The organism is Ornithinibacillus gellani, from assembly GCF_003730295.1.
GTDB lineage: Bacteria > Bacillota > Bacilli > Bacillales > Amphibacillaceae > Ornithinibacillus_A > Ornithinibacillus_A gellani.
Genome location: NZ_QTSZ01000049.1, coordinates 1 through 57,671, shown reverse-complemented (window position 1 = coordinate 57,671; position 57,671 = coordinate 1). Strand labels below are relative to the sequence as shown.

Genomic DNA, 57,671 nt, shown 5'->3' with positions numbered 1-57,671 from the left:
ACTTTCCATAGTACACGGGCAACTGGTAAATTTGGCGCCTCCTCCGTTGGCCCAAATGCTGAAACCTCATTAATCAAGAGTTTGAAATGTGTTCCAAAATCCGCCATGGAAACGACTACGCCATCTCCTGCCTTACCATCAAAAACCAAGCGGGCAGGATCTTCTCTATCACCAATTCCTAAAGGAGAAACAATAATTTTTGGCTTATTGACTGCCAAGGTCGGATCCACTTCAAGCATATGGGATTGCAGAATTGCTTCTTTCCCTTGAGCCAATTCATAAGTGTAATCTTCCATAAATCCTGTTGAAGTATTATGGCTCATTACCTTCAGTAGACGATCCAACGCAGCTGTTTTCCAATCACCTTCTCCAGCAAAACCATAGCCTTGTGCCATTAATCGCTGAACCGCAAGACCTGGAAGCTGTTTCATCCCGTATAAATCCTCAAAATTAGAAGTAAAGGCTGTGTAGCCACCATCGTCTAAGAAACGTTTGATGGCAATTTCATAACTTGCTTGAACCCGCACACTCGCTTCCCAATCTTTTTTACCATAGTTGCCATAGTCAAAATCATACAAGGTTTCATATGTTTCAAACAGAGCATCAATTTCCTCTTCTGTGACAGCATTTACATATTGAACGAGGTCACCAATCCCAAAATAATCCACTGTCCAGCCAAATTGAATTTGTGCTTCAATCTTGTCTCCGTCTGTAACGGCAACATTTCGCATATTATCACCGAAACGGGCCACTTTAATCTGAAAGCTCTCATTATATGCAACGGCAACATCCATCCAGTCTGCAATTTCCTGTTTCACTTCCGGACGTTCCCAATAACCAACAACAACCTTATTCTGTTTATTTAAGCGGGCATTAATAAAACCGTACTCACGATCTCCATGTGCAGATTGGTTTAAGTTCATAAAGTCCATATCAATAGTGTCCCAAGGAATACTTTCATTAAATTGTGTCGCTAAATGAAGCAAAGGTTTTTGTAATAATTTCGTACCACGAATCCACATCTTAGCAGGAGAAAAAGTATGCATCCAAGTAATTACACCCGCAACCTCATCACGATAATTTACTTCCTTCATTAAGCTGGTAATTTTATCTGCAGTTACTGCCAGCTCTTGTAATTTTACGGGGTATGGAAGCACATCACTTTCATTTAATGTATCAGCAATCTTTTGTGCATGTGCTTTTACTTCCTGAAGTGCTTCTTCACCATATAAATGCTGTGCACCAACTATAAACCAAAATTCACGTTCCATAATTGTATTCATTATCATAATCCCCTTTTCCAGTTCATTTTGTATGACCATTATTCCTGTCCGTAATATGCGTTTTTACCATGTTTTCTTAAATAATGCTTATCTAGTATATGTTGCGGCAGCTGTTCAGCATAGCTATTTAACTGCCTTGTCATCAGATTCATTTTGCAAACTTCTTCCAATACGACACTATTCATAACAGCTTCCTGCACGTTTTTTCCCCAGGTAAACGGGGCATGTCCGTGCAGTAGGACACCCGGTACAGCAAAAACATCTAAACCACGCGCCTCAAATGTCTCGATAATCACATTGCCTGTTTCCGCTTCATATCCGTTCCCGACTTCTTCTTCTGTCAAAAATCGTGCGCACGGAACAGAACCATAAAACGTGTCCGCATGTGTTGTTCCCATAGCTGATACGTCCAGCCCAGCCTGTGCCCAAATGGTTGCCCATGTCGAATGGGTATGAACAATTCCGCCAATTTCCGGATAATGTTTATAAAGAACAGCATGAGTAGGGGTATCAGATGATGGTCTTAAATTACCTTCCACAACATTGCCATCTAAATCAACGACAACCATATCACTTGCCTTCATCGTGCTGTAATCCACGCCACTCGGTTTAATAACAAATAAACCTTGCTTCTGATCAAAAGCACTTGCATTTCCCCATGTATATTTCACTAGCCCATGCTTTGATAAGTCCAAATTTGCTTGAAATACTTCTTCTTTCAGTTTTTCCAACATATACTTTCCACCTCGCTATTCATAATAAAAAATGTTCAACTGCGGCTTTTTCAATCTTTAACCCACTTTTATATCGCTCGATAAATTTTTCAAACCCTTCCACATCCAATTGGTCGGGATAAATTTTCTTTCCAGCCGTATGTTTGAACACTTTATTGTCCATATACGCTTCCAATGTCTCATCCTTTTCTTTATCTTTCATAAAAGAGGCCAATATTGCCATTCCCCACGCGCCGCCTTCACCCGCTGTTTCCATCACGGAAACAGGTACATTCATTGCAGCTGCAACAATTTTTTGACCGACGACAGGAGTTTTAAACAAGCCTCCATGTGCCAGGATGCCATCAATTGAAACCTTTTCCTGTTTGGTCAACATGTCCATTCCAATTTTTAAAGCACCGAAAGCAGTATATAAATGTGTTCGCATAAAATTAGCAAGGTTAAAATTACTTTCTGGTGAGCGGATAAATAATGGACGGCCTTCCTCTAAACCAGTAATGTTTTCACCGGAATAATAGCCATAACTAAGCAAACCACCACCATCTGCATCCGCTTCCAAAACCTTATTCAACATCATTTCAAATAATTGATCTGTTTCTACAGCGTGCCCTATTGAATCCGAGTACTCCTTAAATAATCCAAGCCAGGCATTCAGATCACTGGAGCAGTTATTGACATGAACCATCGCAACAGGACTTCCATTTGGCGTGGTGACCATGTCAATTTCGCGGTATACATCTGACAAAGCTTGTTCCAACACAATCATGGAAAAAACAGATGTACCAACCGAAATATTCCCTGTCCGCTTCCTTACACTATTAGTCGCAACCATGCCTGTTCCCGCATCACCTTCCGGCGGACAAATTGGAATACCAGGCTGTAAATTACGAGATCGGTCCAGAATCTTTGCACCTACCTCTGTCAGCTTTCCGCCTTCTTCTCCTGCAAGAGATACCTTAGGGAGAATCTCTTCCAATGTCCAAGGCAACGCTTCGTCGGCAATTAATGCATTAAACTGCTGAACCATCGGCTTATGATAATCTTTCGTTGATTCATCGATTGGGAACATCCCCGATGCTTCACCAATTCCGAGAACCTTCTCGCCGGAAAGTAACCAGTGGATAAAGCCCGCCAACGTTGTCATGTAATCAATTCGATTTAAATGCCTTTCATCATTCAAAATGGCCTGATACAAATGCGCAATACTCCATCTTTCTGGAATATTAAATTGAAAAACTTCCGTTAACTTCGCTGCGGCTACACTTGTTGTTGTGTTACGCCATGTTCGAAAAGGAACAAGAAGTTCTCCAGTTTTATCAAAAACCATATAGCCATGCATCATCGCAGAAAACCCAATGGAACCAATTGTACGTATCGTAATGCCATAATCTTTTTCCGTCTGTAGCCGCATTTCACTGTAAGCCGCTTGCAGTCCCGAAATAATATCTACTAAGTTGTACGTCCAAAAACCATCTTCAAGGCGATTTTCCCACTCGTAACTACCAGTCGCTATAGTTTTAAAATGCTTATCCATCAAGACTGCTTTAATACGCGTAGAACCAAATTCAATTCCAAGTGATGTCTCTCCATTGGCTATTGCTTCTCGAATCCTTACTTGTGCTGTTGTCACTTAAATCCCCTTCCTGCTTGTGATTTCATATAATAAGAAGGCGCTTTCTTATACTAGCATAACTTTATTAATTTATTTTACATTTATAGCTTAAATGCTGTACGTACATTTGTCAACATTTTTAAAAATTGTGCTTACACATTTGTTAATTGTACACCTTTTAGGTATGAATTCATCTATTTCTTTCATTTATCTTAAAACTATGGCAATATATGTACAGACAACTAATTAACCTAAACATATTGGAAAAGGGTAAAAAAAGGCAGTGAAAGATATGAAGCCAAAATATCAAATCATTTTTGATGATATCAGAAGTAAAATACTTTCCGGGGAATATACAGTATTTGAAAAAATCCCAACAGAATATGCATTGCAGAAAAAATATAATGTGAGTAGACATACTGTCAGAAAAGCCATTTTAGATTTATCGAATGCGGGCTATTTGAGAAGTGAAAAAGGATCTGGCACCTATGTCATTAACGATTATCAAACAAAGAATGCAAAACGGAGCAATAAAACGATTGGTATTATTACCACTTATATTTCTGACTACATTTTTCCATCCATTATTCGTGGTATTGAAGGAAAGTTAAAAAAAAGTAACTATTCTTTGTTGTTAGCCAGCACAAACAATGATGTGAATCAGGAGAAAAAAGCTTTAGAAATGATGCTTTCCTATGGGGTGGACGGCTTAATTATCGAACCAACAAAAAGTAATTTATTTAATCCAAATATCGCATACTATCTGTCATTTCAAGAACAGGGTATACCTTTTATCATGATTAACGCATATTATGAAGAACTAGATGTGCCGTTTCTTTGTCTTGACGATGTCCAATCCAGCTATCTTGCAACAAAAAAACTGATATCCAATGGACATCAACACATAGGACTGATATCCAAAAAGGATGATTTACAAGGTAAATTTCGTATGAAAGGCTATATTAAGGCACTTAGTGAGGCGAAACTACCATTTCAACCTGAACTGGTATTTTCATATGATACCGAATCGAAATCAAATTTATATCATGATTTGCAAGCATTTTTGGCGAAAAAAAAAGAACTGCTATCCGCAATTGTTTGCTATAACGATGAAGTAGGATTTATTGTAGTAAATGTGTGTAAACAGTTGGGTATTTCCATTCCTGATGACCTGTCTATCATTGGACAGGATAATTCTTATATGGCTCAAAACTCCAGTGTCAAACTCACAACCTTGACACATCCACAGGAGCAGATGGGACGTGACGCAGCCGATTGGATTATAAAAAAACTACAGGGAAATCCAAACGTGAAGCACGAATACTATTACCAGCCAAAGCTCATTGAGGGGGAAACCATCAAAGATTTGACTGGTGAACAAGATAATTAAAGTTAAAGTTTCATAAAATATTAATAAACACAACCGAGAACAAAGGCTTTCTAGAGCAATCACTCAACAACGTTCCAAAACATAACACAAACCAAATAAAGTGAAACTTCAATCAGTGGGGTTTCGCACTTTCCCCCACTGATTGTTAGTTGAACCAATCAGGCCTTTACTGGCTGTAAGCCCCCACTTACAATTCTTGATGTGGGGGGCTTACAGCCAGTTAATCTGTAATAAAATTTGGTCTTTGTTTTTCACGTTTGTCCAGCATGATTTGTTCCGGCTTAATACCTTGTTCCAGCAATAGTTCAATGTTTTGGGTTAGAAACTCATCACTGCCAACTACGTAGAAAATTCCATCCTTGTCTGCAGCAAGATTTTTAACTTCATCATAATATTCTTTACGATTATCAACGAATTGTGATGTGAATTTCTTATCTGGTGCCGATTGGAAAATATGAGGAAACAAGTAATCCTTTGATGAATCAATGTTCAAGGAATGGATCTGATTCACATTGTCTGCCCGATCAAAATATTCCATGACAAGTGGTCTGAATGTTGCCAAACCAACTCCTGATGATAGCAGATAAACATTTTTCCCTTCCCGCTTTAATGGAACATTCGAATGTGTTTTAAATAATGCAAGCTCATTTCCAACTTCAAGATTACGTAGAATCCCTTTATACTCGGAACATTGCTCCTTGATGCGAGTGGTGATTCCAATGGATTTTTCATGTGGTAAAGTTGAAATAGACATATGGCGGATTAAACCACGATTCGGCTTGTCACCTTCATTAAAACCTTTCAATGCCAGATGCGTGTGTGCTCCCTCTTCCCAAGTAAAACCTTCCGGGCAATCGAGCATGAACGTTCTTACCTCTGGTGTTTCCTCAATGATCTTATTTATTTTAGTCCAATATATTTGCATGTTGCACTCCCCTTGTTTAGCAATTCGCTTGTTACTAACCAATATACATCAACTGATAATGATTATCAATTAAATGATTCCAATCTGTCAGATAGTTTATCCAATTCAAGGAATTTTGTCTCGCGAAGGCAAATTATTTTATGAACGATACATATCCCAAAATATAAAGTGAAATTTCAATCAGGGGGGGATCTTACAGCCGGTTAGTCTGTGATAAACATTTAATCATGTGGATAATATTATCAAAAATGATAACCATTTGATTTGCATTTTGTGAATCTATCCTAAACAATGGAAATATACATTAATTAACTTTTCAGATATCGATCATAATGGTACGTAACAATAAATGTATACAGAGATATTGTGCTCACCGTACATTACATTTATCGATGAAAATCAGGGGGACATTATGAAAAGTGTCATAAAACATATCGTAATTAATTTATTTGAAAAAAAGTTTCGTACCTTCATTGTTTTGTTAACCGTATGTTTGTCCACATTGGTTGTATTTATTGGTTTAAGTTTAAATGGCATCATTAAAGATACGTATGCTTCTATGTTAAAAGGGGCTTATGGAGATACGAATATAATCATGTCAAAATCCAGCGACAATCCGCTATATGAAAAGCATGACATCGTACTACCGGACATACCAATTGAAACACGAAATGACATGCTATTTACTCAGGGAAAAACGACCATCAAAGACAAAAAAATAGATGTCATATTAGTTGGATTGGATGCAATAGATGCTGAAGCAAGCGGGCTCCTAAACAAAACACAGCAAATGGATGGATTTAAACTGCAGCAAAATAGAGCAATGATTAGTAATAACACTGCCGCCAAATATGATTTGCAATTGGGAGATCCTATTTCCATTGACACTGGAGAAGAAAAATGGAAATTTATTGTGGGCGCAATTAGTAAGACACAGGGCGTATTTTTCTCGGAAGTTGACGCCATCTCGCTAGCTGTTTCACAAGAACAAGTAAATAACATCCTGGATACAACAGATAAAGTAAACACTTCTTATCTGACAGTGCCAGAAAATAAATTGAGCGAAGCCATTCAATTTTTAAAAACAAACAATGCTGATTTCCACATTCAAAATCAGTCAACCGCTGCAAATGCCCATGATGGGGATACATTTGAAACAACGATGATATTAGCGATTTTAACCATCGTGTTGATCAGTTCCTATATTATTTTTTCCTTAGCGAAGCTTATTGTCGTAGAGCGAATGCCTGTTGTTGGAACCTTTAGAAGTATTGGGGCCAGCAAGAAATTAATCCATTTTATATTAACGCTTGAATTCTTATTTTATGGTTTAATTGGTTCTATCATAGGATTCACTGCCGGCATGTTGCTTTTGCCTTATGTTGCAGACCTTTTTAATGCTTATAAAGATTTAGGCGTTGAAACGGAAGTAAGCTATTCATTTACATATATATGTATCGCTTTCTTATTTGGCGCTTTATTTCCGGCAGTGATTAGCCATTTCCAAATCAGTAGATTGAACAAAAGGCCGTTAAAGGAAATTATCCTGAATACCCAACAGACGTCACAGAAGCATTCCATCATCCCTTATATTCTCGGTCTGATTCTGCTGATTACGGCGTTTGGTTTATATGGTATCAATCAAAAAGATGACCTACTCTTAGGAATTCTGTCTATCCTATGTTTATTTATTTCGATTGTCCTATGGATGCCAGGCTTTCTTAACCTTGTATCCAAAGGACTTAATCGCTTATTTCAATCCATTGGTTCCGGTGAATTTCTACTTGGCGTGAAGAATCTAGGAAATAATAAAATAGCTTCCAATAATTCCAATATGATTATTGTCGTGTTTATCCTTCTAATGCTTGTGGGCATGATAGCAGACGGCATCGATCAATATCTCCATAAATCCTTGGTCAAAGACTATGATATTGCCATTACGGATATACAGGATGTCAAACCATATGAAAATGTAGATGAGCTGGATAATGTATCAGATGCTTACGCACAACATGTCAATATTGCTGAAACAGTCATCGGCAATCAAAGTGAATCCTTTGGTGTCATTGGTGTAGATGATTTGGAAGCTTTTGATTCATTTTACTCAGGCATTACCCTTCAACAGGATGCAAAGGAACAACTAAACAAAACCGATAACGGAATTATTCTGGACGAATATCAATTAGAACGCTTCAACTTACAAATTGGTGATGAGATTGTATTACAGCCACTTGACCAGAACCTTGAACCCATGGACGGGAAGGATACCAAGGTAACAGCTGCTATCGTAGGTTCCATGGAAAGTTTAGGATTTTCTCAAAATCGTGCAACTGCATTGGTTAATCTAAATTACTTTCATGATCATTTTATGGAAACCATGAGCCAAATCAACCTGAAAGCTATTCCAGATGCTGACCTTGAACAATTGAAACAAGATATCCGTTATCATTATCCGGATTCCGATATGTCTGTCCATACATTCGATGACATTTTGGAAACGCAAAAAAGCACCATTGATTCTTTAATCCTTGGCATGACAATCATTGTTTTATTGGGACTTTTGATTGGAATACTGGGCATCTCGAATAACTTACTCGTTTCTTTTATTCAAAGAAAAAAAGAGTACGCTGTATTATATTCCGTTTGTATGAGCAGAGGACAACTGGTAAAAGTGTTATTGGTTGAAACATGCTTAACATTTATTTCGGTTGTAGTAATTGGATTCGCTGGTAGTATGGCAATGAATGTTATTATGGTACGACTCTTATATGCCATCGGATTACGGATTGATTTTCAGTTTAACAGCAGTCTCTTTTTCATATTAACTGCGGTGGTATTCATTTTATTACTTCTTTCCATCCTATCTATTATTCGGAAGATTTATCGAATGAACATCATTGAAAATCTACGGTTTGAATAAAGTGAAACTTCAATCAGTGGGGATTTTTGCACTTCCCCAACTGATTGTTAGTTGAACCAATCAGGCCTTTACTGGCTGTTGATCCCCCACTAACAATTCATGATATCAACAAAAATTCTTGATGCGGGGGACTTACAGCCAGTTAATCTGTGATAAAGGATAATCGATGCAAAATAACAAACTTAAATCATTTGGAGGTCAATATGGAACAAGTGATAAGGACGGAGCACTTACGAAAAAGCTTTCAAAATGGCGGCAAAGAAGTTGAAGTCATTAAGGGGATCGATTTAGAAATTCATGAAGGAGAATTCGTATCTATAATGGGACCTTCTGGTTGTGGAAAAAGCACGCTTCTATATATGCTCGGCGGCATTGATTCTCCTACATCCGGACAGGTATTCATTCATCATGAAGATATGAATAGAATGAAAGATAAGCAGAAAAGTAAATTAAGAAGAAAACAGATTGGCTTTGTATTTCAATTTTACAATTTAGTACAAAACTTATCTGTAGCAGAAAATATTTTATTACCACTTACTATGGATGGAAAAAAAGCAAAGGATTATCAGCATGAACTGGATGATATTTTACAGACTGTCGGTTTATTAGAAAGAAAAAACTTTACACCGCGGGAACTATCTGGTGGTCAACAGCAAAGAGTGGCCATTGCACGTGCATTAATCATGAATCCCAAAATCATTTTAGCAGATGAACCAATTGGTAATTTAGATAGTAAATCAGGTCAAGACATCATGCAGCTATTCAAAACAATTAACAAGGAAAAAAAGATCACTATTCTTCAAGTGACCCACGCACAGGACGCGGCAGAGTATGGAACGAGAATCATACAAATGCTGGACGGCTTCATTCATTCAGACAAAAAAGTCGCCCACACATCAGTTGAATAGAACAGGAGACAGTTTGATGATAGAGTTTATCGGAATATTCGGAGGTGCTATATGAATGCTATCCCAATAAAAAAGCGTTTCATCGAATTGCTCGTTGATTATTTGGTCATTGTTGTTTATTTAATCATTCTTTTCATCATTAATTTGTTTATTAGTTTCCTTATTTTTAAGGGCTTACCAGAATATAACGAAATACAGGCACAATCCATTGCAACGCTGACATCCGTGATACCAATCATCGTTATTTTCACCTACTTGGATTACGTTAAAAATGGTTCGATTGGGAAACGAGTTGCCGGATTAACATTGACCTATAAACATAAAAAAATCAGCTCTAGCCTGTTAAGAAATATAGTTAAATTTCTACCCTGGCAAATGGGGCATATTGGCGTTATCCATGGTATCTATAGCAACTTTGATATGAGCGCAATCTTGATCGCAAATAGTGGAACCATTCTTGGGTTGATATTAATATGTATGGGATTATTTCGAAACGATAAACGTCATTTAGGCGATTTACTAGCAGGAACAAAGGTAGAATTACGATAGGTTTTCACAACAACACTTCATAATGTTTTTCCATATTTAAAACAGATTCCAATCACATGTACAATGATTGGAATCTGTTTATTTTCACATAGCCTTATAACTGCTTTATTTCTTCAGCTGTAAAGACCCGAGATCTAGTGAGGAATCGCTTCCCCTCTGGGCCTTCCAAGGAAAACATACCACCACGTCCATCTACCACATCAATGATTAGCTGTGTATGCTTCCAATATTCATATTGGTCCTTTGCCATATAAAATGGTGCGCCACCAATTTCCCCCAATAATATATCGGACTCCCCTGTCCGAAATTCTCCCAGCGGATAACACATAGGTGAACTGCCATCACAGCAGCCGCCAGATTGGTGAAACATCAATGGTCCATGAATCGCTTTTAATGTTTCCATCAATGCTAAAGTCGCATCGGTAGCAATTACCCTTTCAACCATCTCAACACCTCCTAAGCGAAAAAGAAGCTATGATCCCATAGCTCCTCTTTGCTAGACTTCCTTTAGAATAATCCTGCTGGACCTTCACTATAGCTAACGAGTAAATTCTTCGTTTGCTGATAATGACTCAGCATCATCAAGTGATTTTCCCGGCCAATACCAGATTTTTTATAGCCGCCGAATGCAGCATGTGCTGGATACTGATGGTAGCAATTCGTCCATACGCGTCCCGCCTCAATTCCGCGTCCAAATCGATACGCTTTATTAATATTACGCGTCCAAACGCCTGCTCCTAATCCATATAATGTGTCATTAGCAATTTCCAATGCCTCTTCATCGTCTTTAAAGGTCGTCACAGATAAAACTGGTCCAAAAATTTCCTCCTGGAAGATGCGCATATCATTACTGCCTTTGAATATGGTTGGCTCGATATAATATCCGCCTGCAAGCTCTCCATCCAATTGATTCACATTTCCGCCAGTTAGCACTTCTGCCCCTTCTTGCTTACCAATATCCAGATAGGACATAATCTTTTCCTTCTGTTCCATGGAGGCTTGGGCACCCATCATCGTTTCTGTATCAAGTGGATGACCGATTTTAATCTGTTTCACACGCTCTATTGCACGCTCCATGAATGGATCATAAATCGATTCATGCACCAAGGCACGTGAAGGACATGTACATACCTCCCCTTGATTCAGTGCAAACATCACCATACCTTCAATGGTCTTATCCAAGAATCCATCATCTTCATCCATGACATCCGCAAAGAAGATGTTCGGTGATTTCCCGCCTAATTCAAGTGTGACTGGAATGATATTTTCCGACGCGTACTGCATGATCAGTCTGCCCGTCGTCGTCTCGCCTGTAAATGCAACCTTGGAAATTCGGCTATTTGTTGCCAGTGACTTTCCTGCTTCAACTCCGAATCCATTTACTACATTCACGACACCAGCAGGTAATAAATCTGCAATCAATTCCAGGAATACATGAATCGATGCAGGTGTTTGTTCAGCGGGCTTGAGTACAACACAATTCCCTGCAGCCAATGCTGGGGCTAGCTTCCATGTTGCCATCAGCAATGGGAAATTCCATGGGATAATTTGTCCCACTACACCTAATGGTTCATGAAAATGATAAGCAACCGTATCATGGTCAATCTGGCTAATACCACCCTCTTGCGCTCGGATAGCAGAGGCAAAATAACGAAAATGATCAATGGCAAGCGGTAAGTCAGCTGCTAACGTTTCCCTGACTGCTTTACCATTATCCCAAGTTTCCGCAACTGCCAGCATTTCCAAGTTTTCTTCCATTCTATCTGCAATTTTATTTAAAATATTAGCCCGCTCCGTGACCGATGTTTTTCCCCATGCATCCTTTGCTTGGTGTGCAGCTTCCACTGCAGCCTCCACATCCTCTTTGGTGGACCTAGCTATCTGGCAGAATACTTCTCCTGTAACCGGGCTAACATTATCAAAATAATTCCCTTTTACTGGTGCTTGGTATTCACCACCAATAAAATTATCATACTTGTCCTTAAAGTTTACGAGTGATTCATTTGTGTTCGGATTTGCATATCTCACGATCCATTCCTCCCATTTATGTAATCGCTTTCAAAGGCTATTTTATCAACATAGTTGGACTATTTCAATGATTTAGATACATTTATTATATGGTATGTATGGCTCGTCCTTTTTATAACCGATAAAGTGAAACTTCAATCAGTGGGGAATTTTCGCCCTTCCCCACTGATTGTTAGTTGAACCAATCAGGCCTTTACTGGCTGTTGATCACCAACTTACAATGCTGGTTAACAACAATTCTTGATGTGGGGATCTTACAGCCAGTTAATCGGTGAAAAATAAAAGAAGGGTATGAAGCTAATGAAAGCGAATAATATATAGAATGAATCTGAAGCAAGAACATAATTTGTACCATCAATTTAACGTCAGGAATACGAATCATTCCCGGAGGTGCCTATGTTACATTTTGATAACTTGGAAGGCTATCGTGATGCACACACATATGATACATTAAATGGATTGAGTGAAGTGGAGGAAAAATTTTATGTTGACCTGGCGAATCAACAAGGTAGTCCAATCTTAGATATTGCTTGTGGAACAGGAAGATTAACTATTCCCCTAGCCCAAAGTGGATTCCATCTGACAGGTCTGGATATAACTGCTGAGATGCTAGCGCTCGCCAAACAAAAAGCCAAGCATGCAAATCTCTCTATAGATTGGATACAAGCTGATGCAAGAGGATTTGAATTGAATGCTAAGTACAAGCTTATCTTTACAACTGGAAATTCATTTCAACATTTCTTAGACCGTGAATCCGTTGATGGTTTTCTTAAATCTGTCCATAAGCATTTAGATAAAGATGGCATGCTTGCTTTCGAGACACGTAACCCAACTATCTCTGTTTTGCAGTCGAATGAAACAGCCGAGAAGGACTATGCTGATACATGGGTCGACAACGAAGGCTACCATTGCAGCAGTACATATCAACGTTCATATGACCATCAAAGTCAGTTGGAGCATTATACCTTTACAAATCGTCGCTGGAAGGATGAAACTAACGTAGTAGAGACAACAGAACCATTTGCCATCCGTTATTTTTTCCCACAGGAACTGGAGGAGCTGCTATATTATAATGGATTTTCACTAATAAAGATGTACGGTCATTTTGACAAACGCCCATTTGAAGCAAATAGTCCATTAATGGTTTGTCTCTGTCAGAAACGGGATGGATAAGAGATTGCCCGATATTGTAAATGGAAAAATGAAGGCCGCATATATCAGGAGCATGTCCCGAAATGCGGCCTTTCTTCTTGCCTCATTAACCTTTGATATCGATATGTTTTCCCAAATGGGCTTGAGCTGCTTGCTGAATCGAAGCTACGTCACTAGAACTTAATAGTTCTTGCATTGCCGCTCCCTGCTGTTCAGCGTTTCCCATTGCCATCTTCATGACGGATAGAGATGCTTGCTGTTTTACTTTACTCTGATTCATCGCAATCGACATTGCTGCGATATCCAAAAAAACACCACCCTCCAATTGACCTTCTTCCTTATATCGGACATCCCTGCCATAATCTGAAAGGATATTAGCATTTTACACATCACCAAAAACGCCTCCCCCCTTTTTTTTGGGGGGAGACGTCCTAATTATGATACTTGCTTTGGTGTTCTTCTGGAAAAAGTCCAATATAACAGAAGACTTACCAATGCAATGATGGTCAGCACGAACAAAGTATTACTGTAAATGGTTTGCTGTGCCCCTTGGATATAAGAAAAAATTGTTTTATTCAAAGCAGCATTATCCATTAACGCTGCAGTGTACGCAATTCCTACAGATGCTGCAACATTCAAAATCAAATTATAGAAACCAACAGCAGTACCTGTTTTCTCTGTCGGAATCGTGCGAATAGCTGCATCAATCATTGGTGCATACATTAACGCAAATGAACTAGAGAATACAATCATGGAAATAACGAAGATCCATGCATAACTACCCATCGCCAATCCAGCAAGCAGCACACTTGCACCGATGAGCACGATTGCCGTAGATATCGCTTGCTTACTGCTCAAGTATTTAGCAATTGAACCAGAGAACGCTCCGACAATTGCCGACAGAACATATGCAGGTATAAGCAGCAACGATACAATATCCAAGCGAATATGAAAAATAGATTCCATGACAAATGGAAACATAAAGATATAAGCCAACTGCACAGAATATATGACAAACGCCACAAGCAAAATCGAAATGAAATGCTTGTCCTGAAAGAATGAAATCTGAATAAAAGCTTTTTTCGCCTTAGCAATATAAAATAAAAACAAACCTAAAGCTATAATAAAGCCGAGTAAATACAACCAATTAAAGCTAGAAACATACATCATTAAAGCTGCAGCGGTAATTCCCACTAAGAACAGTCCAATTACATCAATATATCCTTTTTGCTGCTCTTCTTTTGGGACATATTTCAAAATAAATGGAAGGATGATGATGGTTGCCAATGGCAGAATAAACAATCCTGTCCAGTTCAAATAGGTAGAAATATAACCAGCTGCTAAAGCTCCAACAACCTGGGATATTGCAAAACAACTCGTACTAAATCCAAGAAATTTCTTCTGTTGCTCCAATGGCAAGTGCTTGGTAACAAAAATAACATACAACGTCTCCGCAGCTGCCAGTCCTGAAGTTTGGATAATCCGGGAAATAACGACTAGCGGAAATGATTGTTGGAAAATAAATCCCATAATCGATCCAATACAGATTAAAACAATTCCAATCACGAGCAATTTACGAATGTTGATGAAGTCTGCCAATGCTGCATAAATGACAGCTCCAATCCCAATAAACAAGCCAGCTAATGTGGCCTGCCAGCTCACAGTAGAAGCAGAAATACCAAGGTCTTTTGCCATGTCTACAGAAACGACTTTAAAAGAATTATCAACAATCAAACAAAATACAAACAGAATTAATAAAATCGGAACTGCTTTTTTGATAAGCGGGTTTGTTTGTTGCTCCACCATGTTGTTCCCTTCTTTTCCATATAGTATAGTGGCAACAGTCTTTTGAAGGACTGCTGCCTGTTTACTTTAAGCAATGGTAAGTGCAATTTCCATCATATTGGTAAATGCAGTTTGTCTCTCTTCTTGCGTCGTTTGCTCGTTACGTAATATATGATCGCTGACCGTCATGATTGTCAACGCATTGACACCAGCTGCTGCAGCATTTAAGTACAAACCATTCGTTTCCATTTCAGCACATAAAATTCCCATCTCGCGCCATTTGCCAATGGCATTTTCATCTGCATTATAAAAGACGTCACTGGAAAGAACGTTACCTACATGTGTAGGCAATTGCTTTTCGTCTGCTACTTTTTTTGCTTTTTCAAGTAAATCATAAGAGGCAATTGGTGCAAAGTGACCAGGGATATGAAATTGTCTTACATACTCAGAATCCGTAGATGCGCCCATCGCAAGCACGATATCATATAAATTCATATTGTCTTGAATGGCACCACATGAACCGATACGAATCAGGTTCTTCACACCAAATACATGGATCAATTCCCAAGAATAAATCCCCATGCTCGGAGTTCCCATCCCAGTACCCATGACAGAGACTTGTTTTCCTTGATAATATCCGGTGAAGCCAAGCATACCTCTAACTTCATTAAACATAACAACTTCTGTTAAAAAAGTATCTGCGATAAATTTTGCCCGTAGTGGATCACCTGGTAATAGAACCGTTTCTGCGATTGGTGCCCCATTCGGTTTAATATGAGGGGTTTCTTTGATATTTCCTTCTTGCACGTTACTTCATCCTTCCTTATGATTGCGCTTTATTTTTTATCACTTCTTCATTATAACAACTTGTATAGTTGTATAATAAGTTGTATTAATTAACACAATGAAAGCGTATCACATTTTTATTACTTAGGCAATAAAAATTTTAAATGAATTAAAAAATCAGCATGTCTTTTGATTAGACAGCTGATTTTATGATAGTATGTTCATTTTTAAATGAAAATAATCCAATGGAATATAATATTTATTATACATAATTGGATAGCGATCACTGATAAATACTTGATCTGTAAGTAAATGAAATTGCTTTCCTTTATGGATATGGTATTTTTGCGTCGACGCATTAGCAGATGAAGAGTACACCACATCAATGGTTTGCGAGTTCGCTTGATCATAGACACCTGTTTCCAGCATCTCAAGGAGTTCGTCCTCATTCTCCAAATCAAGATGCAGTTCTTTTACCGCATCAATTGCCATCATGCTTAAGGCATACGCTACAATATGCGGACCATTGTGATACCATCGCTCACACACCACGACTGCTGCCGTGTCCCGTTGTAGGATCTTGCGCGTATAATCACTTGTCACATCAATACGATATTCAAGCTCTACTTTATCAAAAGACTCTATCGTATGGCATTTATGAAGTGGATTACTTAACTGCTCCATTCCTGCTTTTTGTTTTGGATTATGCGTTTTCGTAATATAGTTTCCCTTCCCATGGATATTTTTCACCAAACCATCATCACGTAGCAACGATAATGCTTGGCGAAGGGTAACCCTGCTCACCCCGAACATTTTCGCAAGTTCTGGCTCGGTTGGCAGCTTACTATCCGGCGGAAAGGTCCCTTCCATAATGAAATGATATAGTTTTTCGTAAACTATAACATATAATGGTTTTTTCGATTTTTTAAGCTGCTGCGGCCGAATATCCATGTCAATCCTCCATTTTTATCAAATCAGGAAGTATGAAAACATTATAACATATCTTGTTGGGACACCACGGAAAATGACAGCAAGCCCATCCTTTCAACAAGTTGTTTGTGCGAGAAGTAGAGCCTTTCGTAGATTCAGCCTAAGCCGAAATCCATATACCTCTATAGCGAGATAAGCGCATTGACTTTTTATCACTTGCGTGGTAAAGTGATAATAGAAAAATAAATCATGTAACAGGCATGTTTGAAAATAATATAAAAGATGGGAAATACTAAAAATAAGGAGCGATTCAAATGAAAATTACATTACTAGCCGGATCCAATGTTGGTTCAAAAACAAAGACCGCAATGGAATATACGCATAAAATTATGAATGAAAAATATCCAGATGTCGAGGTTACACTACTAGATCTAGCCTCATTTGATATGGTATTTAGTGATGGACGTAATTATTGGGAATATGATGGGGATACAAAATATGTAACGGAAACGATCATGGAATCAGATGCAATCATTATTGGAACGCCAACATTCCAGGCTTCAATTCCTGCAACACTAAAAAATATTTTTGATTTATTACCCGTAAATGCGTTTCGAGATAAGATCGTCGGGACAATCGTTACTGCCGGCACTCCAAAGCATTATATGATGATCGATCAACAATTGAAGCCGATATTGGCTTATATGAAAGCACAAATTGTTCAAACATATGTATTTATCGAAGAACAAGATTTCCTTCGTAAGGAAATTGTCAATGATGATGTCATTTTCCGAATCGAGCGCTTGGTGGAAGATACGGTGACATTAACAGAAACATTCACCAAAATTCGCGAACAAAAAGAAGCAGCATATGGATTTTAAATAGCCATTGCAAGCTTATGATGTAAAAGTGGGGTCTTCGCACTTTACCCACTGATTGTTAGTTGAACGAATCAGGCCTTTACTGGCTGTTAATTCCCACTTACAATTCTTGTTATCAACAATAATTCTTGAAGTGAGGTTCTTACGGCTAGTTAATCTGTAATAATTTCACAACCAACGAATATGCTCCCCCTAACTGTTAGCTTAGGGGGTTTTTTTGTGTGCAATAATCACATTTTTCTTCACCAAAAAAGGGTTCGTCTCCGATTTGAAGACGAACCCCATACAACCTTTGTATTCTTATGCTTCTTTTTCACTAAACTCAAAACTCAAATCATCTTTTTCTACATCAACGGTTAAATCATATTCATTAAATAACCACGCATTATCTTCTTTGAAATAAAAAGTGATTCCTGCAACCTCAACTTTTACAGCAATATCTTCAGATTCTCCTACAGACATACCGAGTGAATAGTTTGGTAGCGATGTTGGAATACCACCATAAATCTGTAGATAGTATTGAACGTAATCCCCTTGCTCCAAATCCATTTCTTCTTTGTACCAATTCGCTGCTTCTTTTGTCACTATAAAAGCCATTTTCTCACCACGATTCTTTTCAAATTCATTCCCTTATTATTATATATGGAACATCCTTTGATTCACAAATGCTTTCCTCTTTTTATTTTTTTGCAGTATGTTTCTTGATTGCTGGAATAATATCATTCCCAATCATTTCGATATTCTTCATTAATTTATCGAATGGCACGCCACCAAAATCAATTTGCGCAATGAAGCGTTGCATATCAAAGAGCTCATGCTGATAAAGGATTTTTTCAATAATTTGTTCCTTGCTGCCAACCATTAATGCATCCCGGTAGTCTGTAGCTTGTGCAAACTGCTGCTTTGGATATCCTGTCCCACGAATGGCTTGGAATCCAGCGTTCAAATGCGGGTACATTCCTCTTAATGCTTCTTGCTCCGTATCCGCCACATAAAACAAGCTTGTTGTAGCGATTGGCAGGTTCTTCGGATCATGTCCACTTTGTTCAGCCATTCTGCGATAAGCCAAAACAGATGATTTAAAATTCATCGCCGGGCCACCTAAAGTTGTTAACATCATCGGGATTCCCATTGCACCAGCTTTAATCGCACTTGCAGGTGGACCTCCAACTGCACGCCAAATTGGCAATGAGCCTTCCAATGGTCTAGGTAAAATTTCTGCATTTTCAAGCGGCGCACGAAATTCTCCTTTCCATGTCACACGTTCATTTTCATTAATCAGTTTTAGCAGCTCCAGCTTTTCCTCAAAAATGTCTTCATAGTCTTGTAAATCAACACCAAATAATTGATGGGCACCAACACGGGAACCGCGTCCTGCAACAATTTCTGCCCGACCATTAGATATTAAATCAATCGTTGCAAAGTCCTCGTAAGCTCGTACAGGGTCAAGAACACTTAATACGGTAGCAGAACTGGTAATTTTAATTTTTTCGGTAGCCTGTGCAATGGCAGACAAGATGACTGTATGTGCTTGAGAAATAAAATACGTTTGATGACTTTCCCCAACACTGAATACATCAATTCCCGCCTGTTCGGCCAATTTACTCATTTCAATAAGTTGGTTAATTCGTTCTTGCGCTGAAATTCGTTTACCTGTTAATGGGTTCAAAACATGATCACCCAATGAATATAATCCAAATTCCATTCCATTTGCAGGGTTTATTCGATTTTGCATCATTACATCTCCTCTATTGGTTTTAATTTTGCTTCAATTTCTACCCGTCGTTCTTCTAAAAACGGTGGTAAATCTAATGTTTCTCCTAATGTCTCCACATCGCCATCTATTGTAAATCCCGGTCCATCTGTCGCAATTTCAAAAACGATACCATTTGATTCACGAAAATATAAGCTCTTAAAATAATATCGATCAATCACGCCTGAAGAGCGGAAGCCCCTCTCACGAACCTGTTTATCCCAATAGGCAAGCTCTTCCTCATTTTTAGCACGAATAGCTAAGTGGTGGATACTGCCCCGACCAGGTTTTTCCGAAGGTCCATCTAAATATTTCACCACAATTTCACCAAATACTTCATCTTGAACAGATTGAAAAATCGCTTCTTCCTCTGTTCTGGATATTTCGGTGTAGCCAAATATTTCTGTCAGGGTGCGAGCAAGCTTATCTAAACGCCTAACTGTCATTTCAACAGAGCCCATACCAAGAATTCGATGTTCTTCAGGGATTGTCAATTTCTCCCACGGCTCCCAATAAGATACCTTTTCTCCATTTGCGACCAGTAATACCATTCTTAATCCCTCTTCTTCAAAATGCAATGCGGCACGATTCGCATAGGTTGTTATCTCACCATGTTGGATACCAAATTCATCCAATCTTTTTTTCCAATAAGTTAAGCTGTCCTCTGACGGAACGAGTAAACCAATTCTCGTAATCGCGTTTGTTCCTCGGTGTGTATTTCCCGCAGCAGGCATTTCAAAAAATGTCAATTCTGTTCCCGGGCTGCCAGTACGATCTCCATAAAACAAATGATACATCGTCGGATCATCCTGATTGACAGTAACCTTGACCCGGCGTAAGCCTAAAACTTGTTTATAAAAATAGTTATTCCGCTGTGCATCTTTTGTAATCATCGAAATGTGATGATGCCCTGAAATAGTATACATATTCATTCTCCTCGCTTATCATTTGTCTCGCTTATCATTTGATTAATCAAGTGATTGGTTGAAAAAAAGTTTATCTTGTAGATAACTTCTTTTCAGTATTTTTCTGTACCTTGGACATGAGTGATAGTAACGTTTTTTGCTCTTCTTTAGTCAGGGACTCCTCAAAGAAAGATGATTGAAAAGCAAGCTGTGCCTTAAATGCCCTATCCAATTTTTCCTGACCTTTCTGTGTTAAATAAATGGTTTTTGTTTTCCATTCCTGCTGTCGTTCAATTAAACGATCCTTTTCTAATCTTGCCAGCATCCGGGAAATGCCACCTTGTGTTACGGTAACCTTTTCCGCAAGTTCACTTTGTGTCAATGGACCATATGCTGATATCTGCACCAATACGTCAAACTGAGCTGTTGTTAAATCGTATTGCTTTAAAAATTCATTCGATAATAAATTACTTTGATGCGTAAACCGTACAATTCGTAGCCAAGTAAGAGAACCAATTGTATTTTTTTTCATCCTTACCTAACCTCCTTACAATATCACTTTACCACTCAATCGATAAAAATGCAAGCATTTATTTTCCCTGGTCCAATGAATGGAATTCGGTCATCTTTTAGAACACCGCCCACCCGAAATGGCAGCGGATAAATCGATTGAATTGATGATTGAAGGTAATACTGTATTGGTTTTCGGTATACCGTCAAGTAATTTCAATTGATGCCTCAAATTTTAACGGATCAGGCTGAACTATCAAGTTTTGGGTGGTACATACCAGATTTTTTGACGGTTCAGTGTCTTCCGTCAAGTTTTGGGCGATACATACCGGATTTTTTAACGGTTCCAGCTCTTCCGTCAAGTTTTAGACGATACATTCCAGATTTTTTGACGGTTTCAGCTCTTTCGTCAAGTTTTAGAAGATACATTCCAGATTTTTTGACGGTTTCAGCTCTTTCGTCAAGTTTTAGAAGATACATTCCAGATTTTTTGACGGTTTCAGCTCTTTCGTCAAGTTTTAGGTGATACATACCGGATTTTTTGACGGTTCTAGCTCTTTCGTCAAGTTTTGAGTGATACATACCGGATTTTTTAACGGTTCGGGCTCTTTCGTTAAGTTTTGAGTGATTCATACCAGATTTTTTGACGGTTCTAGCTTTTCCGTCAAGTTTTAGACGATACACACCAGATTTTTTGACGGTTCGGGGTCTTTCGTCAAGTTTTGGGTGGTACACAACGCATTTTTTAACGGTTCCAGCTCTTCCGTCAAGTTTTAGACCATATACAACGCATTTTTTAACAGTTCATATAAATGTAATTGTGTAATCCATAATATATGGCATAGATAGTCTCTCTTTAGGATGGACTTCCTATTTTTCTTCATTCATCCAGGCGCATGCTTGGGAATTAATAATAATATAACGATTGACTTTAAGATTTTTGCGACGTGCGACTTTTTTCAGAAAATACTCTATAATGATAACCACATTCTTAACCTTTCTAAAAATGAGGTGTAAGTAAGATGAAGCGATATCAGGAAATTGATGATATTATTGCGTATATTCATCAGCATATATATAGTCCCATATCACTTACCGATTTGGCAAATCAGGTATCGTACAGTCCTTATCATTTTTCACGTATATTTAAAAAACAGATTGGAATTTCACCGCTTTATTATGTATCCTCGCTTCGATTGCAAAAAGCAAAGGAAATGTTATTGGAAACAAATTTTACGATTCGTGACATCGGGTTGGAATTGGGTCATCAGAGCTTGGGTACCTTTACTACCCAATTTACGGAGAGAGTTGGGCAATCACCATCTCAATTTAGAAAAGCCATATTTGAAGCAGATAATCAATTGGAATCCTTACAAAACCTTTCCGTTTGGGATCCTTTAAGCTCGGAATCTCCTTTTAATGTTGTAAAAGGGACTGTTAAAGCGGAGCAGCCATTTCACGGTGTCATCTTTATCGGTTTGTTTCAAAAATCTATTCCAGAAAGTATGCCGAGCTACGGCACCTTATTACCAGCTGTGGGCAATTATCAATTTTTGAATGTAAACCCGGGCATTTACTTCTTAATGGCGACTGCCGTATCTTGGAGAACAGAAGCTACGGATATTCTATTACCTCACACAACGTTGCGCGCCCGAAACATAAAACCTATCATCGTGCAAAATAACATGATTGTACCTCCACAGAACCTGACCCTACATCAACCAAAATTAGATGATCCACCAATTTTAGTATCTCTGCCGCTTTTAATGAAAACCTTTTTGCGAAGAAATTTCTCAATATAGCAATCGGTAAGAAATCTAATTTATTTATTTTGATAAAATGAAGTTATCCTATAAAAAATAATGGAATGGGGTGGAGAATTGACGAAAAAAATAATTGCAACTGAATTCATATCACTGGATGGCATCATGGAAGACCCTGGTGGAGCTGAAAAAACAAAACACGGTGGTTGGAGCGGCCAATACTGGAATGAGGAGGCGCAGAAATATAAGTATGATGAATTATTTGCGACTGATGCACTACTATTAGGAAGGGTGACTTATGAGGGCTTCGCTCAAGCCTGGCCTTCTATGACAGATGATGATGGGTTTGCCGAACGCATGAATAGCATAAAAAAGTACGTTATATCCGAAACACTGGAAGATACCAAATGGAATAATTCCACTTTGGTGAAAGGGAATGTTATTGAACAAATTGCGAAATTAAAACAGGATGCAGGACAAAATATGGTTATTCACGGTAGCGCTGAATTAATAAATACGCTTCTTCCGCATCAGTTAATTGATGAAATTCGTCTCATGATTTTTCCGATTGTTCAAGGCTGTGGCAAACGTTTATTTAAGGAAACAACTGGCACAAATCACCTAAAACTTTTAGAATCAAAAACCTTTGAAACTGGCGTCATGGTGTTACATTATCAATTATCATAAATCCCCGCCTTTTAAAAGAAATAGAAGAACCTGTTTTGAAAATCTAATGATTTCAAACAGGTTCCTTTTTATGTGAATAAGTTTGCAGCTTTCATAGCAGCCCTTATATCGTATTTTTTATTCTTGCCTCCGAATGTCAGCAGAAGTTGAACCCTACGGAATAATCGTATTCATCATGACGACAGATCCATGTTCCTCCTCTTCCATCACTGCGCCCAGAAGGTTTTTCCCAATCTTCCTGTCTTCCTAATGCTGTTAAATCAAGATAATTAATGATACCGAGCAATAGGACCGTGCCACATGCGTAAGTCGTATACGTATGAAAAACCTGATCCACTACACCTAGAAAAGTGCGTACAGCTGGAACTTCCATTGATTGACCGGCATCCACAGGCACAACTTTTTGATTCGTAATCTGACACGTACGACGAGATCCTTCTCCCTTCCTCGATTACGGAAGTTCCACCTCTTCAACAAAAAAGAATATTTCTAGTCTAATAACCTGTAAATCAAATGAACAACATTTGAACCATCCACAACCCGTTTGCTTTCCAATTGAATTTGATCTTCACCAATTTGATCAAACAAGCGAATGCCGCTCCCTAAAATAATTGGTGCAATATGGAGATGCATTTCATCAAGAAAACCGGCCTTGATACATTGTTGAGCAATACTGGCTGTTCCGATGCCTACATTTTTACCATTTGCAGTTGCTTTTGCTTGTTGAATAGCACTTTCCACACCGTCCGTAACAAAGGTGAAAGACGTGTGATGTTCCAAATATGTTTCCGGCTCCTCATGGGTCACCACAAAAATAGGAACTCCTTGAATAGGATGACTTCCTCCCCATCCATTAACCAAATCAAATGTCCTTCTTCCAACAATCATCGCGCCTACGTTTGGAATTTCACGATCAAAAATATCTTTATTTATACGAGATAATTTGAACATGTCATTATGCCGACTTGGGTAATCACCGCTAAATAACCAGTCATGAAGGGCATCTCCCCCCTTTCCAAGCGGCTGCTGTTGCTGATCATCCGGACCTGCGACAAAACCGTCAACAGATATGGAAATATCCAAAATTACCTTACCCATTTCGTACCTCCTTTGATTTATCTTGATTGTAACAAATCAATCTGGCTGAGATTTCTTCTATATTGCTACATTCAACATGTTCACTATATCGATACGAGAGAGAAGCCAAATACTGAACTAAACAAATACCGCCCAAATAAAAAACAGCCAACTACGTCAAGTTGGCTGCCGGGAACAGTAACTGGTGTCCAAAAATATGCGGTTCACCAGCAAAATTTTAATGTTAAATGCTTCCTATTATCTAAATACAATACCACCATCGGTAATAATGGATTGTCCAGTAATATAATCAGAGTCATCAGAAGCTAGGAATGACACAAGGTTTGCAACATCTTCAGGTTCTTGTGATCTTCCAAGCAAAATCGCATCCGAAAATTCTTTAAATGCATCTCCAGGCTTCATATGATCATAGTACTTCACCATTTCCTCATCGATTCGATCCCACATCGAAGTACCGGCTACCCCAGGGCAATAGGCGTTGACGCGAATCTGATGTGCTGCTAATTCTTTTGCTGCTGATTGAGTAAATGAGCGTACGGCATGCTTCGTAGCGGAATAAGTCGATAACATTTCATATGATTCATGTCCGGCAATACTACAAGCATTAATGACTTTTCCTTTTGAGTTCTGTTTCATGAATTGCTTTGCAGCTGCCTGTGTTCCAAATACGGTTCCATTTACATTGATGGAGAATGCCTTATTTAACTGTCCTTCATCAATATCCATAAACGGCGTCACTACAACAATGCCGGCATTATTTGCAAATACGTTCAGCTGTCCAAATTCTTCAACCGCTTTTTCCACGGTCTATTAAGAAAGGCAAGGAACAACCTGTACTTGAACGTATTGATTATAAGCTACTCACTTTCGCTTCATCATGATCACCATCATAATTGTTATCATGGTAAAGCCAATCAGTGCCAAGAATGGAATGGTAACAAAATGAAACCAGTTAATATATTGACCCGAGCAAGGTACCCCACTTGTACAGGTACTGAATTCATCCATGGAAGGAACCTTTTGCAGCACATAATGATAGGTCGATACCAACATTCCCATGACCGAAAATGGCAAAACATATTTATAAATTTCCTTATCATTTTTATAAAAAGCAATTCCCAATAAAATGGTTAAAGGGTACATTAAAATGCGTTGAAACCAACAGAGGGTACAAGGGATAAAACCCATCTGCTCACTAAAAAATAAACTTCCACCCAACGCTATAATTGAGGTAACCCAAGCAAATAATAGAGGCTTATTTATCACTTTCGCTCGCCGCCTCTTCCACTTTTTCAATAAATTCAGTGGTGCTCTTTCCATCAAATCGTTCACCATTGATAAATATAGTTGGTGTGGACGATACATTTAACTGATTAGCAGTAGAGATATCCTGCTTCAATGCTTTATCTATGTCTGCTTCGTTTACTGCATCCATCACTTGATTAACCTCAGTGGCGCTGGCAACCTCTGCCAAAATATCTTTCATAAAATCATCTGTAAATATATTTGTTTTCCCATCCTCTGTCATTTGACGCTCAAATAAAAGATGATGGAACTGCCAAAACATATCATTACCAAGCTCCCGATACACTGTTTCAGCAAATAATGCCGAGCTTGTGGAATCAGGCCCTATGATTGGATAGTTCATAAAATAAAATTTCGCTTTACCTGTATCAACTAAATCTGCTTTAATAATAGGAAAAATTTGATCGTTGAAATCCTGACAATGCGGACATTTATAATCTCCAAATTCTACAATATCAACCGGCGCTGAATCCTCACCAATAAAAGGTTGCCCTTCATAATCCATCACAGCCGCATCTTGTTGAACCCCTTTTACAACAATAATTCCAATAATGATGATGGCGAATATACCGATATACCAAAAAATCTTTTTGGACAAAATAACCACTCCTCTTCACTGAACTACACTATGTAGTGTTAAAAGTTAAAAAATAACAGATCTTCCAAAAAGGAATCCATCTATCTATCTAAATCGAAATAGCAGATGATTTTTTCTTGTTTGAAAAGACCCATGTTGTGTACATTTTATTACATGTTCGTGTACGGCAGGCGCCCATATAAATCTATATACACCGGCAATACCTGCATTGCTATTTTTTTTAAAATTGATGAATCCAGATTCCCTATCCATTAACCACACGTTGATTGGCAAGATGGTTTTGGTATAGGGAGCTAGGTTATACCGCTTATACAAGGACGTATATAAATAAACCACAAATCAAACTAAACACTGTTAATGAAATGAATACAACCCTAAATGGTATCCCTAATGGGACTTCCTTTACTGGATGAAGCATATATTTAATTCGATAATTAACAGATGTATCTGCAAAGGATGCATAAGTGAAAGGCATCTTCTTCAATTTACCTACTTTCAGCATTTTCAGCAGTGCACTTCCTAAATTAACGGTTGTATCCTGTTGCTTAATGGCATATTCATCTGCCAGTATTTCCTGAATGATTTGATACGTTCGATGAAACCATTTCTGAATCGGAATATACCATAATATAGACGAGCTGAGCGATAGTAAAAATAATTTAAACGGATCACGGTTTTTCTTATGATACATTTCATGGGAAATCACTGCTTTTAACTCATCCTTTGTTAAAAGATTAATTAATCCCGTTGATAAGATAATTTTAGGGCAAATCAATCCCATCGTAATAGCAATTGGAGCAGGGTGTGATAGAACGATTATCTGTTCTTGATCTTTTTTCCCATAAAGCTTGGTTATTTCATCAGTAAGCTTTTTATCCTCATATAAACGAAAACGTCTTTCCAATTTCGAAGATTGAACGATTTGTGATCCAATGATCCAGATTGCACATAATGGTGTAAAGATGACAAGTCCATCAAGTACATACTCGAGTGAGGATAGCCCAATTGCCCCTAGCCAGCTATGACATATCTCAACTAAATTAAATTTCATGTTCCAACCTGATAGTAGGGAAATGACATATAACCCCATCTGCAATAATATTGTACCCGATATAGCAAGTGATCCGATAAGTACAAAAGATGATTGACGTTTAGACATAATTTACATACCCTTTTTCAATTCTTTCACTTTTTTCTCCAATTCAGCAACAAGATCATCATCAGCTTCTTCTATAGCATTCAGCATATGACTGATGACAACATTTCCGAATTCATCCATCAATTCATTCGTCATATCCTTTGACTGCGTATGTAAAAAATCAGACCTTGTTTGGATGGGCTGATATAAGGAAGATCTACCATTTGTTCTTTTTTCAAGAATCCCTTTATCAACTAACCGATTCATCACCGTCATTACGGTATTGAAGTTCGTCGCTTTCTCTCGTTCTAAAGCTTGTTGAACCTCTTTGATCGTTTTCCCATCGCCCTCCCATAAGATATCCATAATTTTGGCTTCAAGCGGGCCAAAAAAACGATTCAAACCACGCTCATTTATTTTAAACTTTCTTATTTTCATTACGTGCCACCTCGCATTACTCATTGTAGTGTAAAACTTTTTTCAAGTCAATCTTAATTTTCGATACCAAAATAGACGTATTTTCAATGCAGGCATAACTTCCATTTCCCCTGGAAACTGTAACTATTCGTCCTACTACCATAACGAACGAAAATAAAGTGAAACTTCAATCAGTGGAGTTCGCACTTCCTCCACTGATTGGTAGTTGAACGAATCAGGCATTTACTGACTGGTAATCTATAATAAATTCACGATTAAATTCAAATCTTGACCTAGGTCAATTACTATTCAAGCGGAACATCCTATACTTGAATTAACAACAAAAGAATACATTCAATTTTGGAGGGAATCAACATGCAAAGATATATATTACAAAAGAAAAATCACATCATGCTCATTAGTGCCATGCTTATTGCTCTTGGTTTCTTAGGTCGATTTGGAATAGATAGTATGCTCATTTTCAATGCAGCACTGATCACCGCATCGATTCTCGGAATAGCACCCATCGCCATTCAAGCTTATCAAGCTTTAAAGGTAAAAGTCGTCAGCATTGATGTATTAGTAACCATTGCTGTTACTGGTGCTATCCTCATTCAAAACTATGAGGAGTCGGCAATCGTCACCTTCTTATTCTTATTTGGTGCCTATCTGGAACAGCGGACATTAAATAAAACCCGCTCCGCTATCAAGGAGTTAACCGAATTAGCACCTGAAAGCGCGTGGAAACAAATGGAAGACGGTGAGTTTGAAGAAGTAGATGTAGATGATGTAGATGAAGACGATATTTTACTCGTAAAAACTGGCGCAAGGGTTCCAGTAGACGGAACTGTACTTTCTGGCGAAGGTCATTTAAATGAAGCTAGTATTACAGGTGAATCGCTACCAGTAAGTAAAATAAAAGGATCAGAAGTTTTCGCAGGTACCATTTTAGAAAATGGAACCATTCAAATCAAAGCAGATCGCGTAGGTGAAGATACAACATTTGGTCGTATTATCGAATTAGTGGAAGAAGCACAAGATAGTAAATCAGCTGCAGAACGTTTCATCGACCGCTTCTCTAAATACTATACACCTGCCGTTTTAGTCCTTGGCATCATCGTTTGGCTATTCACTAACAACTTGGAGCTTGCCATTACAGTACTTGTTCTTGGTTGTCCCGGTGCACTCGTGATTGGAGTTCCCGTATCCAACGTGTCCGGCATCGGAAATGGAGCCCGAAATGGTGTGCTCTTAAAAGGCAGCGAGGTCATCAATGATTTCAGTAAGGTAGACACCATCGTTTTTGATAAAACAGGAACACTTACCATCGGAAATCCGGAAGTAGCAGAAAGCGCATTTTATGGTAATAACAAAGCCGAAGTCCTTGGCTATCTAGCTAGTGTAGAACGAGAGTCTGATCATCCATTGGCAAAAGCAGTTTTACAGGAAATTGGCGCAGCACATTTTTCCACTGTAGAAGAAACAGAAGTGGTTAAAGGGGGCGGGATTATCGCACAAATTGATGGACATCGAATCGCAGTCGGTAATGTGGCTTTAATGGAAAAGGAAAATATAGTTTTATCAGAACAGGTCAAAAAAGATGTCCAACGCTTCGAAAAAAATGGCAGCTCCCTTGTGCTCACAGCCGTTGATGGTACATTACAGGTTTTAATGGGAATTCGGGACCAAATTCGCTTGGGTGTAAAAGAAGACTTGCAGAAACTGAAAAAACTTGGTGTGAAAAATCTTGTCGTCCTCTCTGGAGACAACCAAGGCACAGTCGATATCGTCGCCCGTGAACTAGGATTAACAGAAGCTCATGGACATATGCTGCCAGAAGACAAATCAGCTTATATTGAAAAATTACAAGCAGATGGACAAATTGTCGCTTTCGTCGGTGATGGTGTAAACGACAGCCCATCCTTAGCCCTAGCAGATATTGGAATTGCCATGGGAAGCGGAACGGACGTAGCAATCGAAACATCTGATGTCGTATTGATGAACTCTGATTTTAGCCGCTTACCACATGCATTAGGTTTGACCAAATCAACCGCAAGAAACATGAGACAAAATATTATCATTGCAGTCGGTGTCGTCGTCATCCTATTAACAAGCCTCATCTTTGGCGATTGGATGAATATGTCGATTGGCATGCTCGTACATGAAGCAAGTATTTTAGTTGTTATCCTAAATGGTATGCGATTACTCCGCTACCATTTGGGAGGCAGCAAGACAAATGAAACTGAAAAAGCAGTAATGAACCAAACAGAAACAAATAGCGCCGCTTAAGCAGAAAAAAGCAGTTACTTTCACAAAACAAAAGGTCAAAGCCTACACATCATTCACCGCTACAAAAAAAGATGAATAAAAAGAGTAAAACTTGACGCAGGTCAATTATTTATAAATGAATTCGCGCTATACTTGAATTGTAATCAAGAAACAAACAATAAACCAATTTATATAAAGGAGTAGATACAAATGCAAAAAGCAACCATCCAATTAGAAACACTCGCATGTCCCTCCTGCCTGCAAAAGATTGAAAATGCGGTAAAAGGTTTAAATGGAATTGAAAAAGATAGTGTAAAGATAATGTTCAACGCTAGTAAAGTAAAAACGGATTTCAATTCCAAAGCGATATCTATCGAACAAATAGAAAAAGCAATTGAAGATCTTGGATACCCTATCATCAAATCCAAAGTAAAATCTGCTTAATAGAAGGTTGATTACAATAGAAAGAAGGAAATAGCCATGACAGAACAAACTGCAACATTTCATGATTTTACAAACAATCACTTTGAGAAATTAGATTTATTCACAACTGCTATTACGCGGGCCCATGGTAAAAATCATCCAGAAGCATTTGAAGTCCGAGAAATTTTTGAATCCATGAATGAAAAAGTAAAGGCATCTGGAACCAAGAAGCCAGATTTAGATGAAGCATTTAAGCAGTTACGGAAAATAACAGACCATTATACAGTTCCTGACGATGTTTGCGAAACATACGCAGGTGTATATCATATGTTGCTCGAAGCAGAAGAAGCTTATTATGCCTAACAAAGAAAGGAGAAATCTACCATGCAAAAAGCAATGATTCAATTAGAAGCCTTATCCTGCCCATCATGCTTACAAAAGATTGAAAAAGCGGTAACAGGGTTGGAAGGCATTGAAAAGGATAGTGTAAAGGTGATGTTCAACGCTAGCAAGGTCAAAGCAGATTTCAATGCTGATACAATAGCCATCGAACAAATTGAAAAGGCCATTGAAGACTTAGGCTATCCCATCATCAAGTCAAAAGTAAAACCCGCTTAATATAACTCACCTTATTTTCCATAGAATCCAGGCTGCATCCATATAGGGGTGCAGCTTTTTTATGTATTATCTCAATACATACATCACGCTTATAACTTTTCAGCTAATTTAGTTCATTAATGCTGTAACTCCGATATCTGCAAATCTAATCAATCCAAATTCGCTTTGCTAAAAAGAAACTACAGCCCTTTCCATGTGAAAATCCGTATAATGTCGTATAATGATGGGGACAACGAGAGATTGGAGAATATATATGTATAAATTAATCGCGATAGATATTGACGGAACATTAATTAATGATTACCATCAAGTACCAGAAGATGTAAAAAGCACAATTACAGAAGCTAAAAAGCTAGGTATAAAAATAGTCCTATGTTCTGGGCGACCAATTGGGGGTATGCGCAGCTATATTGAAGTACTGGATTTGAATGAAGCTGAGGATTATGCCATTGCCTATAACGGAGCATTTGTACAAGCGACTAAGAATGGTGATATTATATCTGAATTATCTCTTGGACATAATGACTTGGTGAAATTATACGGCCTCAGTTTGGAATTAAATACACCAATGCATTTCTTTGATATAGAGAGCCTCTATACACCAAATTCCAATATTAGCGAATATACGGTGGTAGAAACCTATTTAAACAAAATCCCTTTATATTATCGTGAAATAAAAGATATTCCTCAAGATCTATCGATACCAAAAATTATGTATATTGATAAACCGATCAAGCTAACGGAAACGATACGATCCCTGCCAAAAGACATTCAGGAAACTTATACCGTTGTGCAGAGTGCACCCTATTTCCTTGAATTTGTTCACCCAAGCGCAAGCAAGGGAAATGCTGTAAAAAATCTGGCAAACAAACTTGGAATTAAACAAGAGGAAGTCATGTGTATCGGGGATAATGGGAATGATTTATCGATGATTACCTATGCCGGATGCGGTGTTGCAATGGGTAATGCCATTCCTGAAGTAAAGGCTGTAGCAGACTTCCAAACACGAACAAATAACAAAAGTGGTGTAGCCTACGCCATTGAAAAAATTGCTTTAGAGCCAATTAGAGCACTAAGTAAACAAGATTAATAACCTACTTTTTAATGTTAGGTAATGTATTGTTACATCATTTTCATATGATTAGGGAATCCTCATTCCATGGATCCCCTAATCACTAAGTTCTTTATCTTGATTTAAAACTTATCACTCATTTCTCCTGTATTTTCTAATACTTCCCGCGGTAATTAATCTCTATTGACCGAAGCTTTGGTTTGGAACTTCTTGCCTTACTTGAACAGTAAATCTCTTCTTGGTATTTTAACGGGATTGTTTTTTCCCTTCTTCAGACCATTTCAATGCCCGTTGTTCCATTTCACTGAGAAAAGGTTTCTTTGCTTTACTGTAATAAGCTGTATCGTCATATTTTTGGGCTAATTCATTTTTCAATTGCTTATATCGCTCCATTTCATCGGGATGGCTTCTAAGATAATCTCTAAAAACTAAATGGCGTTCAATTTGAGGATGATTGACCTGGTAAACATGGATGTGATGGGTTCTATTCTCTCCACCTTTACGAAATAAACGCCTACCTTGTATCCCCCATTCCCCGGCAACATCATATCCAAGCGAATGCATTTGCGCATTATACATATCAATTTTATGTATTTCTTTAACGAGGCACATAATGTCAATAACAGGCTTTGCATTCATGCCTTTAACAGAAGTACTACCAAAATGTTCAAACTTGATTACTTCATCCCCGAACACCTCACTCAAAAAACGAGCTTCTTCCTCAAACATACCAACCCAGTTTTCATTGTACTCTGAAAGTCTGATTTTCAATTGTATCTCCCCTAATTAATGCATATCGTTATATGTTTGTTTTCCACATTATAATCGATTGGATGACTACCTTTATTTAATATCTCACCACTAATCTTAACTCGTTAACGCAATGTGATACTAACAATTTCACGGTCGGATCCGACTCGCATGGGCATTCCCCAAGTTCCAACGCCAGATGTTACGATAATTTGCGGACGATCAGCGTTTTTTTGATCATGTCCATAATCTACTTCAAACAAAAGATTGGTAATGAGATTTCCCGGAAAGATTTGCCCCTTATGTGTGTGACCGGACAGTACTAAATCAATATGCTCATCGTACTGTTCCAGATTGGATGGGGTATGATCCATTACGACAATGGGCATATTTTTATCATCAATAGTGGACAGGATATCCTTTATTTCTTTCCGCTCCAGTCCGTCAAAACCACCAATTGGCGATGGGTCTACCCGCCCAATCAATATGAGTTGTTCATCGATAACTACATACTCATCCTTCAGTAGCTTGATATTACTTTTTCCCAGGAATCGGACCATTTCATTGAACGTTTTTCCGGCATCATGGTTTCCAAGACTTGCATAAACACCATACGTCGTCGAAATTTGCTTGAGCATGTCCATGGCCTTCTCCGGATCTTTTATTTCGTTAAAATTATCATTAAATATATCCCCTGCCATCGTTACAATATCTGGTTTCAAATCGTTTATGCTTTTCACGATGTCCTCCAGATATTTTTCAGAATTCACAGCCCCCAAATGCAAATCACTTATCAAAACGACTTTTACATCCTTGGATAACGTGTCTTCTTTTAATTGAACCTCATAAGAAACATGTTTAAGCTGATGAGCATGAAATATGCCATACCCAACGAAAGCAGTTGTTAATAACACGACAGCCAGGCCTGTATAAAAACGAACACGGACTGGTATTGGGTTCGGGATGATCTTCACGCCACTTCCGATAAATAACAATAAATCAGTCAAAATTAGAAAGATAAATAAATAGATGAAAATCCCCATCCAATAAGCGCCAATCCAATTAATTAGATGTTTCCCAACAAAATCAAGAGGCATAAAGGAAATCACCAAAGTCATAGCAATCAACGCATAAACACCCATATAAAGTGTTTTATTTACAGATGGAAATAGCAGACAAAGCCAACGATATAATCTTCCAGCAATATAATAATTCACGCTTCCATAGACGAACAAAATAAATAAAACACCAAAAATCATCCCCATTTTTCCAACGCAACCCTTTCCAGCTAATCCTTCATCATTTACAGTATACCTTATACATAATATAACAAGTATCTATTAATTGATGATTCTTTACATTAGATATTTCTATGAAAATGGATTCTTTATCATTCAAGTGAATGATATGAATTTACTTGCTATAATTGTCTTATAAAGTGAAACTCCACTTACTATTCTTGTGATCAACAACAATTATTGATGTGGGGGCTTACAGCCAGTTAATCTGTGATAAAGTGAAACTTCAATCAGTGGGGGTTTACGCACTTCAACCACTGATTGTTAGTTGAACCAATCAGGCCTTTACTGGCTGTTGCCCCTCCACTTACTATTCTTTTAGCAACAACAATTCTTGATGTGGGGAAGCTTACAGCCAGTTAATCTGTGATGACTGAAATAGAAACGAGGAAATGTGATGAAGACATATAAAGGTTATTTAATTGATTTGGATGGAACGATGTATCGTGGAACGGAAGTGATTGAATCAGCGGTAGAATTTATCCGTACATTAGTAAATAAAAATATCCCTTATTTATTCGTAACGAACAATTCTTCCAAAACGCGCTCAGCTGTTTCGAATGCTTTAAATGAAATGGGAATCATTTGTACACCAGACCAGGTGGTTACAACTAGTTTAGCGACTGCGAATTATATAAAAAAGAATAATGAAAATGCCCGTTGTTACGTCATTGGTGAGAAGGGGATCATGTCTGCCCTTCAGGAAAATGGGTTTACGCTAACGGATGAAAATCCGGATTACGTAATTGTCGGTATTGACCGGGAGATCAGTTATGAAAAGTATGCGAAAGCTGTACTTGCTGTTCGAGCTGGAGCAACCTTCATTTCCACAAACGGGGATGTTGCAATCCCGACAGAGCGTGGTCTGCTGCCAGGAAATGGTGCCCTAACAAGTGTGGTTACTGTAAGTACAGGGGTAGAGCCCTTATTCATCGGGAAACCAGAGTCCATTATTATGGAAGAAGCTTTATCTATTTTAGGTCTATCAAAAGAGGAAACTTTAATGGTCGGGGATAATTATCATACGGATATTTGTGCCGGTATCAACGCAGGAATCGATACATTAATGGTATTCACTGGGGTTACCCCTTTTGAAGCCTTGCCAAATCTTGATGTACAACCTACCTATCATGTCCAACGTTTACAAGAGTGGATTAAACATATGTAAACTAGCCCTATCAAACAATGAAAGATATAGCTTTCACACCATATCTTTCATTGTTTGTTTTATATTTAGTTGTTGGACTCGTAATCGACTGCAATTTCTAATGTTTCCATGGGATCATTGGCTTGATGATTAATTTCATATACAGTTTTCCCTTTTTGCCAACGTATCGTTGTTTCAGCACTGTCTTTAAATCCGCTTATTTTTACTACACCACGTTGTTCAGGCGGTGGAAGCATATGACGCTCCAAATATTCTACAATAGATTTTGCCATATCTGTTCCATCCTCATATTCATCAATGGCATATTGTGAATCCAAAGGGAAGTCAATGACAAATAACCATTTTCCTTCATTCCACGAAACATATTCATGTCCAGCAGCTCCTTCGGTGAGCGCCTTCATTCCATAACCCAAATCTGTATTCGTTTGTTCAACCGTTTCATAGTCTCCTACTGCATCAATCGCTTCTTGTTCACTTGAAAAATTCTCTTCTTTTACGTTACTGGCATCTTGAGATTCCTTGTCAGAATCATTCGATTGGTCATCTGCTTCTTCCTCATCTGATGTATCTTCCATATCACCTGTGTCCGGACTAGAATTGTTCCCTGCCTCGTCTGTCTCCTCTCCAGATTCCATTTCATCTGAAGTAGTCTGATCGGACTGATTCGTATGATCATTTGATTCGGTCTGATTATCCTTCTGGCAAGCAGCCAACAAAAGAACGAAGGAAATAAGCCCAATCATGATGATTTTTTTCTTCATGTAATCCTTCCTTCCACTTGAATTCACAAAGTTTTTTTATCATGTAAATATTTTTCCCTGCTCACCATTTATAAAACTACTATTTAAAAATGTTACCTTAGCATTTACTCCCCTTCGCATGATATTGGATTGTGCATGTCACATTCCAATATGATCACTGCACTCCCTTTCATGGTTTAATTTCACGTGCAATACCAGTTATCTTGATTGAAGAAGTACAAACTTTTCCTCGTCATAAGTTATCAACTACATATTGTGTTCCGGAAAATCTTATGATATTCTACCATTATTGTTAACCATAAATAATAGAGGTTAACAATAAAATTAAGGGGGGGGGTAAAAATGAAAAATAGATTCACACCGCTTAACTTAACACTCGGCAGCTTATTCGTAGCTCTAACTGCAATCGGAGCTAATATTACAAGCATCATCCCAGGATTAGCTGTTGGTGGCGTACCAATTACGTTACAAACTTTTTTTGCTGTATTGGCAGGTCTTGTTTTAGGCAGCAGACTAGGTGCATTTTCCATGTTCGTGTACATGATGCTCGGATTGGTTGGTGTACCAGTTTTTGCACAATTTAAAGGCGGCCCGATGTCCGTCCTATCACCAACGTTTGGCTTCATATTATCGTTTATTTTCATTGCGTATATTGCTGGAAAAATCATTGAAAGGAAACAAACAACCTTGTCATATATAAGTGCTTCTCTAATTGCAACAGCACTAAATTATTTGATTGGGACAAACTTAATGTACCTTGCATATATGTTCTGGTTCGAGGCTCCCTCAGGATTTACATATAAATTGGCATGGATATGGATGCTACCACCATTACCGAAAGATATTATTTTAGCTGTCGTTGCTGGTCTGCTTGCTTATCGTCTACATCGTAGTGGAATAACCAAGTATCAGACCTCGATGGAAAAAAATAGCGCATAGGAGGAGTAATATGGATTGGAATATACTTGCCAGGAAGGTCATAAATGGCTATGAAATTATTGAAGAAGAAGCACTATCTATACTCGATTGCCCGAACGAAGAAATTTTACAGCTATTGGAAGGTGCACGTATAATACGACATCATTATTATGGGAATAAAGTAAAGTTAAATATGATCATTAATACGAAGACAGGTTTTTGTCCGGAAAACTGCGGTTATTGTGCACAATCCATCGAATCAACGGCGCCAATACAGAAATATCGTATGCTTGATAAGGAAACAATTATCAACGGAGCCGAGAAAGCTGTCGAGTTAAACGCAGGGACATACTGCATTGTTGCAAGCGGGAGAGGACCAACCAATCGCGAATTGGATACCGTTACAACGGCGGTAAAAAAAATTAAGGCAAAACACGAAATCAAAATCTGTGCATGTCTTGGCATCTTACGTCCTGAACAAGCAGAAAAATTAAAAGAGGCAGGCGTGGATCGCTATAATCACAATATTAATACATCGAAAAACCATCACCCAAACATCACGACCAGTCATACATATGATGATCGCATCCGTACGGTTGAACAAGTAAAACATGTTGGTATCTCTCCTTGTTCCGGTGTGATTGTAGGCATGAAAGAGGACAAAAAAGATGTCGTACAAATGGGACAAGCATTGAAAGAACTGGATGCAGATTCCATCCCGGTAAATTTCCTACACGCGATTGATGGGACTAAATTGGAGGGAACGCATGAATTATCACCCATGTACTGCTTGAAGGTTCTTAGCATGTTCCGCTTCATGAATCCAACAAAGGAAATTCGCATTTCCGGCGGACGTGAAGTAAACCTAAGAAGTCTGCAGCCATTCGGACTATTTGCAGCTAATTCTATTTTCATTGGTGACTATCTCACAACCGCTGGACAAGAAAGTAATAATGATATACAAATGCTTGAAGATATGGGATTTGAAATTGACTTTTCAGAAAAAGTAACAGTTTAACGGAAATAATGAAGCATAGATGTTTCTATAGTGAAACTTCAATCCGTGGGGTTTTCGCACTTCCCCCACGGATTGTTAGTTGAACCAATCAGGCCTTTACTGGCTGTTGATCCCCCACTTATAACCCTTGTTAGCAACGAGAATTCTTGATGTGGGGGGCTTACAGCCAGTTAATCTGTGATAAAAACAGTGAATCATTAAAAACGAATGAGCCAAATCCTTCATGTCAAAAGGATTTTGGCTCATATTTATTTCATAAGGACACAAAGTAGCATAGTATGCTTATTTTTTTGACAATTATTTTTTATAAGTATATAGTATAAATAATGTTAGTTAGACTAACTAACACATTAAATATAAATTATCCAAACTTAAATCTGTGAGGTGCAACATGCAACAGAAAAAAACAAATACATCCAATCGTATATTGCAATTAGCTCTTCCATTGATAAAAGAAAAAGGATTCCATTCTGTGACGATCAAAGAAATTGCCGACGCAGCAAATGTAAGTGAAATGACCGTGTTTCGCCACTTTGAAACGAAGAAAGGAATTGTAGAGGCTGCCATCGAAAGGAATACTTTTATCCCAGCGTTCAAGCAAGCATTTGATCAGAAAATAGTGGGAGATTTAGAACAGGATTTGTTGTTAATTGCACAAGCATATCTTGATTTAATGCTGAAGAATGAATCAATTTGTTCAATCGCTATTCAAGAACGAACAACCATGCCTGAAATAATTAATCTGATATCTGATAACACAGAAAAACTAAAAAGCTATATAACAAATTATTTTCATCGGATGCAAAAAGACGGAAAGATGATCCAAACGGATGCATATGCACAAGCATCTATGTTTTTAGCTACATTATTTAGTTATTTTATATCTACTGCTTTATGGGATGGCAAATTTATCAATACATCAAAGGAGGATTTTATTAAAAACAGTGTCAAAACCTTTTGTTACGGAATTAAAAAGTAAAGGAGGTATCAAAATGAATCGTTTAAATAAAAAGATTCAATTATCACGGAACATTTTCCTTATTTTCACGTGGGTATTTGCAATTAGTGTTGTTATCCAGACATTTATTGCAGGTCTCGCTATTTTCACCGATTACTCCTATTGGTCGTACCATACAACTTTTGTCATTTGGTTTCAATTTATACCAATCTTACTACTTGTACTATCTTTTACTGGACGTCTTCCAAAGCTTATTCGCTGGCAAGTGGTTGGATTATTTTTGCTTATTGTCCCACTTCAATATGCCAGTATCCATATTCCAGGAGCGGGAGCAATACATCCAGTCATCGCTTTGATATTATTCTGGCTTGCAATAACAGTCATAAAGAAAGTAGGAAAACTAAATATCACAGATAACTGACACACCCTTCTTTATCACCTACCATACTGAATCCTTTCGTACAACAACATGCGATCCCAATTGTAGAACCTGCCTTTTGCAACATGATACGAAAACATGTGAGTGATTGGCTGCTTATTATCGCAAATCACTCACATGAAAATCTTTACAACCCATTTATAAAAACATCCTATTATGTTGCACCAAAACGAATAACATCCAATCGCTTAAACCGTAGCCCCACCAACCGGAATTTCCTGATTGATTAAACTATTTACATCTAATGATTCGGTTGCAGGTAATTCTCTGACAACCCGATTAACCAACCAGTAGAAGGAAACGAGTAAAACAACTACCCCGCTTAGCGCAACCACTTGTGCACTACCAATCCACACTCCTAAACTACCACCTAGTAGGTGACCAATTGGGGCTGCTATTCCGGAAAGACTAGTAGCTGCCGTGAAAATTCGGCCTATCATATGCTTTGGAGACACCTTTTGCAAAGTAGTTAACATCACAATATTTAATGCGCCAGCCGGTATCCAAGCAAGCATATAAAGGGTCAATGTCAGCCAGGCAATCGGCACCAATGCAGCTAAAGTCCAGCAGCAGCCAGCGAATACATAGCCAATAATATACATTTTTCCTAATGGCAAGCGCTCTAATTTAAGGATAGGTGCGAGTAAGGCGCCGGATAAACTACCAATGGCAGATGCCATAAGCAAAAATCCGACATATTCCGTACCCCCAATGACCAGCCCGAATTCAGGAAAAACGGCGACTGTAGCTGCAGATACCAAATTCAATACAATGACACCATATAATAACTTTTTGATAAAGCTATTGAACATGATAGATAGACCTTCTTGTAAATCTTCACGATACTTTTTGATGATATCAGGAATCGGCTGTTTCCTTTTTCCCTGTTTGTTTTTGACAGTTGTATTCGTGATGCGAAGGCATAGAAATATAATCGCACCGATAAAAAATGCAGCAGCGTTTACGAGGTATAAAGCAAATGGTCCGATTGCAACGAACAGTATTCCCGCTAAACCATTAAACGCAATATCAACACCTTGGTATGCCATCGAGAATAAGCTGTTTCCTTTTGTAAGTTGACCTTCAGGTAAAACCTTAGGTAAGGCTGCAAGTTGGGCTGGATAAATGAGTACATTGAAGGTTGAAATAATCGGCGTCAATACCAACACGAGTGTAACGGATAGCATATTGACCGTTGCTGCAAGCGGAATGATTAATAGGAGTCCCGCTTGAATAAATTGTGTTCTAACAAGTAAAGACCGAATCGGAATTTTATCAATGAGGGGACCTGAACAAAACTCAACAATCCGTGGAAAGATAGACAAAAACCCCGCCAATCCCGTATAGAAAGTCGATCCGCCCAATTCATAAATCAAAAGCATAGCAGCAACAGAATACAAGCTATCACCAATGTTTGAAACAATTCTTCCAAAGAACATCAGACTGAAATCTCGATACTTAAATATACGCATTCCATCCCCATCCTTCTTTTATTGGTTGTCAGACTCCTTTTCTTCCCTGGAAATCAAATTAACACCCAAAACAAATTCTTCCGCATCGATATTGTCGGCTGAAGCTGACTTGCGTACCCATTTTTCCATTAGTGCACGGAACTCCTTTAAAAGTGTATCCTGGTCTTCTTTTTTGAGCTGCAGTGCTAAACTCATCTGTGTAGCAGATTTTGCATTAAAATCGGGATTCAGTTCAGGATAAACAGATATCGAGCTATCAAATGCGCTAGAACGAGCTAAATAATACTTTTCCACCACCCCACCGACTGGTTTCTCCTCCACGAGATCAATTAACTTCCCTTGGTGCAATTGCTTCATATGGTAATGTACATTTCCAGGCGATTCACCAATCTGTGTAGCAACCTGTTTAGACGTTTTAGGCGTTTCAATTAGAACACCTAAAATTTTTACTCGCAATGTGTTACTTAATAATTTGGCCTGTTCAACTGATATAGGCATTGGCTGGTTATTTTTATGCTTCATATATGATTCCTCCCGGTTGGACTTATATTTTTTCCATTGTTGGTTCCATACAATCTAATTAATTTTATCAAACTAATAAATTAGATTGTAAAGCAATTATAATGTTAACGTTTGTAAATGTAAAGCCTAATTGTAAATAAAAATTTTTATTATTGGCTATGAATAACCAAACGATAATGAAAAGGTCAATCAAAAGCTATCTTTGATTGACCTTTTCATACGTTTCTGAAGGAAAGATTTTACTAATGTAAGGGTAATCATAGGTTATTAACCATAGCAGCCTTCATAAGTAGCACATATTTAAAGTATTTCTATATACCCTTCTGTTCCATTCACCCTTATCCATTGTCCATCTCTAATGATATTCGTAGCATTTTCAACACCAACTACCGCCGGAAGGCCATATTCACGCGCAATCACTGCCCCATGAGTCATTAATCCACCAACCTCTGTTACAAGCCCTTTTATTGACACAAACAATGGGGTCCAGCTTGGATCAGTAAACGAAGTGACTAGAATATCTCCATCTTCCAGATTAGCGTCTTCTATATTCAAGATGACACGTGCTCTTCCCTCTATAATTCCGGAAGAAACAGCCAGTCCCGCTATTGCCTTTTCCGGTATATTCACCCTTTTGTAATCACCTGTAATTATTTCGCCGTCAGATGTCATGACGCGTGGCGGATTAAGTTTTTCATAATATCTGTATATATGTTTTCGTTCACGAATGATTTGATAATCGAGCTTTTTAGATACAATGACTTCATGCAGTTCCTCAAACGTGAGATAGTATATATCTTCTACTTTCTCCATAACATTATTATTCACTAGTTTTTTTGCTTCCTTTAACAAAGCCTGCTTATAAATATAGTAGTGGTTAATCATAACGTACTTGGGATATTCCCTATAACCGCTAAAATTCCTTATCAAGTTGATCATTTGCTTTGTTTTTTCAGCTTTTTGTTTACCATTCGGCAGTTCCTTTAAACGATTTAGTAATTCTTTCTCTTTTGTTAATGCAACATGTTGCCCGTTCTCAAATATCCGTTTACTGGCATGAGGTTCAAAATTTTTAATGTTATTAAGAATCATTGGTATAAGCGTAGCTGGTTTCTCCAGCCAGCGTTCCTTGGTAATATCGATTTCACCGCTACATCGCATTCCGTATATGCGGAGAAATAAATAAATGGCATCTTTTGCTTCTTGGCCGCCATCAAACTGAACGATTTCCTCCAAAAAGTCTTCTTCAGTTACTTGCTGCAAATAATCAATTATTTCCGGATATGGTCGAATCACATCGGCAACATCCAATAGTGCTAATCCCATTTCTGAGGTAATATTGTTCGGTACAGACTGTGATAGCGCATCTGCTGAATTTATTTCACCTAGCCACTGATTCATCTTTTCATTCATCCACGATGAGGCATTTTGTGCTGCCATAATTACACTCATGCTTTGTGATTCCGATAAACTATTTCTTAATTTCTCAATATCCTCTTGAATAAAATTAAATAATTCGGTGCCTGATTTCCTCTCAATGTTTTGCTTTAGCTCATGTATCATTGCTTGACTGCTTCTAATCAATTCAGAGACAATATTGGGATCATTCTCAATTGTTGGTTGAAAGTCGACTGATGGCAATGTATTGTCCTTACCACGCTGGCTGTCTTCGACTGATTTTATAAAGCCTGCTCGTTCTGCCGCAGTCATGAGCGCGTCTTTTATAAGCGGATCAGATTGTCCCAAGGTGTTTAGCAAGTTTTCTCTACTTTCTGGTGAAGACAATGGTGCTGTTACATCAACAAATAGTCTTCCTCCAGCTGTACGCATAGGAGCAGGTGTGGTTAACATGTAAAACGACAATCCCAACGGTTTTATAGGATCTGTCATCATTTGCTGGTGTCCAACAGATACATAAATATGTTGATCCTGGCTTCTTTCGACTTCCGGGATAGGATACAAAGTGGTAATGGGACGGCTTTGAACAATATAGAATGAACCATCAGCAAAACACCATTCAATATCTTGGGGATGACCAAAGTATGCTTCAATTTTTCTGCCAATCTTTTCAAGTTCAAGTACTTGCTCGTCTGTTAGCGTAGACAGATTCTGTTGCTTTGGCCCTAAATTCCTTTCTTTCGTACCCCCTTCCTCCTTAACATCTATTGCCAGCTTTTTTTGAGAAATCCGCCTCTTCATAATTCGCCCATCCCGCACTTTATAGTTGTCTGCTGATATTTGGCCAGATACGAGTGCCTCACCAAGACCAAAACCAGCATCAATTGACAGCACCTTTCGATTCGAGGTTATTGGATCAGCTGTAAATAATATTCCAGAAGCTTGCGAGGAAATCATCCGCTGAATCACAACGGACAAATAAACCTTTTGATGATCAAACCCATTTTGAATGCGATAAATCACTGCACGTTCTGTAAATAAGGATGACCAGCACTTTTTGATATGTTCAAGGATTGCATCTTTTCCTTTGATATTCAGAAAAGTATCCTGTTGTCCTGCAAAGGAGGCTTGTGGCAAATCCTCCGCAGTTGCACTGGAACGTACCGCATAAGCATGTTCTAATCCATACTTAGTGAGACAGTCAGATACATCGTTCAGAACTGCATCAGGAATGTTAGACTTTAAAATAACTTCTCGAAGTTTCCTACTGACTGCCTTAATCTTTACTTGATCCTCCGCTTTAAGCAGTGCAAGTTCTTTAAGCAACTTTTGAAAGTCTCGGTTTGATTCAATCGTATCTTTGAAAGCTTCTGTCGTAATACAAAATCCTTCTGGAACCTCTATTTCTGAAATCTTTGTAAGTTCACCTAAATTGACCCCTTTACCTCCAACTGTCATTTGCCAGTTATGATTAATCTCATGAAACTCCACTACATACCGATTCATTATTTTCCTCCTATTTATCAGCTGGATATTTCTAAAAGCCAAAGAACCATACGCCATAGACTGTAAGAAAAATAGACTAAAATGCTAATTTATTGATGATCTAATGGAACAAGGGAATGGATAGATACAGATTATTTATCTTAATTGCCCTTTGCTGATCTAGGAGTGATCATTTAATTAACATATTCCAATCTCCATGACTTCCGATTCATTCTTGCTTATGCCTATTAACAATTAGTGGGTAAGTACAAAAACCCACTGATTGAAGTTTCACTTTATCACAGATTAACTGGCTGTAAGCCCCCCACATCAAGATTTTTTGTTGATAACAAGCATTGTAAGCGGGGGATCAACAGCCAGTAAAGGCCTGATTGGTTCAACTAACAATCAGTGGGTAAGTACAAAACCTCCCCACTGATTGAAGTTTCACTTTATCACAGATTAACTGGCTGTAAGCCCCCCACATCAAGATTTTTTGTTGATAACAAGCATTGTAAGCGGGGGATCAACAGCCAGTAAAGGCCTGATTGGTTCAACTAACAATCAGTGGGTAAGTACAAAACCTCCCCACTGATTGAAGTTTCACTTTATCCCTCATACGCCTCTATTAAGGTTTTTATATCAATTTTCTTCATTTGAAGCATTGCTTTCATAACGCTTTCCGATTTTTCCGGATTCGGATCACTTACCATCTCACTTAGAGTCGAAGGGATAATTTGCCAGGATACACCGAACTTATCTTTTAACCAACCGCAATTTTGAGCGTTTTCATCTCCGTCTTTGGAGAGTTTTTCCCAATAGTAATCTAGCTCATCTTGATTCTCGCAGTGTACAATAAATGATATTGCTTCAGTAAATTTAAATAGTGGGCCGCCATTTAAAGCTACGAATTCTTGTCCGTCCAGTTGAAATTCCACTGTCATCACAGTTCCTTCTGGTATCCCATGGATGTCATGACCTTCTTTTCCATAGCAGGTCATTCTTCCTATCTTTGAATTGTTAAAAATAGAAGCGTACAACTCTGCCGCCTCTTCAGCTTGTGTATCAAACCACAAGTTTGGTGTGATTTTTTGGATTTTGGTATTCATAGATTTTTTCCCTCCTGGATATTCAAGCGTTTTAGTAAGTTTATTCCGCATAAACAGCTTTTACATATAATACTTTTTTACAGTAAGTAATATATTTTTTCGTTTAATGGTGCAGAAATACGTTCCAAATCAAGAGTGAATAATGTTCCATTTAGGGTTATCTACTTTAGGTTGATACTGCGTCGTTCTTCGAATAGCAGCAATCATAGTCATTCATTAGCTCCATCTCTAACATGATCACATCCAATTCTAGTTCTCTGAAATACTTGAAATTCCTTTTCCGCCTATAGGTAGTGATGCATTCATTTTTTCCAAACCCACAATGATAGGTTTTGCTTTTTGGATTAGTGTCTGGGACGCTTCCATCGACAAGGAAGCTTGATGAGCCTGCGCGTCCCTCCATACTTCGTGAACGTAGATTGAGTCGGGATTGTCTGCATCTAAACTAATGACATACAACTCACATTCATTAACTTCCTCCATCGACTTCGATGCCTCCAACAGTATTTCTACCAAATCATCCCTTTTCCCTTCAATAGTAGTAAATTTGTTATACAAACCGAATTTATTCAATATCATTCCTCCTCATAAAAGTGTGTGAAATAAGGTGATTTCCTTTAACTTCAGTAAAATTCTTCTTTGCCTCCACAAATTGGCTTTCATTCGTTTAAAAACTTTAAAAATTTGACTGTTTGTCATTCAATATAGAAAGCGAGATTCTTCCAGTGTAGAACGTAAACCTATTTCATGATTTTCTTTTCGTATTCCTTCAGGTACGTTTTCACAAATGATAGTTACTTCGGTCCCTCCCAAAACACCCTCTAGAAGTCATTTTTATGTTATTTCACCGAAAAACTGGATCCTCGGATTCGAATGTACTGGTAATTCAATTCGTTTGTCGGGACACCATTTGCTCTTCTTCACAGGCGAATACGAGCAAGCACTAATCTTTTAATGTCATCCGTAGCATTTCAACAAACACAGTGGCCGAACATCAGACGATGCTATAGAAGAAACGCTACAAAGGAGGATGCTCTCTTTTTACTACAATCTTTTAGGCACTTATTCGCTTCTTTTTGAATGGCAACAAGCATCAGATTTATTAGAGTACTCATATTCATCATGGCGGCGTAACCACGTTTTACCGTTGCCATCACTGCGACCGGTTGGCTGTTCCCAATCCTCCTGTCTCCCCAAAGCCGTTAAATCGAGATAGTTAAACATACCAATCAGCATATCCGTTCCGCGTGCATACGTCGTATACGTATGATAAATTTTTTCACCATCACGTAAGAATGCGCTTACAGCCGGAACCTCCATAGACTGACCGGAATCAACCGGGACACCTTTCTGAAGGAGTTCATCCTTGTTCATATAGTTATATTCAATCGCAGTGACTGATTCATCCAGCGTAGCGTGAAAATCATAATTAAAGTCGCTCCCATGAGACGAATACCATGGAATGTCCCAACCCATACGTTCCTTATAGTTTAGAAGTTTAGAAAGTGGAGCACGGGATATAAAAGCAAGTGTTGTATTACGTGCATGCAGATGGGCAAGATGACCGATGTTATCTGCAGCGAGCGAGCATGCCGGACAACCTGCTTCCCAATCTGGATCGAACATAAAATGATGCACGATAAGTTGCGGACGCCCCTCAAATAAATCAAGTAAGCCAACTTCACCTTTAGGACCATCCAACGTATAGTGCTTATCTATTTCTACCATCGGAAGGTGACGACGCTCAGCATTCAGCGCATCTCTTGCCCTCGTAAATTCCTTTTCCTTCATCAACAATTCTTTACGAGCCTGAAGCCATTCTTCCCGTGACACAACATTCGGCAATTGAAAATAGTTTTGATTGCTGTTCATATCATCTTCTCCTTATTGGTTTGAGATTGTTTTACGCATTTACTATAGATTTCATTTCCATGGCTAAATTATCATCTTTACCTCCTGAAAGTCTTTACACTTTTCCTGTTTTCTGTATAGAAATCATGGCTTATCATATAGACCGTAAACAATTCATAAGCTTTTTAAGGTCCATTTTCACGTCAGAGCAACTTTGGTACCTTCCTCAACATCTTCTGAATCCAATTTTTATCTCATCTCACCTGCAAAAACAGCTCTCCGGAATCGAATATTAATGATCCAACAATTCGCTTCAGGATCCAATCTCAAAATTCCCCTTTAGATGCATCCATTATTTAAAAAACGCTTCAGCAATTACATAATTCTCCAGGATAATAATAGAGACTCCAACATATAAATAGCTTGTTCTTCCGCTTTCTCAGGGCCAAAAATTTCTGCAGATGAGGTTGCTCCTTCCAGTAATAGCATGATCTGTGAAGCAATGGTGTCACATTGTGTTAGGCCTTGTTTCAAAGCTATACTTTCAATATATTGAAACAAATCATTTTTATGGTTTCTTACAATAGCCTCAATTTGATTGTCTGTATCTGCATATTCTTCAAGAGCCCGAAGAAACATGCAGCCGTTCTTTCCTTTTTCATTCATCCATTTCCCATGCCCCTTAACTATTTGTAAAAAAGGAGTCCGAGGATTTTTTTCAACACTAGCATGTAGATAATTCCAATATTGAATTTCGCATTGTTTGAGAACCTCCTCAATTAACCGTTCCTTCGATGTAAAATGATTATATACTGTCATACCTGCTACATTCGCCTCTTCAATAACTCGCTTCATTCCAACTGCATGAAATCCATGATTATAAAATAATGATTCTGCTGATTTAAGTATGGCTTTTTTCTTTATAGATTTACTCACTTTATTATTCCTTTCTATAAATTATATAGAACGTTAACTACAATTTAACAACAGTAAAATAAATCACAAGGGTATTTTTACCTATTTTTATTATTATTTAATAAACAATATATGCCTTTATACAGTATTTTTCCTTGCATCATTCAGAAACCTTTTGCTTGCAAAATACGGATAGCAGTGTTGAAGTATATGAAATAGATAATGAGGAGGATACGTATGAATTCCGCTAAAAAAGTTTTAATTACTGGAGCCGGTGGAAATATAGGCACTGCCTTAATTCCTTATCTGAATGAAAAATTCTCTCTCACATTGGGTGACAAAGACACCTCAAAACTGCAGAAGTGGGTAAAATTTGGACACGAAATAATTCATTTAGATATCAGAGATATTCACGCCTGTCGTAAAGCCTGTAAAGGTATAGATACAGTTATTCACTTGGCAGGTGACCCTTCCCCTCATGCAAATTTTGAGACTGTACTAAAGGTAAATATGGAAGGTACTTATCATATTTTCAAAGCAGCCAAAGAGGAAAATTGCCAAAGAGTTATTTTTGCCAGCAGTGCGCAAGCTGTTGAAGGATATCCAATTGATACCCAGGTTCAGCCGGATATGCCTGTACGCCCTAAAAATTTGTATGGAGTAGGCAAATCTTTTGGCGAGGCACTTGCAGCTTATTTTGCTTACCAGGAAAAACTACCAAGCATCGCAATTAGAATTGGCGCATTTGATGCAGTTTCTAACGTTGGCACAGATTTAACAGCTAGAGATATGAGTGCCTATATTAACCCGGAGGATATGTGTCATTTAATCGAACAATGTATCCTAACTGACCTGCAAAGCCCCTTTGAAATTATCCATGCTGTTTCAAATAATCGATTTAAGAGATTGGATATATCAAAAACGGAAGAAGTTTTTAACTATCGGCCACAATATGATGGTTTTAAAGAATGTGGATTTATTTTTAAAGATTAAATGATGAACATCTCTAATCATTTATTCCAATTACCTTTTATCGGTACGAACAAAATCGTTGGTGAATACGGTGACATCTATGATATATATCACGACTTCAAAAACGCTAGAAGGAAAACTACTTGATCATTAAATATAGAAACAATCAGGGAATCTACTTTATTTGACGGTATTGTTTTTGTTTTAGCCTATGAAAAAACGAATTCAATATAACCATCCATAATTCATTGGGGGAGCGAACGACAAATGGAGTTAGTATGTTCAACTCCCCCTACGTCTCTTAACCAAAAACAAAATCCCCTACCAGCATTTTATTTTTGGTATGGAAACCTATATTTTCAGCTTATTTCAATCTTGGAATGACATACTCATGAAGAACGGTTTTGTGTTATTTTTTTATCAGTTAAAATTAAAACGGATAACATCACGATACTAAGCACTATAATAAACAAAAAGGACAAGTATAACGACATGAAGCCTTCAAATGTCTCATCAAACTCCAATAGTGCAACGTCAGATTCATATACTCCCCCCAGAGCAATGTATCTAACTACTTCCAGATAAACGATATGAAATAGGATATTTGTCCATAGTGAACCAGTATATGCTCTATAAAGCTGAAGGGCAATTCCAAACGCAAAAAGTAAGATGAAATAATCTATTGTTATTGCAAAGGGCTTATCAAAGAAGATGGACTCCATCGCTATCACTGTTATTGGTACACCAATAAAGATGAATGGTTGTAAAATTAATGCTGTAAAAAATCGGAACTTCTTTTGCAGCTCTTCAAATATTAAACCACGTATAAAAACTTCTTCCGGGAATGCCTCGTACAAAAATGCTGTTAATGTATTGATTAAAATGGAAATGAATACACCTGTTGTCAAGTTCAGCTTAAGATTTTCAATCCCACCAAATAAATAAGCTGTTAAAATTCCCAATCCAAGCAGAATAAATGGCAACATCATGCCAATAATCATCTTGGGTGTTGATTTTACACCTTTTAGTCCGATGCTTTTAAAAATATTGGGACTTTTTCCTCTCAAAATGTACAGCACAAGGAGCGTTAATCCAGTAAAAATCACACCTTGCAGAAGAATAGCTACTTTTCGGTCCATATTCATTGTTTCAATTAAATATCGTCCAACTGTCCCTGATACAAAGAGAAATACCGATACCAGAATAAAATACAAAAATAATCGACTAACCCTAAATTTCCATGATTCCATTTAGATGCTCCTTTGTAAGATACTTTAGGATATGCGTATGTATATCCTTCCATCCGCATTCATCAATAGCGGGAAATAATTCCCTGAACAAACCACTTAATCTCTGCTAGGATAGTAAATATCTAAGGTGCATGTTAATAATAATAACGGTCCATTTCTCCTGGTGCTTATTCAGTCACCTATGTAATCTTTGTATTCATTGACACTTGTTAAAATAATGATTCGTATGGAACTTTTCAGTGATGTGGGTTGATTTAAATATTCTAATTCCTTTTAAAACCCCATTGGTTTTCATTCTCCGCATCTGCCAGATTTCTATCATTAAAGCCAAAGAAAAAAGGATGAATCACGAAGATTGCATCCTTTTCAACATGATCAAAAAATTCATTTCATTTTTTCCGTAAAGGAGAAACGTATCCTTCGCCTGTCGTTGTTTTTTTCATGATAAACGTACAGTGCCATATTTATTGCCCTAATTCCTGCTGGGCTGCTGTCGGAATTTCTTCCCAGGAAACTTCGTCATATGAAGAGACCTCATTTTCTTTTTTTACATATAATTTCAAGTATGCTTCTTGCCTTAATTCTTTATTTGCGGAAAACGCTACGTCCACTACGTTTCCTTCTTCATCGTATGCAGGGAGTTCATACCAATAGCGTGTTATTATTTCCCCTGTATCAATCTTTTGTTCCTCTATATTAGCAGGTTCTCCAATTTGAACATAGACATGATCCTTTCCTAACCGATTAAAGTCAACTCTGGCCAGTATGACTACAATGACCAGTAATAAAACAACTCCAATTCCAATGATTTTTTTCATTTAGTTTCCCTCCTGAATCGAATGAAAGATGGTCTTATGAAACCCTTGAATGGTGATAAAATAATACAAGATATAAATGAACACATAGGTCGCCATCCAAATGACGACTGGGATTAGTAGGTTCATTTGCAATAGATTAGAAAATGCGACTAAAGCAACTGTACCATGCAATAATCCAAGAATAAGTGGTGCAAGAAATACGAATCCTACCTGGTTACGAATCGTACGCTTTATTTCTTTTTTGGGCACACCTATGTTATATAATATGGAATACTTATCCTTATCATCTTCTGCTTCTGTCATCATCTTAAAGAAAATGATACTGCCAGTAGCTACAAGAAAGACGAGACCTAGGAAGCTACCAACAAACAACATAACTCCTGTTCCTTCTAAAGTATCTTGATAATTTTGTACGGCGCTGGAAAAGTCTACTGTTGATGGCTTGGCTTCCAGCTCCTTAGACAAGTCGATATGCGTTTTGTAATTATCTAATTGCACGGCCTGATAGGTTATTTCTTCAGCATGCAATGCATTGTACACTTCATCCTGGGTAACAATGACCGTACCGGGCAATGTGGAAAGATTAAAGATTGATTCTCCATACATTTGTACAACCTCATAATTTACATCCTGAAGCGAAACGTTCGCTACCTCTTCCATCCATTGCTCATTATAAAACGGTTCTACCATGGCAACTTTACCTTTGGTGAGATTTAAAGCAGTCTGCTCCCATTCGAGCGCTTTAGCCAGCTTCTCAAAGGTAGACTGATCGATAACGGTATATTCCTTCTCCATTTGCTCGCTGTTTACCCGAATCGTCTTCGTATCCACATGAATCGATTCTTTTACGATAGATGAATCGATATTTTCTTCATGTCCTTGCCACATAAAGGTAAATGGAGTACTTTGTTCTACCGTTTTCCCCGTGTCATAATACACCCCAAACACGGCACCTCCAGCTGTTATCGTTGTAGCGCTTAACGTAGCAATAATGGTTAATGTTTTTGCATTTCCACGAATTCGATACAACAATTGGGAAGCTGTCATTAAATTAAGGCCCTTCCATGCCCAAAACTTTCTATTCTTCATCCGATGAAGGACGTATACCAATACACTGTTAAAGATTAAAAACGTACCTAGTACAGTTAAAGCAATGATGACAATTGGCATAGCCAGACCTAAATAACTCCATACTGGTGAAGTTAAATCTTGCAAGGCTAACCAATACGCTGCCACCAATGCAGCAAGTCCGAGGATAACGGATATCGCCTTAGCTACCGGTAAGTCTTCTCCTTTTTTGGAGGCTTGAAATAAATCAATCAGTTTAAAGCGATAAATGATTCTATACCCTTGCAATGATGTGAAAAGGAAAATAATCATGAACACAATCATTGTTTCGATGATAGCGTTGGATGAGAATACGAAACCAATCTCGATATTTAATCCCATTAACTTTAACAGTAGCGACAGTAATAATTGTGATAAGAAGAAACCTGCTACGATCCCCACAATCAATGAGATGATTCCTATGACCATATTTTCAAAGAACAATAGAAAACCAATTTTTTGTTTGCGTACACCCATTAAGGAATATAATGCTACTTCCTTCTTTCTTTTCCTCATAAAAAAGGCATTGGAATACAGAATAAAGATAGCAACAAAAATAATAAGCACAAATGCTGAAGCATTCATAATACCGCTTATTTGTTTGGATTCCTCTGCCAATTCACTAATATCACCGCTATATTTTAACGTTGCAAAGGTAAAAAATATAACGATGGAAAAAATGGTTGAGCCAATATATAGGCCATAGCTTTTCATGTTTTTCCGGATATTCTTTAGAGCGATATTAAATAACGTCATGCCCGCCACCACCTAGCTGTGCCAGTTCTTCTAAAATCATTTGATAAAAAGCCTTTCGTGAGTGTGTACCACGATTCATTTCTTTAAATAAATGCCCATCACTGATAAACAATATTCTTCTGCAGAAGCTTGCTGCAAATGCATCATGGGTAACAATCATAATGGTTGTTTCCTGCTCTTCATTTAAGGAGCTCAAGGCTTGTAACAAGTCCGTTGCTGACTTGGAATCGAGTGCTCCAGTAGGCTCATCTGCAAAAATCAATTTCGGGTTAGACACGAGTGCCCGACAAGAGGCAGTCCGTTGTTTCTGACCACCAGAAATTTGATATGGATATTTATCCAGGATGGCTGCAATTCCAAATGCTTTTGCCATGGATTCAACCTTTTCATCCATTTCTTTCACGGGCAATTTTGCAATGGCAAGTGGTAATACAATATTTTCACGTACTGTTAATGAATCCAATAAATTATAATCCTGAAATATAAATCCAAGATGATCTCTACGAAAATCAACCAGTTGATTTCCTTTCATTTTTGCTACATTTTCATCTTCTATATAAATATCACCTTTAGTAGGGCTGTCAATTGTCGCCAATACATGAAGTAATGTTGACTTTCCGGCCCCAGATGGTCCCATGATTCCTACAAATTCACCATGGTCTATCGTAAAGGAAATATCCTCAAGCGCTTTAAACGTATTCGTTCCTTTTCCAAAAACCTTCTCCACATTTTTTACTTGTAATAAAGATTCCATGATTCCCTCGCCTCTTTCTTCATGTTAACTTTACTATACTGCTCGATCCTTAAACGATAATCACATGAACCTTACATAATCCTTAAATTCTTTTTTTCTTGAAAGTTCCTGTTAAGATAGAATAAATAGGCACATATGAACCAGCATGAAAAAGGAGATAAACATGGTAAAACAACCACGCATTCTCATTGTTGACGATGAACAAGACTTATGCCAATTAATGAAAACAAGCTTAACAAAAGAAGGGTTTTCTGACATTGAAACGGCCGCTTCCATAGAAGAAGGCTGGAATAAATTTCAGGCATTTGAACCAAACCTCATCATCTTAGATGTAATGCTTCCCGATGGAGAAGGTTATGATTTATGTAAAAAAATCAGAGAAGTTTCACGTATCCCTATTCTGTTCTTGTCTGCTAAATCCGATGAAGTGGATAAAATATTAGGACTGGCAATCGGTGGGGACGATTATATTACGAAACCTTTTAGTCCGAAAGAAATGGCCTATCGAGTGAAAGCACAACTCAGACGTGCTGGCGTATATGCCATAGAAGCAACTGGACAGGCAGCAATAGCCAAGTCAACTGTCGTCGGACCTTTTGAAATCAATTCGGATGAAACGGAAGTAAAAAAAGATGGACATGTACTTGAATTAACCGCTAAAGAAGTTGGATTAATGGCATTATTTATGCGGAACCCAAACCAAATCCTAAGCAAAAAAACCTTATTTCAAAAGGTATGGGGCGAAGATTTTTATGGAGCCGATAATACTTTAATGGTGCACATCCGCAGGCTACGGGAAAAGATTGAAGACATTCCTTCTAATCCTGCCTATATTTTAACCGTAAAAGGGCTTGGTTACCGATTTGTACCAACTAACGGAAATAGATAACGGAATCGTTGTAAAGTGGCAAAGATACAAGGACTTTCTTATTAGAAATGGGGATTGAAAATGAAATGGAAGCTAACTGCCAGATACTTATTATCCATTTTAAGCATTGTATTTATCGTAACCATTGTAAACACGATACTCTTATTTGGCCTGTTCATTTATCAATCCTACCAAAATACAGATCACTCAGAAAGCAGCTCCAGTGAAGCTTTTGCACGCACATTCAAAAACTACTTAACATTACTGGATGATTCACCTCACGTTACAGCAGAAGGAAAGAAGGCTTTAGACGAGTTTGGTGCTTGGCTGCAAATTTTAGATGCCAATGGACATGTCATTTCGTCCTATCAAACACCAAAAAATGTTGCGACAAACTACACACCTTTTGAACTTGTCCATAAATACAAGTACATGGATGATGATTTAAATACGTACTTTATAGGCGAATATGAAGGTTATAGTTACTTAATTGGTGTGCCTAATTCCAATGAAACACGCGAAGTATTTATGCTGAATCCATCCAAACTTGTTAAAAATGCTTCGCAGTATTTGGTCGTCATTATCATCGTCGACTTAATGATTGCCGTAATCATTGGCTTCTTATTCAGTACTATTTTAACAAAACCCGTGAATCGTATGATTGAACGAATTAATGAACTAAAGGAACATCGATTTCACACCGAAAAACCAAAACGTCCAGGCATATACAAACGGGTATTTGCTAATTTAAACAATGTTTCAACGACATTGCAGGAACATCAAACAGAACGAATGAAATTAGAAAAAATGCGAAATGATTGGATAAGTAATGTCTCACATGACATCAAAACACCACTCGCCTCTATTCGCGGTTATGCAGAACTCTTAGGCAATGACAATGTAACGCCGCTTGAACGCCTAAAATATGCAGAGGTAATCGAGCGCCAGTCGCTTTATATGAAGGAGTTATTAGATGACTTCAATCTGACCATGCGACTACGAAACCAGGAAATGCCGCTGCAACGACAAGAAACAAATATGGAAGACTTTGTCCGGGAAATAGTCATTGACTTATTAAATGATCCACAATTTCGCTCGTCACAAATTCATTTTGAAAGTGAAAATAGTGAGCTAAACTGGAATATAGACCAGCATTTGATGAAGCGTGCCCTGCTTAACTTTATATACAATGCCTTCATTCATAATGATGAACGGGTAGAAGTTTTTGTGTATATTTTAGATGATGCCATTGTGATACAAGACAATGGTAAAGGTATTTCCCCCGAGGAACAGGATCAAGTTTTCGACCGCTATTATCGCGGCACCAATACGGAACATATCAGAGGAACCGGTCTAGGTATGGCCATTTCCCGAGATATTATCGAAGCACATGGTGGAAAAATTAAACTAACGAGCCAAGTTGGAAAAGGAACGACAATTAAGATAAAGCTAGAACAGGTTTTAAAGTAATACCTAAACCAAACAAAAACCCTCTTATATCAGTCCAGATCAGCTGATGATATAAGAGGGTTTGTTTATGTGTTATATGTCATCACCTGCATGAAACAGTGCCTTTATTTTTTTGAAACTGCTGTAGCTAGAGCCTACAAAATGACGTAAAATCTATGATAGGAACTATAACTTCATAAGAAAAAGGTGGACGTAATGATAGAGAACATGGTTAAAAATATTTATTACAAGATTGACGAAGAAAGAATAACAAAGGCGTTAAAGGATGACAATTATAATGACGCATTAATATTATTCAAATATTCTTCCCTATCAAAAGCAGAATTCGATACGTTAATGAAAGAAATCAATTCAGATACTCCACAAGAAAGAACACAAACACAAAGTAGCGATATATGGAGTCAAGTATTAATTAATATATCCTCAAAGGTCACATCTTCTAATTTTGAAGCGTGGTTTAAACAAAGTAAGGCGGTATTTAAAGATGATTCTCTAACTATTTATTGCACAAATATTCTCCAACGTGATTGGTTAGAGGAGTTCCATCGAGATTTCATTTCCCAAAGTGTAAAGGAAGTTACCGGGAAAGTGTATAAAATTTTTATTGATACAAAAAGAAATTAAAGTGAAACTTCAATCAGTGAGGGTTTTCGCACTTCCCCCACTGATTGTTAGTTGAGCCAATCAGGCCTATACTCGCTGTTGATCCCCCACTTACCATTCTTGTTATTGGATAGGTTATACTTAACTAGACAGATTCATTAAGGTCATATAAACTTGGTTCAACGGATATTGGAGGAGAATCAACTATGACTAAAAGAAAGCGAAGAACATTCACTAAAGAATTCAAAGAACAAATTGTTAAGCTTCATGCCTCGGGAAAATCAAGAGCCGAAATTATCAAAGAATATGAGCTGACGCCTTCTGCCTTTGATAAATGGGTTCGCCAACACAAGACTTCTGGATCGTTTGAAGAAAAAGACAATCGGACTCCCGAGCAAGAAGAATTAATCAAGCTTAGGAAACGCAATCAACAATTGGAAATGGAAAATGATATTTTAAAGCAAGCCGCGCTGATCATGGGACGAAAGTAGATGTGATTCGCAATAATGCTCACAAATACTCGGTATCAGCAATGTGTGACGTCCTACAAATTCCAAGAAGTACGTATTACTA

57 protein-coding genes and 2 pseudogenes (1 of these 59 running past the window's edge) are annotated in these 57,671 nt (G+C 37.9%); 23 read left to right on the top strand and 36 right to left on the bottom strand.

Annotation, left to right across the window (positions count from 1 at the left end; all coding sequences use genetic code 11):
* The 3 genes in view from araA to DX933_RS15100 are tightly spaced (at most 38 nt apart) and all read right to left on the bottom strand, a layout consistent with a single transcriptional unit that may run on beyond the window.
* Nucleotides 1-1,283, bottom strand: the 5' portion of a protein-coding gene (gene araA, locus DX933_RS15110; protein WP_123317280.1) for an L-arabinose isomerase. 142 nt of this gene lie to the left of the window's left edge; only the first 1,283 of its 1,425 coding nucleotides appear in the window; it begins with the start codon at nt 1,281-1,283; its stop codon lies beyond the left edge, outside the window.
* Between the two features lie 38 nt (nt 1,284-1,321).
* Nucleotides 1,322-2,017, bottom strand: a complete 696-nt coding sequence (locus tag DX933_RS15105) for an L-ribulose-5-phosphate 4-epimerase (protein ID WP_123317279.1) — start codon at nt 2,015-2,017, stop codon at nt 1,322-1,324.
* A 19-nt stretch (nt 2,018-2,036) separates the two neighbouring features.
* On the bottom strand, nt 2,037-3,647 hold the full coding sequence (locus tag DX933_RS15100; protein WP_123317278.1) for a xylulokinase: 1,611 nt from the start codon (nt 3,645-3,647) through the stop codon (nt 2,037-2,039).
* A gap of 274 nt (nt 3,648-3,921) precedes the next feature.
* On the opposite strand from DX933_RS15100, the gene DX933_RS15095 reads away from it, so the two are divergent.
* A complete protein-coding gene (locus tag DX933_RS15095) occupies nt 3,922-5,019 on the top strand; it encodes a GntR family transcriptional regulator (protein ID WP_123317277.1) in 1,098 nt (365 codons plus the stop codon).
* 220 nt (nt 5,020-5,239) lie between these two features.
* On the opposite strand, the gene DX933_RS15090 is transcribed toward DX933_RS15095, so the two are convergent.
* Nucleotides 5,240-5,944: a dihydropteridine reductase gene (locus DX933_RS15090; RefSeq protein ID WP_123317276.1), complete on the bottom strand. Its 705-nt coding sequence runs from the start codon at nt 5,942-5,944 to the stop codon at nt 5,240-5,242.
* Nucleotides 5,945-6,356: 412 nt separating this feature from the next.
* Between DX933_RS15090 and DX933_RS15085 the strand changes: the two genes are divergently transcribed.
* The 3 genes from DX933_RS15085 to DX933_RS15075 all read left to right on the top strand — a co-directional run bounded on the left by DX933_RS15085 (nt 6,357) and on the right by DX933_RS15075 (nt 10,321).
* A complete protein-coding gene (locus tag DX933_RS15085; RefSeq protein WP_190279546.1) occupies nt 6,357-8,864 on the top strand; it encodes an ABC transporter permease in 2,508 nt (835 codons plus the stop codon).
* Nucleotides 8,865-9,067: 203 nt separating this feature from the next.
* Complete coding sequence (locus DX933_RS15080; RefSeq protein WP_123317274.1) at nt 9,068-9,772, top strand: ABC transporter ATP-binding protein; 705 nt, start codon at nt 9,068-9,070, stop codon at nt 9,770-9,772.
* Between the two features lie 51 nt (nt 9,773-9,823).
* The gene (locus DX933_RS15075; protein WP_123317273.1) at nt 9,824-10,321 is read left to right on the top strand and encodes an RDD family protein; all 498 of its coding nucleotides are present in this window, start codon (nt 9,824-9,826) and stop codon (nt 10,319-10,321) included.
* A gap of 94 nt (nt 10,322-10,415) precedes the next feature.
* On the opposite strand, the gene DX933_RS15070 is transcribed toward DX933_RS15075, so the two are convergent.
* Both DX933_RS15070 and adh read right to left on the bottom strand, forming a co-directional pair.
* Nucleotides 10,416-10,766 carry a DUF779 domain-containing protein gene (locus DX933_RS15070; RefSeq protein WP_123317272.1) on the bottom strand — a complete coding sequence of 117 codons (351 nt, stop codon included), beginning with the start codon at nt 10,764-10,766 and terminating at the stop codon, nt 10,416-10,418.
* Between the two features lie 62 nt (nt 10,767-10,828).
* Complete coding sequence (adh, locus tag DX933_RS15065) at nt 10,829-12,349, bottom strand: aldehyde dehydrogenase (protein ID WP_123317271.1); 1,521 nt, start codon at nt 12,347-12,349, stop codon at nt 10,829-10,831.
* A 396-nt stretch (nt 12,350-12,745) separates the two neighbouring features.
* On the opposite strand from adh, the gene DX933_RS15060 reads away from it, so the two are divergent.
* Nucleotides 12,746-13,522, top strand: a complete 777-nt coding sequence (locus tag DX933_RS15060) for a class I SAM-dependent methyltransferase (protein WP_123317270.1) — start codon at nt 12,746-12,748, stop codon at nt 13,520-13,522.
* 85 nt (nt 13,523-13,607) lie between these two features.
* On the opposite strand, the gene DX933_RS15055 is transcribed toward DX933_RS15060, so the two are convergent.
* The 4 genes from DX933_RS15055 to DX933_RS15040 form a co-directional block, all read right to left on the bottom strand.
* The gene (locus DX933_RS15055) at nt 13,608-13,808 is read right to left on the bottom strand and encodes a YjfB family protein (protein WP_123317380.1); all 201 of its coding nucleotides are present in this window, start codon (nt 13,806-13,808) and stop codon (nt 13,608-13,610) included.
* 128 nt (nt 13,809-13,936) lie between these two features.
* A complete protein-coding gene (locus DX933_RS15050; RefSeq protein ID WP_123317269.1) occupies nt 13,937-15,307 on the bottom strand; it encodes an MFS transporter in 1,371 nt (456 codons plus the stop codon).
* 66 nt (nt 15,308-15,373) lie between these two features.
* Complete coding sequence (deoD, locus tag DX933_RS15045; protein WP_123317268.1) at nt 15,374-16,093, bottom strand: purine-nucleoside phosphorylase; 720 nt, start codon at nt 16,091-16,093, stop codon at nt 15,374-15,376.
* Nucleotides 16,094-16,279: 186 nt separating this feature from the next.
* On the bottom strand, nt 16,280-17,023 hold the full coding sequence (locus DX933_RS15040; RefSeq protein WP_123317267.1) for a GntR family transcriptional regulator: 744 nt from the start codon (nt 17,021-17,023) through the stop codon (nt 16,280-16,282).
* A gap of 293 nt (nt 17,024-17,316) precedes the next feature.
* On the opposite strand from DX933_RS15040, the gene DX933_RS15035 reads away from it, so the two are divergent.
* On the top strand, nt 17,317-17,883 hold the full coding sequence (locus DX933_RS15035) for an NADPH-dependent FMN reductase (protein WP_123317266.1): 567 nt from the start codon (nt 17,317-17,319) through the stop codon (nt 17,881-17,883).
* A 300-nt stretch (nt 17,884-18,183) separates the two neighbouring features.
* On the opposite strand, the gene DX933_RS15030 is transcribed toward DX933_RS15035, so the two are convergent.
* The 5 genes from DX933_RS15030 to DX933_RS15010 form a co-directional block, all read right to left on the bottom strand.
* Nucleotides 18,184-18,480 carry a HesB/YadR/YfhF family protein gene (locus DX933_RS15030; RefSeq protein WP_123317265.1) on the bottom strand — a complete coding sequence of 99 codons (297 nt, stop codon included), beginning with the start codon at nt 18,478-18,480 and terminating at the stop codon, nt 18,184-18,186.
* 82 nt (nt 18,481-18,562) lie between these two features.
* The gene (locus DX933_RS15025; RefSeq protein WP_123317264.1) at nt 18,563-19,621 is read right to left on the bottom strand and encodes an LLM class flavin-dependent oxidoreductase; all 1,059 of its coding nucleotides are present in this window, start codon (nt 19,619-19,621) and stop codon (nt 18,563-18,565) included.
* On the bottom strand, nt 19,621-20,562 hold the full coding sequence (locus DX933_RS15020; RefSeq protein WP_123317263.1) for a ring-cleaving dioxygenase: 942 nt from the start codon (nt 20,560-20,562) through the stop codon (nt 19,621-19,623). Before DX933_RS15020 ends, DX933_RS15025 begins: the two co-directional genes overlap by 1 nt.
* Before the next feature lie 70 nt (nt 20,563-20,632).
* Nucleotides 20,633-21,073, bottom strand: coding sequence for a MarR family winged helix-turn-helix transcriptional regulator (locus DX933_RS15015; RefSeq protein WP_123317262.1), 441 nt, complete (start codon nt 21,071-21,073; stop codon nt 20,633-20,635).
* A gap of 272 nt (nt 21,074-21,345) precedes the next feature.
* Nucleotides 21,346-21,735 carry a hypothetical protein gene (locus tag DX933_RS15010; protein ID WP_145962285.1) on the bottom strand — a complete coding sequence of 130 codons (390 nt, stop codon included), beginning with the start codon at nt 21,733-21,735 and terminating at the stop codon, nt 21,346-21,348.
* 338 nt (nt 21,736-22,073) lie between these two features.
* Here DX933_RS15010 and DX933_RS15005 point away from each other — a divergent pair, with 338 nt between their 5' ends.
* Both DX933_RS15005 and DX933_RS15000 read left to right on the top strand, forming a co-directional pair.
* Nucleotides 22,074-22,853 carry a helix-turn-helix transcriptional regulator gene (locus DX933_RS15005; protein ID WP_123317260.1) on the top strand — a complete coding sequence of 260 codons (780 nt, stop codon included), beginning with the start codon at nt 22,074-22,076 and terminating at the stop codon, nt 22,851-22,853.
* A 78-nt stretch (nt 22,854-22,931) separates the two neighbouring features.
* Nucleotides 22,932-23,501, top strand: coding sequence for a dihydrofolate reductase family protein (locus DX933_RS15000; protein WP_223805993.1), 570 nt, complete (start codon nt 22,932-22,934; stop codon nt 23,499-23,501).
* Between the two features lie 136 nt (nt 23,502-23,637).
* Here the strand turns inward: DX933_RS15000 and DX933_RS14995 are convergent, their stop codons facing one another.
* From DX933_RS14995 to DX933_RS14965, 7 genes and pseudogenes are all read right to left on the bottom strand, one after another.
* Nucleotides 23,638-23,892: a DUF899 domain-containing protein gene (locus DX933_RS14995; protein WP_263363202.1), complete on the bottom strand. Its 255-nt coding sequence runs from the start codon at nt 23,890-23,892 to the stop codon at nt 23,638-23,640.
* A 98-nt stretch (nt 23,893-23,990) separates the two neighbouring features.
* Complete coding sequence (locus DX933_RS14990) at nt 23,991-24,599, bottom strand: dihydrofolate reductase family protein (protein ID WP_123317257.1); 609 nt, start codon at nt 24,597-24,599, stop codon at nt 23,991-23,993.
* A 237-nt stretch (nt 24,600-24,836) separates the two neighbouring features.
* Nucleotides 24,837-25,403 (bottom strand): annotated as a pseudogene (locus DX933_RS14985) (SDR family oxidoreductase); the annotation flags it as partial.
* Nucleotides 25,404-25,460: 57 nt separating this feature from the next.
* Nucleotides 25,461-25,862 (bottom strand): disulfide oxidoreductase, encoded by a 402-nt coding sequence (locus DX933_RS14980; protein WP_123317379.1) that lies wholly within the window; start codon nt 25,860-25,862, stop codon nt 25,461-25,463.
* Complete coding sequence (locus tag DX933_RS14975; RefSeq protein WP_397316670.1) at nt 25,855-26,502, bottom strand: DsbA family protein; 648 nt, start codon at nt 26,500-26,502, stop codon at nt 25,855-25,857. Before DX933_RS14975 ends, DX933_RS14980 begins: the two co-directional genes overlap by 8 nt.
* Nucleotides 26,503-26,809: 307 nt before the next feature.
* Nucleotides 26,810-27,661 (bottom strand): M56 family metallopeptidase, encoded by an 852-nt coding sequence (locus DX933_RS14970; RefSeq protein ID WP_123317255.1) that lies wholly within the window; start codon nt 27,659-27,661, stop codon nt 26,810-26,812.
* A 3-nt stretch (nt 27,662-27,664) separates the two neighbouring features.
* Nucleotides 27,665-28,078, bottom strand: coding sequence for a BlaI/MecI/CopY family transcriptional regulator (locus DX933_RS14965; RefSeq protein ID WP_123317254.1), 414 nt, complete (start codon nt 28,076-28,078; stop codon nt 27,665-27,667).
* Between the two features lie 354 nt (nt 28,079-28,432).
* On the opposite strand from DX933_RS14965, the gene DX933_RS14960 reads away from it, so the two are divergent.
* From DX933_RS14960 to yidA, 5 genes are all read left to right on the top strand, one after another.
* A complete protein-coding gene (locus tag DX933_RS14960; RefSeq protein WP_123317253.1) occupies nt 28,433-30,346 on the top strand; it encodes a heavy metal translocating P-type ATPase in 1,914 nt (637 codons plus the stop codon).
* Between the two features lie 189 nt (nt 30,347-30,535).
* On the top strand, nt 30,536-30,769 hold the full coding sequence (locus tag DX933_RS14955; protein WP_123317252.1) for a heavy-metal-associated domain-containing protein: 234 nt from the start codon (nt 30,536-30,538) through the stop codon (nt 30,767-30,769).
* A gap of 36 nt (nt 30,770-30,805) precedes the next feature.
* On the top strand, nt 30,806-31,111 hold the full coding sequence (locus DX933_RS14950; protein WP_123317251.1) for an iron-sulfur cluster repair di-iron protein, ric: 306 nt from the start codon (nt 30,806-30,808) through the stop codon (nt 31,109-31,111).
* Nucleotides 31,112-31,132: 21 nt separating this feature from the next.
* On the top strand, nt 31,133-31,366 hold the full coding sequence (locus DX933_RS14945; RefSeq protein WP_123317250.1) for a heavy-metal-associated domain-containing protein: 234 nt from the start codon (nt 31,133-31,135) through the stop codon (nt 31,364-31,366).
* Nucleotides 31,367-31,619: 253 nt separating this feature from the next.
* Nucleotides 31,620-32,456 (top strand): sugar-phosphatase, encoded by an 837-nt coding sequence (yidA, locus tag DX933_RS14940; RefSeq protein WP_123317249.1) that lies wholly within the window; start codon nt 31,620-31,622, stop codon nt 32,454-32,456.
* Between the two features lie 228 nt (nt 32,457-32,684).
* Here yidA and DX933_RS14935 read toward each other — a convergent pair whose 3' ends face one another.
* Together DX933_RS14935 and DX933_RS14930 are read right to left on the bottom strand one after the other, a co-directional pair.
* Complete coding sequence (locus tag DX933_RS14935) at nt 32,685-33,209, bottom strand: GrpB family protein (RefSeq protein ID WP_123317248.1); 525 nt, start codon at nt 33,207-33,209, stop codon at nt 32,685-32,687.
* A gap of 104 nt (nt 33,210-33,313) precedes the next feature.
* The gene (locus DX933_RS14930; protein WP_123317247.1) at nt 33,314-34,453 is read right to left on the bottom strand and encodes a metallophosphoesterase; all 1,140 of its coding nucleotides are present in this window, start codon (nt 34,451-34,453) and stop codon (nt 33,314-33,316) included.
* A 430-nt stretch (nt 34,454-34,883) separates the two neighbouring features.
* On the opposite strand from DX933_RS14930, the gene DX933_RS14925 reads away from it, so the two are divergent.
* On the top strand, nt 34,884-35,654 hold the full coding sequence (locus DX933_RS14925) for a TIGR01457 family HAD-type hydrolase (RefSeq protein WP_123317246.1): 771 nt from the start codon (nt 34,884-34,886) through the stop codon (nt 35,652-35,654).
* Nucleotides 35,655-35,719: 65 nt separating this feature from the next.
* Here the strand turns inward: DX933_RS14925 and DX933_RS14920 are convergent, their stop codons facing one another.
* Entirely contained in the window at nt 35,720-36,415 is a 696-nt protein-coding gene (locus DX933_RS14920; RefSeq protein WP_123317245.1) for a midas domain-containing protein, read from the bottom strand.
* Between the two features lie 342 nt (nt 36,416-36,757).
* Here DX933_RS14920 and DX933_RS14915 point away from each other — a divergent pair, with 342 nt between their 5' ends.
* From DX933_RS14915 to DX933_RS14900, 4 genes are all read left to right on the top strand, one after another.
* A complete protein-coding gene (locus tag DX933_RS14915) occupies nt 36,758-37,354 on the top strand; it encodes a biotin transporter BioY (protein ID WP_123317244.1) in 597 nt (198 codons plus the stop codon).
* Nucleotides 37,355-37,364: 10 nt separating this feature from the next.
* A complete protein-coding gene (gene bioB, locus DX933_RS14910; protein ID WP_123317243.1) occupies nt 37,365-38,351 on the top strand; it encodes a biotin synthase BioB in 987 nt (328 codons plus the stop codon).
* A gap of 391 nt (nt 38,352-38,742) precedes the next feature.
* Nucleotides 38,743-39,330 (top strand): TetR/AcrR family transcriptional regulator, encoded by a 588-nt coding sequence (locus DX933_RS14905; protein WP_123317242.1) that lies wholly within the window; start codon nt 38,743-38,745, stop codon nt 39,328-39,330.
* Between the two features lie 13 nt (nt 39,331-39,343).
* Nucleotides 39,344-39,730, top strand: coding sequence for a DUF6220 domain-containing protein (locus DX933_RS14900; protein ID WP_123317241.1), 387 nt, complete (start codon nt 39,344-39,346; stop codon nt 39,728-39,730).
* Between the two features lie 206 nt (nt 39,731-39,936).
* Here the strand turns inward: DX933_RS14900 and DX933_RS14895 are convergent, their stop codons facing one another.
* From DX933_RS14895 to DX933_RS14865, 7 genes are all read right to left on the bottom strand, one after another.
* Entirely contained in the window at nt 39,937-41,220 is a 1,284-nt protein-coding gene (locus tag DX933_RS14895; protein ID WP_123317240.1) for an MFS transporter, read from the bottom strand.
* An 18-nt stretch (nt 41,221-41,238) separates the two neighbouring features.
* Nucleotides 41,239-41,742, bottom strand: coding sequence for a winged helix-turn-helix domain-containing protein (locus tag DX933_RS14890; RefSeq protein ID WP_123317239.1), 504 nt, complete (start codon nt 41,740-41,742; stop codon nt 41,239-41,241).
* Nucleotides 41,743-42,042: 300 nt separating this feature from the next.
* Nucleotides 42,043-44,646 carry a phosphoenolpyruvate synthase gene (ppsA, locus tag DX933_RS14885; protein WP_123317238.1) on the bottom strand — a complete coding sequence of 868 codons (2,604 nt, stop codon included), beginning with the start codon at nt 44,644-44,646 and terminating at the stop codon, nt 42,043-42,045.
* Nucleotides 44,647-45,233: 587 nt separating this feature from the next.
* The gene (locus DX933_RS14880; protein WP_123317237.1) at nt 45,234-45,734 is read right to left on the bottom strand and encodes a VOC family protein; all 501 of its coding nucleotides are present in this window, start codon (nt 45,732-45,734) and stop codon (nt 45,234-45,236) included.
* 249 nt (nt 45,735-45,983) lie between these two features.
* The gene (locus DX933_RS14875) at nt 45,984-46,313 is read right to left on the bottom strand and encodes a putative quinol monooxygenase (RefSeq protein ID WP_317843097.1); all 330 of its coding nucleotides are present in this window, start codon (nt 46,311-46,313) and stop codon (nt 45,984-45,986) included.
* Nucleotides 46,314-46,796: 483 nt separating this feature from the next.
* Nucleotides 46,797-47,606, bottom strand: coding sequence for a DUF899 domain-containing protein (locus DX933_RS14870; protein WP_123317235.1), 810 nt, complete (start codon nt 47,604-47,606; stop codon nt 46,797-46,799).
* Between the two features lie 354 nt (nt 47,607-47,960).
* Nucleotides 47,961-48,521: a TetR/AcrR family transcriptional regulator gene (locus DX933_RS14865; RefSeq protein WP_123317234.1), complete on the bottom strand. Its 561-nt coding sequence runs from the start codon at nt 48,519-48,521 to the stop codon at nt 47,961-47,963.
* A gap of 216 nt (nt 48,522-48,737) precedes the next feature.
* Here DX933_RS14865 and DX933_RS14860 point away from each other — a divergent pair, with 216 nt between their 5' ends.
* Nucleotides 48,738-49,493 (top strand): NAD-dependent epimerase/dehydratase family protein, encoded by a 756-nt coding sequence (locus tag DX933_RS14860; protein ID WP_223805992.1) that lies wholly within the window; start codon nt 48,738-48,740, stop codon nt 49,491-49,493.
* Between the two features lie 368 nt (nt 49,494-49,861).
* On the opposite strand, the gene DX933_RS14855 is transcribed toward DX933_RS14860, so the two are convergent.
* From DX933_RS14855 to DX933_RS14840, 4 genes are all read right to left on the bottom strand, one after another.
* The gene (locus DX933_RS14855; RefSeq protein WP_123317232.1) at nt 49,862-50,722 is read right to left on the bottom strand and encodes a CPBP family intramembrane glutamic endopeptidase; all 861 of its coding nucleotides are present in this window, start codon (nt 50,720-50,722) and stop codon (nt 49,862-49,864) included.
* Nucleotides 50,723-51,186: 464 nt separating this feature from the next.
* Nucleotides 51,187-51,540 (bottom strand): YxeA family protein, encoded by a 354-nt coding sequence (locus tag DX933_RS14850; protein WP_123317231.1) that lies wholly within the window; start codon nt 51,538-51,540, stop codon nt 51,187-51,189.
* Nucleotides 51,541-53,403 carry an ABC transporter permease gene (locus DX933_RS14845; RefSeq protein WP_123317230.1) on the bottom strand — a complete coding sequence of 621 codons (1,863 nt, stop codon included), beginning with the start codon at nt 53,401-53,403 and terminating at the stop codon, nt 51,541-51,543.
* On the bottom strand, nt 53,390-54,157 hold the full coding sequence (locus DX933_RS14840) for an ABC transporter ATP-binding protein (protein WP_123317229.1): 768 nt from the start codon (nt 54,155-54,157) through the stop codon (nt 53,390-53,392). Before DX933_RS14840 ends, DX933_RS14845 begins: the two co-directional genes overlap by 14 nt.
* A 163-nt stretch (nt 54,158-54,320) precedes the next feature.
* Between DX933_RS14840 and DX933_RS14835 the strand changes: the two genes are divergently transcribed.
* The 4 genes and pseudogenes from DX933_RS14835 to DX933_RS14820 form a co-directional block, all read left to right on the top strand.
* Nucleotides 54,321-55,046, top strand: coding sequence for a response regulator transcription factor (locus tag DX933_RS14835; protein WP_123317228.1), 726 nt, complete (start codon nt 54,321-54,323; stop codon nt 55,044-55,046).
* 60 nt (nt 55,047-55,106) lie between these two features.
* Nucleotides 55,107-56,495, top strand: coding sequence for a sensor histidine kinase (locus DX933_RS14830; RefSeq protein ID WP_123317227.1), 1,389 nt, complete (start codon nt 55,107-55,109; stop codon nt 56,493-56,495).
* A 195-nt stretch (nt 56,496-56,690) separates the two neighbouring features.
* The gene (locus tag DX933_RS14825; protein ID WP_123317226.1) at nt 56,691-57,119 is read left to right on the top strand and encodes a DnaA N-terminal domain-containing protein; all 429 of its coding nucleotides are present in this window, start codon (nt 56,691-56,693) and stop codon (nt 57,117-57,119) included.
* Nucleotides 57,120-57,304: 185 nt separating this feature from the next.
* Nucleotides 57,305-57,671, top strand: a pseudogene (locus tag DX933_RS14820) (transposase); the annotation flags it as partial.

What these genes read in the sequence shown, in the direction of transcription:
- DX933_RS14945 (WP_123317250.1), top strand. Translation starts at nt 31,133, where the DNA reads ATGCAAAAAGCAATGATTCAATTAGAAGCCTTATCCTGCCCATCATGC.
- DX933_RS14905 (WP_123317242.1), top strand. Translation starts at nt 38,743, where the DNA reads ATGCAACAGAAAAAAACAAATACATCCAATCGTATATTGCAATTAGCT.
- DX933_RS14960 (WP_123317253.1), top strand. Translation starts at nt 28,433, where the DNA reads ATGCAAAGATATATATTACAAAAGAAAAATCACATCATGCTCATTAGT.
- DX933_RS15080 (WP_123317274.1), top strand. Translation starts at nt 9,068, where the DNA reads ATGGAACAAGTGATAAGGACGGAGCACTTACGAAAAAGCTTTCAAAAT.
- DX933_RS14855 (WP_123317232.1), bottom strand. Translation starts at nt 50,722, where the DNA reads ATGGAATCATGGAAATTTAGGGTTAGTCGATTATTTTTGTATTTTATT.
- DX933_RS15095 (WP_123317277.1), top strand. Translation starts at nt 3,922, where the DNA reads ATGAAGCCAAAATATCAAATCATTTTTGATGATATCAGAAGTAAAATA.
- DX933_RS14825 (WP_123317226.1), top strand. Translation starts at nt 56,691, where the DNA reads ATGATAGAGAACATGGTTAAAAATATTTATTACAAGATTGACGAAGAA.
- ppsA (WP_123317238.1), bottom strand. Translation starts at nt 44,646, where the DNA reads ATGAATCGGTATGTAGTGGAGTTTCATGAGATTAATCATAACTGGCAA.
- DX933_RS14950 (WP_123317251.1), top strand. Translation starts at nt 30,806, where the DNA reads ATGACAGAACAAACTGCAACATTTCATGATTTTACAAACAATCACTTT.
- DX933_RS14955 (WP_123317252.1), top strand. Translation starts at nt 30,536, where the DNA reads ATGCAAAAAGCAACCATCCAATTAGAAACACTCGCATGTCCCTCCTGC.
- DX933_RS15070 (WP_123317272.1), bottom strand. Translation starts at nt 10,766, where the DNA reads ATGGTTGAAAGGGTAATTGCTACCGATGCGACTTTAGCATTGATGGAA.
- DX933_RS15075 (WP_123317273.1), top strand. Translation starts at nt 9,824, where the DNA reads ATGAATGCTATCCCAATAAAAAAGCGTTTCATCGAATTGCTCGTTGAT.
- DX933_RS14890 (WP_123317239.1), bottom strand. Translation starts at nt 41,742, where the DNA reads ATGAAGCATAAAAATAACCAGCCAATGCCTATATCAGTTGAACAGGCC.
- DX933_RS14830 (WP_123317227.1), top strand. Translation starts at nt 55,107, where the DNA reads ATGAAATGGAAGCTAACTGCCAGATACTTATTATCCATTTTAAGCATT.
- DX933_RS14925 (WP_123317246.1), top strand. Translation starts at nt 34,884, where the DNA reads ATGAAGACATATAAAGGTTATTTAATTGATTTGGATGGAACGATGTAT.
- DX933_RS14860 (WP_223805992.1), top strand. Translation starts at nt 48,738, where the DNA reads ATGAATTCCGCTAAAAAAGTTTTAATTACTGGAGCCGGTGGAAATATA.
- yidA (WP_123317249.1), top strand. Translation starts at nt 31,620, where the DNA reads ATGTATAAATTAATCGCGATAGATATTGACGGAACATTAATTAATGAT.
- DX933_RS14850 (WP_123317231.1), bottom strand. Translation starts at nt 51,540, where the DNA reads ATGAAAAAAATCATTGGAATTGGAGTTGTTTTATTACTGGTCATTGTA.
- DX933_RS15050 (WP_123317269.1), bottom strand. Translation starts at nt 15,307, where the DNA reads ATGGTGGAGCAACAAACAAACCCGCTTATCAAAAAAGCAGTTCCGATT.
- DX933_RS14965 (WP_123317254.1), bottom strand. Translation starts at nt 28,078, where the DNA reads ATGAAAATAAGAAAGTTTAAAATAAATGAGCGTGGTTTGAATCGTTTT.
- DX933_RS15025 (WP_123317264.1), bottom strand. Translation starts at nt 19,621, where the DNA reads ATGATGCAAAATCGAATAAACCCTGCAAATGGAATGGAATTTGGATTA.
- DX933_RS14845 (WP_123317230.1), bottom strand. Translation starts at nt 53,403, where the DNA reads ATGACGTTATTTAATATCGCTCTAAAGAATATCCGGAAAAACATGAAA.
- DX933_RS15030 (WP_123317265.1), bottom strand. Translation starts at nt 18,480, where the DNA reads ATGGCTTTTATAGTGACAAAAGAAGCAGCGAATTGGTACAAAGAAGAA.
- DX933_RS14880 (WP_123317237.1), bottom strand. Translation starts at nt 45,734, where the DNA reads ATGAATACCAAAATCCAAAAAATCACACCAAACTTGTGGTTTGATACA.
- DX933_RS14840 (WP_123317229.1), bottom strand. Translation starts at nt 54,157, where the DNA reads ATGGAATCTTTATTACAAGTAAAAAATGTGGAGAAGGTTTTTGGAAAA.
- DX933_RS14930 (WP_123317247.1), bottom strand. Translation starts at nt 34,453, where the DNA reads ATGGGGATGATTTTTGGTGTTTTATTTATTTTGTTCGTCTATGGAAGC.
- DX933_RS14835 (WP_123317228.1), top strand. Translation starts at nt 54,321, where the DNA reads ATGGTAAAACAACCACGCATTCTCATTGTTGACGATGAACAAGACTTA.
- DX933_RS14970 (WP_123317255.1), bottom strand. Translation starts at nt 27,661, where the DNA reads ATGTCTAAACGTCAATCATCTTTTGTACTTATCGGATCACTTGCTATA.
- DX933_RS14990 (WP_123317257.1), bottom strand. Translation starts at nt 24,599, where the DNA reads ATGGGTAAGGTAATTTTGGATATTTCCATATCTGTTGACGGTTTTGTC.
- DX933_RS15020 (WP_123317263.1), bottom strand. Translation starts at nt 20,562, where the DNA reads ATGTATACTATTTCAGGGCATCATCACATTTCGATGATTACAAAAGAT.
- DX933_RS14920 (WP_123317245.1), bottom strand. Translation starts at nt 36,415, where the DNA reads ATGAAGAAAAAAATCATCATGATTGGGCTTATTTCCTTCGTTCTTTTG.
- DX933_RS15060 (WP_123317270.1), top strand. Translation starts at nt 12,746, where the DNA reads ATGTTACATTTTGATAACTTGGAAGGCTATCGTGATGCACACACATAT.
- DX933_RS15035 (WP_123317266.1), top strand. Translation starts at nt 17,317, where the DNA reads ATGAAAATTACATTACTAGCCGGATCCAATGTTGGTTCAAAAACAAAG.
- DX933_RS15105 (WP_123317279.1), bottom strand. Translation starts at nt 2,017, where the DNA reads ATGTTGGAAAAACTGAAAGAAGAAGTATTTCAAGCAAATTTGGACTTA.
- DX933_RS15005 (WP_123317260.1), top strand. Translation starts at nt 22,074, where the DNA reads ATGAAGCGATATCAGGAAATTGATGATATTATTGCGTATATTCATCAG.
- DX933_RS15085 (WP_190279546.1), top strand. Translation starts at nt 6,357, where the DNA reads ATGAAAAGTGTCATAAAACATATCGTAATTAATTTATTTGAAAAAAAG.
- DX933_RS15015 (WP_123317262.1), bottom strand. Translation starts at nt 21,073, where the DNA reads ATGAAAAAAAATACAATTGGTTCTCTTACTTGGCTACGAATTGTACGG.
- DX933_RS14875 (WP_317843097.1), bottom strand. Translation starts at nt 46,313, where the DNA reads ATGATATTGAATAAATTCGGTTTGTATAACAAATTTACTACTATTGAA.
- DX933_RS15090 (WP_123317276.1), bottom strand. Translation starts at nt 5,944, where the DNA reads ATGCAAATATATTGGACTAAAATAAATAAGATCATTGAGGAAACACCA.
- DX933_RS14900 (WP_123317241.1), top strand. Translation starts at nt 39,344, where the DNA reads ATGAATCGTTTAAATAAAAAGATTCAATTATCACGGAACATTTTCCTT.
- DX933_RS14870 (WP_123317235.1), bottom strand. Translation starts at nt 47,606, where the DNA reads ATGAACAGCAATCAAAACTATTTTCAATTGCCGAATGTTGTGTCACGG.
- DX933_RS15040 (WP_123317267.1), bottom strand. Translation starts at nt 17,023, where the DNA reads ATGGATATTCGGCCGCAGCAGCTTAAAAAATCGAAAAAACCATTATAT.
- bioB (WP_123317243.1), top strand. Translation starts at nt 37,365, where the DNA reads ATGGATTGGAATATACTTGCCAGGAAGGTCATAAATGGCTATGAAATT.
- DX933_RS14915 (WP_123317244.1), top strand. Translation starts at nt 36,758, where the DNA reads ATGAAAAATAGATTCACACCGCTTAACTTAACACTCGGCAGCTTATTC.
- DX933_RS14895 (WP_123317240.1), bottom strand. Translation starts at nt 41,220, where the DNA reads ATGCGTATATTTAAGTATCGAGATTTCAGTCTGATGTTCTTTGGAAGA.